35 protein-coding genes and 1 tRNA gene are annotated in these 44,562 nt (G+C 40.7%); 8 read left to right on the top strand and 28 right to left on the bottom strand.

Annotated features, from left to right (window positions below; genetic code table 11):
• Window positions 1-183: 183 nt before the first annotated feature.
• The 7 genes from AAGA18_12095 to AAGA18_12065 form a co-directional block, all read right to left on the bottom strand.
• Entirely contained in the window at window positions 184-1,614 is a 1,431-nt protein-coding gene (locus tag AAGA18_12095) for an NAD-dependent epimerase/dehydratase family protein (GenBank protein ID MEM9446078.1), read from the bottom strand.
• Window positions 1,615-1,647: 33 nt separating this feature from the next.
• Entirely contained in the window at window positions 1,648-2,679 is a 1,032-nt protein-coding gene (locus AAGA18_12090) for a cyclic nucleotide-binding domain-containing protein (GenBank protein ID MEM9446077.1), read from the bottom strand.
• 36 nt (window positions 2,680-2,715) lie between these two features.
• The gene (locus AAGA18_12085) at window positions 2,716-3,429 is read right to left on the bottom strand and encodes a hypothetical protein (GenBank protein ID MEM9446076.1); all 714 of its coding nucleotides are present in this window, start codon (window positions 3,427-3,429) and stop codon (window positions 2,716-2,718) included.
• Window positions 3,419-3,739, bottom strand: coding sequence for an iron-sulfur cluster assembly accessory protein (locus tag AAGA18_12080; protein ID MEM9446075.1), 321 nt, complete (start codon window positions 3,737-3,739; stop codon window positions 3,419-3,421). The genes AAGA18_12085 and AAGA18_12080 overlap by 11 nt, the downstream gene beginning before the upstream one ends.
• A 77-nt stretch (window positions 3,740-3,816) precedes the next feature.
• Complete coding sequence (locus AAGA18_12075) at window positions 3,817-5,631, bottom strand: LamG-like jellyroll fold domain-containing protein (GenBank protein ID MEM9446074.1); 1,815 nt, start codon at window positions 5,629-5,631, stop codon at window positions 3,817-3,819.
• A 410-nt stretch (window positions 5,632-6,041) separates the two neighbouring features.
• On the bottom strand, window positions 6,042-7,115 hold the full coding sequence (locus tag AAGA18_12070) for a polyprenyl synthetase family protein (protein MEM9446073.1): 1,074 nt from the start codon (window positions 7,113-7,115) through the stop codon (window positions 6,042-6,044).
• A 356-nt stretch (window positions 7,116-7,471) separates the two neighbouring features.
• Window positions 7,472-8,380, bottom strand: coding sequence for a serine O-acetyltransferase (locus AAGA18_12065; GenBank protein ID MEM9446072.1), 909 nt, complete (start codon window positions 8,378-8,380; stop codon window positions 7,472-7,474).
• Between the two features lie 208 nt (window positions 8,381-8,588).
• On the opposite strand from AAGA18_12065, the gene AAGA18_12060 reads away from it, so the two are divergent.
• Window positions 8,589-8,798: a hypothetical protein gene (locus tag AAGA18_12060; protein ID MEM9446071.1), complete on the top strand. Its 210-nt coding sequence runs from the start codon at window positions 8,589-8,591 to the stop codon at window positions 8,796-8,798.
• 69 nt (window positions 8,799-8,867) lie between these two features.
• Here the strand turns inward: AAGA18_12060 and AAGA18_12055 are convergent.
• Window positions 8,868-8,941 (bottom strand) — tRNA-Asp (locus AAGA18_12055).
• Window positions 8,942-8,996: 55 nt separating this feature from the next.
• Between AAGA18_12055 and AAGA18_12050 the strand changes: the two genes are divergently transcribed.
• Both AAGA18_12050 and nadB read left to right on the top strand, forming a co-directional pair.
• A complete protein-coding gene (locus tag AAGA18_12050; GenBank protein ID MEM9446070.1) occupies window positions 8,997-9,332 on the top strand; it encodes a YkgJ family cysteine cluster protein in 336 nt (111 codons plus the stop codon).
• A gap of 19 nt (window positions 9,333-9,351) precedes the next feature.
• On the top strand, window positions 9,352-10,959 hold the full coding sequence (nadB, locus tag AAGA18_12045) for an L-aspartate oxidase (protein ID MEM9446069.1): 1,608 nt from the start codon (window positions 9,352-9,354) through the stop codon (window positions 10,957-10,959).
• 30 nt (window positions 10,960-10,989) lie between these two features.
• Here the strand turns inward: nadB and ftsH are convergent, their stop codons facing one another.
• From ftsH to AAGA18_11985, 12 genes are all read right to left on the bottom strand, one after another.
• Complete coding sequence (gene ftsH / locus AAGA18_12040; protein MEM9446068.1) at window positions 10,990-13,098, bottom strand: ATP-dependent zinc metalloprotease FtsH; 2,109 nt, start codon at window positions 13,096-13,098, stop codon at window positions 10,990-10,992.
• A gap of 67 nt (window positions 13,099-13,165) precedes the next feature.
• The gene (locus tag AAGA18_12035) at window positions 13,166-13,558 is read right to left on the bottom strand and encodes a hypothetical protein (GenBank protein MEM9446067.1); all 393 of its coding nucleotides are present in this window, start codon (window positions 13,556-13,558) and stop codon (window positions 13,166-13,168) included.
• Window positions 13,559-13,566: 8 nt separating this feature from the next.
• Window positions 13,567-14,934, bottom strand: coding sequence for a glycosyltransferase (locus AAGA18_12030; GenBank protein MEM9446066.1), 1,368 nt, complete (start codon window positions 14,932-14,934; stop codon window positions 13,567-13,569).
• A 27-nt stretch (window positions 14,935-14,961) separates the two neighbouring features.
• The gene (fliS, locus tag AAGA18_12025; GenBank protein MEM9446065.1) at window positions 14,962-15,369 is read right to left on the bottom strand and encodes a flagellar export chaperone FliS; all 408 of its coding nucleotides are present in this window, start codon (window positions 15,367-15,369) and stop codon (window positions 14,962-14,964) included.
• On the bottom strand, window positions 15,366-15,980 hold the full coding sequence (locus AAGA18_12020; GenBank protein ID MEM9446064.1) for a hypothetical protein: 615 nt from the start codon (window positions 15,978-15,980) through the stop codon (window positions 15,366-15,368). Before AAGA18_12020 ends, fliS begins: the two co-directional genes overlap by 4 nt.
• An 11-nt stretch (window positions 15,981-15,991) precedes the next feature.
• Window positions 15,992-17,683, bottom strand: coding sequence for a flagellar filament capping protein FliD (gene fliD, locus AAGA18_12015; protein MEM9446063.1), 1,692 nt, complete (start codon window positions 17,681-17,683; stop codon window positions 15,992-15,994).
• 123 nt (window positions 17,684-17,806) lie between these two features.
• Window positions 17,807-18,979: a chemotaxis response regulator protein-glutamate methylesterase gene (locus tag AAGA18_12010; GenBank protein MEM9446062.1), complete on the bottom strand. Its 1,173-nt coding sequence runs from the start codon at window positions 18,977-18,979 to the stop codon at window positions 17,807-17,809.
• A complete protein-coding gene (locus AAGA18_12005) occupies window positions 18,976-19,818 on the bottom strand; it encodes a protein-glutamate O-methyltransferase CheR (protein MEM9446061.1) in 843 nt (280 codons plus the stop codon). The genes AAGA18_12010 and AAGA18_12005 overlap by 4 nt, the downstream gene beginning before the upstream one ends.
• A gap of 44 nt (window positions 19,819-19,862) precedes the next feature.
• A complete protein-coding gene (locus tag AAGA18_12000; GenBank protein ID MEM9446060.1) occupies window positions 19,863-20,303 on the bottom strand; it encodes a response regulator in 441 nt (146 codons plus the stop codon).
• 84 nt (window positions 20,304-20,387) lie between these two features.
• Window positions 20,388-20,918 carry a chemotaxis protein CheW gene (locus AAGA18_11995; GenBank protein MEM9446059.1) on the bottom strand — a complete coding sequence of 177 codons (531 nt, stop codon included), beginning with the start codon at window positions 20,916-20,918 and terminating at the stop codon, window positions 20,388-20,390.
• 122 nt (window positions 20,919-21,040) lie between these two features.
• Window positions 21,041-21,844: a response regulator gene (locus AAGA18_11990; protein MEM9446058.1), complete on the bottom strand. Its 804-nt coding sequence runs from the start codon at window positions 21,842-21,844 to the stop codon at window positions 21,041-21,043.
• Between the two features lie 373 nt (window positions 21,845-22,217).
• Window positions 22,218-22,748 carry a hypothetical protein gene (locus tag AAGA18_11985; protein ID MEM9446057.1) on the bottom strand — a complete coding sequence of 177 codons (531 nt, stop codon included), beginning with the start codon at window positions 22,746-22,748 and terminating at the stop codon, window positions 22,218-22,220.
• Window positions 22,749-23,275: 527 nt separating this feature from the next.
• Here AAGA18_11985 and AAGA18_11980 point away from each other — a divergent pair.
• On the top strand, window positions 23,276-24,388 hold the full coding sequence (locus AAGA18_11980) for a methyl-accepting chemotaxis protein (GenBank protein MEM9446056.1): 1,113 nt from the start codon (window positions 23,276-23,278) through the stop codon (window positions 24,386-24,388).
• 17 nt (window positions 24,389-24,405) lie between these two features.
• On the opposite strand, the gene tsaD is transcribed toward AAGA18_11980, so the two are convergent.
• Complete coding sequence (gene tsaD / locus AAGA18_11975; protein ID MEM9446055.1) at window positions 24,406-25,434, bottom strand: tRNA (adenosine(37)-N6)-threonylcarbamoyltransferase complex transferase subunit TsaD; 1,029 nt, start codon at window positions 25,432-25,434, stop codon at window positions 24,406-24,408.
• A 5-nt stretch (window positions 25,435-25,439) separates the two neighbouring features.
• Window positions 25,440-26,768, bottom strand: coding sequence for a S41 family peptidase (locus AAGA18_11970; GenBank protein ID MEM9446054.1), 1,329 nt, complete (start codon window positions 26,766-26,768; stop codon window positions 25,440-25,442).
• 1,031 nt (window positions 26,769-27,799) lie between these two features.
• Between AAGA18_11970 and AAGA18_11965 the strand changes: the two genes are divergently transcribed.
• Together AAGA18_11965 and AAGA18_11960 are read left to right on the top strand one after the other, a co-directional pair.
• Window positions 27,800-28,219 (top strand): hypothetical protein, encoded by a 420-nt coding sequence (locus tag AAGA18_11965; protein MEM9446053.1) that lies wholly within the window; start codon window positions 27,800-27,802, stop codon window positions 28,217-28,219.
• Between the two features lie 17 nt (window positions 28,220-28,236).
• On the top strand, window positions 28,237-31,068 hold the full coding sequence (locus AAGA18_11960; GenBank protein MEM9446052.1) for a glycosyl hydrolase: 2,832 nt from the start codon (window positions 28,237-28,239) through the stop codon (window positions 31,066-31,068).
• A 75-nt stretch (window positions 31,069-31,143) separates the two neighbouring features.
• On the opposite strand, the gene AAGA18_11955 is transcribed toward AAGA18_11960, so the two are convergent.
• From AAGA18_11955 to AAGA18_11930, 6 genes are all read right to left on the bottom strand, one after another.
• Entirely contained in the window at window positions 31,144-32,508 is a 1,365-nt protein-coding gene (locus tag AAGA18_11955; GenBank protein MEM9446051.1) for a sigma-54 dependent transcriptional regulator, read from the bottom strand.
• Window positions 32,505-34,550, bottom strand: coding sequence for a hypothetical protein (locus AAGA18_11950; protein ID MEM9446050.1), 2,046 nt, complete (start codon window positions 34,548-34,550; stop codon window positions 32,505-32,507). The genes AAGA18_11955 and AAGA18_11950 overlap by 4 nt, the downstream gene beginning before the upstream one ends.
• Window positions 34,543-37,017, bottom strand: a complete 2,475-nt coding sequence (locus AAGA18_11945) for an ATP-binding protein (protein MEM9446049.1) — start codon at window positions 37,015-37,017, stop codon at window positions 34,543-34,545. The genes AAGA18_11950 and AAGA18_11945 overlap by 8 nt, the downstream gene beginning before the upstream one ends.
• A complete protein-coding gene (locus tag AAGA18_11940) occupies window positions 37,014-38,258 on the bottom strand; it encodes a beta-ketoacyl-[acyl-carrier-protein] synthase family protein (GenBank protein ID MEM9446048.1) in 1,245 nt (414 codons plus the stop codon). Before AAGA18_11940 ends, AAGA18_11945 begins: the two co-directional genes overlap by 4 nt.
• Window positions 38,259-38,380: 122 nt before the next feature.
• A complete protein-coding gene (locus AAGA18_11935) occupies window positions 38,381-39,502 on the bottom strand; it encodes an SDR family oxidoreductase (protein ID MEM9446047.1) in 1,122 nt (373 codons plus the stop codon).
• 30 nt (window positions 39,503-39,532) lie between these two features.
• Window positions 39,533-41,263, bottom strand: a complete 1,731-nt coding sequence (locus tag AAGA18_11930; GenBank protein MEM9446046.1) for an AMP-binding protein — start codon at window positions 41,261-41,263, stop codon at window positions 39,533-39,535.
• Window positions 41,264-41,589: 326 nt separating this feature from the next.
• Between AAGA18_11930 and AAGA18_11925 the strand changes: the two genes are divergently transcribed.
• Window positions 41,590-43,680, top strand: a complete 2,091-nt coding sequence (locus tag AAGA18_11925) for a TonB-dependent receptor (protein ID MEM9446045.1) — start codon at window positions 41,590-41,592, stop codon at window positions 43,678-43,680.
• 580 nt (window positions 43,681-44,260) lie between these two features.
• The coding region (locus AAGA18_11920; protein MEM9446044.1) for an STAS domain-containing protein at window positions 44,261-44,562 on the top strand (302 nt) is incomplete at its 3' end.

Raw genomic sequence — 44,562 nt, 5'->3', positions numbered from 1 at the left:
CTGCACAATATAATCTCTTAAATTAACTAACATTATTTTATTACCTAAATATATAAACATTCTTTATTTTAATCGAAAGTTGATAGTATCAGCTCTAAAAGAACTCAAAACCTTGGGTTTTGTTGTTACAATCTATTTCAAAAGTCTAAAAATCTTAAAATTTTAGTGCTTTTTATAGGTGTGCTACTTTTTACTGAGGTGATTTGAAAAGCACTTCATGACGAATAGATGTGCGGGGGCTTGGGTTAGTCGATAAAAAAACCATGGTAGTGAAGGACGAAAATTAAAAATCGCGGCCATGGCACTTTTCCCGTCCGGGGTAGTTCTAAACTCTAATCGACCTGGCGGATAATTGTCATCCTCTTTGCTTTTGTGGGAGAGAAAACCTCCACTGATGTAGTAAAGGGCTCGATCAGTAGTAGATCTTTCTGCTGAGAAATTTAATTCTAGGAGAGCCCATGGAAGACCAGAGATATAGAATGCTAAGTTTTTTTCTGCGTCCACTTTGACTCGGATGAAAACTTTGAAAAATATAGGCAACCACCTTGCATATTCTTCTGCTACCCAGAAAGCATCGTGCCCTATGGGGAGAGGCATTCTCTGGATGGAGCAAACAGATTTTTTTTGTGCTAAAGACCAGTTTAGAGATAAAAGCTCTTGTTTTACGGATTCTTCATTTTTTTCTCTTTCTGCTCTCAGAGTATCCTCCACAGCTTTTTTGAATGGTGTTCTTTGGAATTGAGTTTTTTGGTGTAATAACCCATCTGTTACAATCATATCATGCCTTAGACTCTCAACGAGTGGAGTAATTAACTCTTTATGAGCTCCAGAGAATAGACGAACCCAAAGGATTGAAAGCTTTGTAGTCAGTAGTGGAATAGGAATAATAAGGCGCTTCTTTTTGAGCAAATCAGCGGTCTGTTGCATCATATCAGTATAGGTCATGACTTCCTTGCCTCCAATGTCGAAGCTTTGGTTATGATCGGGTGGCTGGTCAATACAGTACTTAATGAGTTTGATAACATCATCGAGACTAATTGGCTGTGTTTTCGATTGGGTCCATTTAGGGCATAGCATGATAGGTAGATGTGTCACAAGGCGCTGCATGATTTGAAAGGAGGAGCCTCCAGCCCCAATAATCATGGCTGCGCGTAGAGATGTTACTGGCACCCCGTAGTGTCCTAAGGCATGTTCTACCTCTAATCTACTTTCCAGATGTTCAGAAAGTCTTTCACCAGAGTCTGGAACAAGGCCTCCGAGATAAATGATATGCTTGAGACCCTTTTTATAGGCTGCTCGGCCAAAGTTATCGGCAAGGATTAGGTCCATGTCTTGAAAGCTGGCTTGTGTCAGTGGGGAAGGCAGCATGGAATGCACGAGGTAAATGCCAACATCAGCACCGTCGAGTGTTTTTTCAGTCTGTAATAAGGAGAAGAGATCGCACGACCTCCATAAAACATTAGGTAATGGCTTTTGTGGTCTTCGACTTAGTGCAATAACTTGATGGTGTTTTTTTAAGTGATCAATTAAGGCTTTTCCAACGAATCCGCCTGCACCAGCTATGACAACCGAAGGTGAATGTTGGCTACATTCTTCCATATTCAAATTTCCCACTTTTTACTCGTAAAGCAAATAGCTACTAAAAGACTAATGGAAAGAAAAGCCTTCTTTTTTCTGTTTGTGATAGGAGACTTGACTTGCTTTGATGAGTGCATCAACCAATTGGCAGAAAGTGTACTGAGATACCTCTAAGCGCAGCCAAAGGCTTTGTAAAGTCTGTGGGCTTTGCCCGGTAAGGCCCCAGATTTTTTCTGCAAGGATCGGATCTGGACATTCGGGATAGCTAAATTTTTCAGATAGTTGCTCAATAGTTAAGTCCATATTTCTACAATGATCCGGGAGGCGTTCATAGTGATCTCGGTGAGTCGCAGCTTGCATTAACATGTCCATGGTATCCATACCTATCTTGGTATCTTGCGCATATGTTTGGTTGATTTTTTCTTTTATTTCAAAAGCGAAGTGGCCTGAAAGATTTGCTTCTAGAATAATTTGCCAACAAGCCTCTAGACCTCTGAGATGGCGAAATTTAGCGTAAATTAATTGGCTATCTTGGAAAAAGAAGCTGCCAACGATTTCACTACTTTGATTACGGATCAGCAATTCACCTCTCTTCCCGCTGCTAGAGATTGTCTGAATGGTAGTGAGCATATCAAAATCATCAATGGTGCCACCCAGGTTAATACAATGGCTAAAGTAGCTGATTTGGTTCGCCATATCGCGAACACGGTGGGCGAGATGAATCGTCATGTAATAGCCTAAGGCAGGTATTGTCTTAAGTAAGGATTTAAACTTTTCACCATCTATCTTATAGAGGCGCACCTTCTCCATAGCATGTATTGTAGCAACTCTGGGTTGCTTGGTCAGGATACTGAGCTCACCAAAAAAATCTCCACGTGAGAGATAAGCAACAACTCTAGACTTATTTTGTTTCTGGGATTCGTATATGACTTCCACCACACCACTTTCAATTAGAAAAACGGCATCATTATGATCTGTTCCTTGTTCTATTACATTGCAATAACTGAAGAACCCAAGATCTTCAAAGCCCTCGGATATTTTTTGATGCTCCTCAGGATCTATGAGTTTTAGGTAACTAAAAAAGTCACAATAATTCCTCATAGGATGAGATTACATGATTACTTCAAAATGGAAGGCTTAATCTTTTAGCTTCTGAGAGGTAATAAATACAAAGAGAAGGCTCCAGGCTGCAACTGCAAGTACGCAAAAGGGCAGTTGAAGTGGGCTAGGAAGGCTGTAGATACAAAAGGTCATAGGTATCCAGTAGAGCCAACCAATTAGGAACACAGGCCCCATTCTCTTTAAAAAGTTATACCAGGTTATAGACACAAGAGTAGAGCGAAAGTTGAATTTTTTTTCCCATAGCGTGGTGGCTAGCATAGAAAAAGGGTGCATAATGAGGGGAGTAAAGACAAATTGATCCAGAGCGATTTTATAGATCACTATCTGTGGCTTTGTATCATGTCCAAAAAGGAAGGTTTGTAGTCTGTAAAAGAGATCAACCAAGAGCCCGCAGCATCCAAAGAAGCAAAAAAGAAAAAGTATCTGATTCATTTGTTTACGAGTAATTGAGGATATCATTCGTGTCATCAACTTAGCTAGCTCAGGTATAATGCTACCCGCTATAGCGAATGACAGGAAACCGAAGAAGTAACCACTGGTCTCTTTAAATTGAGCTATGATGTCGCAGATTTCTTGGAGTTCTGAAGATGAGTAGTAAGCGATTACAAGGAAAATACTACATAGCTGTATGCAGGCGAAAGGGCGGTAGTATTTTCTAACGGCGTCAATACCTGGCTGAACGATTAACTGATAAATAAGCTCAAGGGAGGAAGTAAGTCTATGCTTCAAAGGAGGTTCCACAACCACACGTTTGTTTGGCGTTGGGGTTATTAATACGAAAGCCAGTGTTGGTCAGTCCAGTGTTGTAGGAAATGGTGGAGCCTTTTAAGTATTTTGAGCTTTCTTCATCAAGAAAGACCTTGATTCCTCCGGATTCTATCATGGAGTCACCTGCTTGCTGGATATCAATTTTCATCTCATAAGAGAGTCCAGAGCAGCCTCCTTTTTCAATGTAAAGGCGAAGCCCTTTTTCCACTCTATCCTCTTCAGGAATGAGTCCCTTGATGTGTTCTACGGCGTCTTGCGTTATAGTTATCATATGTGAAAATAAACCTTAGTCTTTCTTTTATGTCAATAAAGAGACTACTGACTGTTTGGATTAGATCACAAGCAGGTTTACACCTGCGGTTGTTTCCGTTCTTTGACTGTCAGTTTCATTTTGATAAAGATTCCACCCACGATTAATACTAGTATGCCGAGTGAGCATATAATAGCTCCCATCAGGATACGTTTCTCTCTCACAGCTTCTTTCGTAGACTCAAGTAGAGCAATATCAGCAGGGTCGTCAAATACCTCAAGTCCTGGGACATTATTGGGTTTAGGTTGGAATGCTGCTTCAGATATTAGATCTTCTGCCTTATCCCATGAAAGATCGATCTCTCTAAGCATCTGATCTGACAGTGTAGGAGGAGCAGTAGGTGTGTAAGAAATCTCTGGCAGTGGCTGGTGGATAGTATTTTTCCCTATATAGATTCTGAAAATATTTTCCTCTGTTAGTGGAATGTCATAAGCTTTGACATTGTCAATAAATCCTTTGTAAGGAAATTTGATTTCTTCTTCAATTCTCACTCCACCTAAGAAAGACATATGATGATTTGCACTAATGGTGGTAATACCCTCTAGTTGCTCTGTATCAACTTTCTTACCATTAATGAATAGCGAGACTTCACCACTCGAAAACCGGTGGACTAAGTGAGTCCATTCGTTAAAGGAGACAGGAGATTTTAGGTTAACGGAGGTTTTCTCACCCTCCGCGGTAGTGGTAGTCGTGGTTCTGGCATTTAATTGATTGCCAAGGAGATAAACGATGAAGCCATTTTGCGGTCTACCATTTAGGATGATAGATTGCATATCATCACTTTTTTCTTCTGCCTTAAACCATAGTGAAAGGGTTCGGTAGCGGTAGCTGTATCTAAGTAAATCACTATCAGAAGTTTGGCGATCTGACGAAAAACAAACACTGCTTTCTAGGCTTCCATCAAAGTATAGAGTTGATTTCCTGATACCCTCTTCAAGAAATCGGTCAGGAGATATTTGAGGTAATGACCGGTTACTCATACTGTCTCTATTGTCTTCGAAATCAAAATATAGGATGGGTTCAATACTAGGGGGTATATTTGCTAGAGGACCAATAATTACTTGTTGTGAGGAAGTTGATTCTCTTGCCTTAGCTAAACTATGAGATGGAGGTAATCCTTGATAAAGGTTTTCAATAGCTTCATCATCTAAAGCTTGGTCGTAGATTTTCACTTCATCCATCAGGCCTTCAAATTCATTGATTACCATATTTTTCCCATTCTTTGGATTTGGCACCATGCTGCTACCCAAATGGATACTGTTTAATTTATGAGCTAATTCGATTATACCAGGCTCTCTAGCTTTTTTGGCGTTTAAAAATAGTGAAGTCTCCGCAGTCTTTTCACCATTCAAGAACAGAGAAATGAATCCTTGGTCAAAGCGGTAAACAATATGATTGAGTATGCTTTGATTAAATGGAGACTGAAGGGTGACTTCGCTTTTAGTGAGATCTTTTCTGTGATTATTTACTCTAAGATTCAGTGTGTTTAGAGCAGTGAAAAGATGTGAACCTCTATTGGGTTTATTAATTTGAATAAGCGTTTGCTTGCCTTCATCTCCTTGGAATGATTTAAACCATAATGAAATCGTAAATCTATGGGGTCTGGAAGGAAATACATCCCTTATCAATCTTTCACTGTTGATGTGAGTTCTTAGTTTATCATCCTTTCGAAAAAGCATCGCTCTAGAATTATTTATTCCACTATCCGAAAAATACTGATCATCAACAGGACTGAGGTTTAGTTTGCCAAATGAGTCCATAGTATGTCCGTCAAAGGACCAGTGGATAACTGGTGATGGAACATTGCTCGAGTTATTGGGGCGATTATCTCTTGCGTTTGAGACGGAGTTCATCTCTACACCAGATACAAAATGATTAATTGTTAGGAGACTGAACAATATGAAAATATATACACGCCTGCATCGAAAATGAGTAGAGGTACAGCAGTGAGCTATCATAGCAAGCATGACATTTTAAATATCGATTAAGAGACTTCATATTTGAGAGTAAAATGCGTAAATCAAGCAACAGGGTGAGCATTAGATCTCCTAATATCTAGGCAAATGACAAGGAGGTATCCTAAGGCTCTGTATGAAGCATTAAGACAAATAGAAATATCACGCAGATCTTCAACCAGTGTTCCCCGTTGCTTGCTGCGCTGGTAATAGCAGGACAGAGTTCATAAATGTACAATACTCACTATGATAACCGTATTCCGTATATAGAAATATGGTAAGGATGTGTTGCTTGATGAAGGATAACTTTATCTGCTCATTTGATCTTTGATGCGATGGGTAATTTTAGTTAGGCTGACGATTTCTTCGTGGGAAAAACTAGAGTTAAGTTTAGTTTCAGCCGACAGAAAGAGCTCATCACAGAGTTCTTTGAGATAATTTACTGCTTCAGACCGATTGATTAGATCTTTAATTTTAGCAATGGTAGCATCATTTCGAGTGGGTTGAGCTAGACACATTTGCAAGAAGGATCTGTCGATTTCGTTCAGGCGTTCATAAGCTTCGCAAAGAAGAAACGTTTTCTTACCCTCTAGGATATCGCTTGAAAGAAGTTGGTCATTTGCGTCGAAATGACGGAATTCTTGTAGATCATTGAGAATTTGGAACGCTAGGCCCGTGGGCTTAGCGAAATCGTTTAGCGCTTGCAGTTGTTCTTGAGTAGCTTCACACAATAGTGCCCCCATCATGCAAGGAGCTTCAAAAGTATAGCGAGTTGTTTTAAGATGATACATAAGCATGATATCTTCTCTTTTAACCTTTTGAATATCTTTTGTGGCAAGTAGAATATCATAAATTTCTCCTGCGCCAGTATCTGTTGTGTAACGTAAGAATAGAGAAATAAGATCCGTCTTCAGACGAGGAGGAAAATCAGTTGTATTGAGGGTTTCAATAGCTAGAGCAAAAATGATATCACCAACCACTATGGCAACATTTTCTCCTACACGAGGGCCATCCTGAATGCGATTAAGCTTTTCCTCAACGAGCTTATGGAAAGTTGGGAGACCTCTTCTACGGTCGGAGCGATCAATGACATCGTCATGAATAAGGATGAAGGTGTGTAAGAGCTCCAAGGAAATGGCGACAGCAGTCAAAGACGGGTCGTTGAGTTGGCGTGAGCCTCCAAGCGTTCGGTAGGTATGAAGTAGAAGTAGAGGCCTGACTCGCTTACCTTTGCGACCAACGTATTCGCACATATGAAAATAGATTGACTCAAAAAACTCACCGTACTCGTAATCATTTTTTTTCTTGGCCAGAAAGTCTTGGAAGAATTGTTCGAAATTGATCTGTGCTTGCTCTAGATCCTGGGTTGCTGGCGCAATCATAAAATGAAACTACCCTTTAACCCGAATTATGCAATAGAGACTTAAAGATCCGTGTAAGATCTTGGCTCCAAGAAATATAGAGTCATTTAGAGGGGCTACGTTTTTGAGTCCCATATTTTTAATCCATCTGGATTGGTGCTCCGCTCACTTAATAGCTTCTCTTTCGTTTGCTTCTAAAAGCAATGCTCAAACAGTGTTTGATAAATCTTTATTGACTCCCCTTTTTTCTAGCTCAAGGGCTTAAGCATCTCGCCCAGATTCTGTGATATCATGCGTATGTAATTTGTTTCTATGCCAGTAGGAAGAAAAATATTGAAGGGTCATCCAGCTGTAGATTTCCTGCTTACTATTCAGCTTTAAGCGTTCGCTGGCTTCATAGATGTTTTATCTTGAACAACGACAGAGCCTTTTTCGTAAGTCACAAGGCTATGAGCTGGTACAGAATTAAGAATAAATACATTACCTCCCACGGTGCTATGTGAACCGATGACTGTTTCGCCACCCAAGATAGTGGCTCCTGGGTAAATTGTGACATAATCTTCAATGGTGGGGTGACGCCTGAGGCCACGCAGCCGCTGACCTCCAGATGTAGAACGAGCTCCCAAAGTTACGCCATGATAAATTTTAACATGATGCCCTATGACACATGTCTCTCCTATGACGACACCAGTTCCATGATCTATAAAGAAATAGGAGCCAATTTTAGCGCCAGGGTGTATATCTATACCTGTGCGGCTATGTGCCCATTCTGTCATCATACGAGGGATCAGAGTAATTCCTAGCTGATCTAAGACATGAGCCATACGTTGTATAGAAATAGCTTCAATACAAGGGTATGCTAGTATGATTTCTTCGTAACAGGATGCTGCAGGATCTCCGTCAAATGCTGCTTCAACATCAGTAGAGGAAATTTGGCGAAGTTCGGGTAGCTTTTGTAGGAAGTTGCATGTCAAGTCTTTGGCCTTTTGATTGTAATCCCCAAGTAGCTCACCTTCGGGAGGTGAAAATTCCAGACTCTTAGTAATCTCTAGTGAGAGGACCTGGTGAAGATGAACTATTTTGTTCGTAGTGATAGCTTCCGCAGAGCTCGAACGGATAATCTCGTTGCAATAATAGCCTGGGAAAAGGAGCTCAAGGAGTTGGCAACAGATATCTTTGATAGCACTCTTGGAAGGAAGGTTAGCATTATCAATGTTATTAATACCACCTACTCTCTCATAGGAGTCTAGTAGCTGTTTTGCTAAGGCTTTGGGTGGACTGGCCATTGTATGATACTAGTTCCTTTATCTAGGAAAGCAAACCTATCATATGAACCTACATACAGCGAGAGTCTAGAAATGCAAAATTGTATGCTCGACCTTCTTGTTATAAAAGAAGTTCTAGAAGTCTTTTTCTTTTAATCCAGGGATATCCTATCTTATATTAAAGAAGTCGTATAGTTGGGCAATAGTCTGCTAGGAAGTGGAAATTGATATGTACGTTGAGATAGATAATTTAACGCCAGAGCAGATGCAACGATTGATTTATTGTGCTGTCGTATTCTTTGGTATTTTAACCTCTCTTGTCGCGATCAAACTTTACAGAGCTGTAAAAGGACTTGATGCTCCACGTTGGGGGGCCTTGATGTATGCTATTGCCTTTCTTGGGCCAGTTATTATATTTCTTTACCTAGCGTTTATGTAATTAGAATAATCTATTAAAGATGAGGATCTTTCTAAGTAAGGGCTTAAGGGCTATCTCTACCTAGAGGTCCGGAGCTGACGGGACTCGAACCCGCAACCCCTGCCGTGACAGGGCAGTGCTCTAACCAATTGAGCTACAGCTCCTTTTCTTTTTCCTTTGCAGAAATGGGAATGAGAAGATAGTGATAAATAGATACCCATGCAAGTTTTTTATCAATGTCAAAGATGTGGAAATTGTTGCCGTTGGCCAGGACAGGTCACACTTAAAGAAAGTGATCTCGATCGGTTAGCAGAATACCTTAATATGCCAGTCTTGGAGTTCACAAAACGTTACACGGATTTGCATCCTTCTAGGCAATGCCTAATCCTCAAAAATAAAGTAACACATGAGTGTGTCTTCTTGGACGGTAAGAATCATTGTGTTGTCAATCAAGTTAAACCACATCAGTGTTCAGGTTTTCCCAATACTTGGAATTTCCTAGGCTGGCGGGATATGTGCGAGTCCATACCTGTAGAAGCTATAAAGAAAGCATGATGTAGAGTAAAGTTGGTAGATGAGTAGATCTTTTGATTTTATTATTTTAGGCAGTGGAATTGCGGGGTTGAGTTTAGCACTGAAGCTCGCAAAACACGGCAAAGTTGCAGTCGTAACAAAGAAAAACCGCAGGGAATCCAACACGAACTATGCTCAAGGAGGAGTTGCCTGTGTAACTTCTGAGGAGGACTCGTTCGAACTCCACATTCAGGATACCTTAAGAGCTGGAGCTGGCTTATGTAATGAAACGGTAGTAAGAGATGTAGTGGCGGATGGTCCTCAGCGTATTCAGGAGTTGATTGATCTTGGGGTGCGTTTTTCGGAGCGGGATAATGTCACGGCAAAGGAGAAAGGCGCGTTAGATTTAGGTAAAGAGGGGGGGCACAGCAAGAGGCGAGTCCTACATGCTGCCGACATGACAGGCAAAGAGATAGAGCGTGCTCTCATCAAAGCAATCGAACTAGATGAACGAGTTGAGGTATTCGAAAATTATTTTGCTATCGATCTTCTTGTAAGTGATAAGCTGGGTCTTTCTGGAGAAAAGCGGTGTGTAGGTATCTATGTGTTCGATCCTAAAAGTAGAGTGGTAAAAACTTTTTTATCTTCTGTGACCATATTGGCTACCGGTGGTTGTGGAAAAACTTATTTATATACTTCTAATCCTGATATTGCGACAGGAGACGGAGTGGCAATGGCTTTTCGGGCAGGTATTCCCATTGTAAATATGGAGTTTATCCAGTTTCATCCTTCCTGTTTGCATCACCCATTAACGAAATCCTTTCTCATATCAGAAGCTTTGCGTGGGGAAGGGGCTAAATTGGTAAATAAACTGGGGCTTGAATTTGCTTTCGATTACGACGAAAGGGGATCCTTGGCCTCGCGCGATATAGTAGCAAGGGCAATTGACGCCGAGATGAAGAAATCTGGCGCAGACTGTGTGTATTTGGATATAAGGCATCGTGGCAAAGACTTCATTGAAACTCGTTTTCCGAACATCTATTCCTATTGTCTTAGAAATGGAATTGATGCATCTAGTGAGCCTATTCCTGTAGTACCTGCAGCTCACTATCAGTGTGGAGGCATCCAGGTAGATGTGAATGGAGCAACTACTCTACCTGGGGTATTTGCCATAGGAGAAGTGGCTCACTCCGGTCTACATGGTGCAAATCGGTTAGCAAGTAATTCATTATTGGAGGCCCTTGTAATGGCACACCGATGTCACGATCTTGCCGTAGAACAGGCCAAGAATAAGGATGATGAGCTCCAGGTGACAGATTGGGAGGAAGGTGATGCTGATGATCCTGATGAGAGGGTTGTCGTTTCCCATAACTGGCGCGAAATTAGACAGTTGATGTGGGATTATGTAGGTATTGTAAGAACAAATAAGAGACTAGAGCGTGCTAAAACTAGGTTGGGAATACTCAATCAGGAGATCCAAGCATATTATTGGGACTTCAAGGTGGCTGTTGATTTGCTTGAACTGAGGAATCTAGTGCATACCTGCTCGATTATTGTAGAATCAGCTCTCCAGCGTAAGGAAAGCCGAGGTCTTCATTACACGCTTGATTATCCCCAAACATCAGCTAAGGCCAAAGATACAATTATTCATGATATTGATTGGCTGTAAGCTGAATGTCTTGAGAAAAATTCGGGGGCATTAGGCTCCAGCAGGTGCACCCTCAAGACCTGGTAGGACGTCGTCATCTGGTCCTGATGCGGACGATTTCTCCTTAGATTCCAATGGTTCTTTGGGTAATGGCGTAGCCGGGGGATCCGGGTTCTTAGGTGGCGGGTTTTTAATTTCGCCAAATTCCACAATTTCCTCAATGTGTTTTCCATCTAGTGTTTCGTACTCGAGCAGAGCTTTCGCAATCTGATCAACTTTGTCTTTGTTTTCTCTGATCATGCTCGATGCCTTATCGTAAGCAGAATTGACAAGATCTAGAACTTCTTTGTCGATGGATTGGGCGGTAGATTCACTGTAACCACGTGATTTCCCAATTTCCCTACCTAAAAAGACATAATCTTCATGATCTCCATATTCCACCATGCCTAGTCTTTCGCTCATGCCCCACTCGCATATCATTTTTCGAGCTATGGTAGTAACTTGACGGATATCTCCGGCGGCACCGCTACATACATCCCCTAAGAATACTTCTTCAGCAACCCGTCCCCCCATAGTAACACACATGAGGTCTAAAAGCTTAAGCTTGTAGTAGCTGATCTGGTCCTTCTCAGGAAGATACATAGCTACTCCTAAGTAAGGGCCTCGGGGGATAATAGATACTTTATGAAGGGGGTCTGTATTGGGAAGGATAACATTAAGTAGAGCGTGACCGGCTTCATGATAAGCAGTATTTCTTTTCTCTTCCTCTGTCATGGCCATAGAACGTCTTTCACGGCCCCAGCGCACTTTATCTCTAGCTTCTTCTAGATCAAATTGCTCAATCGACTCGGCATCACGGCGTGCAGCGAGAAGAGCAGCTTCATTGATTAGATTAGCGATTTCAGCGCCTGAAAAGCCGGGTGTACCGCGAGCGATTTTGCTGAGCTCCACCTTCTCATTTAGTTTTACTTTTTGAGAATGGACTTTGAGTATTTGTTCACGACCTTTGACGTCAGGCAGATTAATCATGACTTCACGGTCAAATCGGCCGGGGCGAAGCAAGGCTGGGTCCAAGACGTCTTTGCGGTTTGTAGCAGCTATAATGATGACACCTTCTTGTGTGTCTATTCCGTCCATTTCTACAAGCATAGCATTGAGAGTTTGCTCACGCTCATCATGGCCGCCGCCCAGTCCGTGACCACGGCTGCGCCCTACGGCATCAATTTCGTCAATGAAAATAAGGCAAGGTGCTGATTTACGCCCCTGTTCGAACATATCACGAACTCTGGATGCTCCCACACCGACAAACATTTCCACGAAATCAGAACCGCTTATCCCATAGAAGGGGACATCAGCTTCTCCGGCAATAGCTTTAGCAAGAAGGGTTTTTCCTGTCCCTGGTGGGCCGACCATCATAACTCCTTTGGGGATTTTTCCACCCAAGCGTTGGAACTTTCTGGGGTCTTTAAGAAATTCCACAATTTCCTGAACTTCTTCTTTGGCTTCGTCGACGCCAGCAACGTCTTTGAAAGTAATCTTATTTTTCTCCTTATTCATCATCTTGGCCTTACTGCGCCCAAAGTTGAATGCAGATTTGCCTGCCATTTTGATTTGCTGGCGAAAAATAAAGTACATAAGCACGATGAATAGGATAAATGGCAACACGCTGAAGAAAGCCTGCCAGAATTGGTCATGGTTGTATTTATGGGGAAGATTTTTAATGTTGCTCTCAGCTATGGCCTTTTCTAGTTTTTCGCCTTCCAGGTCAAGAATTACATAGGTGCGAAATTTCTTGTAACGGTCTTTTTCGCTGGTCGAGCCGGTATCAAAATTAGATATTTCAGTGATATAACGTCCTTGTAAGTAGGTAATCTGGTTAGCAGGTTCTTTGACAAGAGTGACATCCTTGATGCGTTCTTGTTGAAGCATGTTGTAAAATTGCGGTAGCTCCATCGTGGTTTCGCCGGCAGATGAATGCTGTTTATTCCAGTATAAGCATAAAATTAGAATAAATAGCAGTGAAGAAAAGAGCAGTAGACTTTTCCAGTTGCTTTGGTTGGGTGGGCGGTTATTTTTATTATCGTTACCCTCACCATTGGGGCCACGTTGAGGTGGCTTAGGCAATTTAGGCGAACGAGGTGACTCTTTATCTCTAGGCATTATCTGTCAAACTAACACAGCATCGAAAGCATTGCAACATCCTGAGTATCAAATAAGTGTTTGGTGTTTATTGGGATTCTCGAGGCTGAATAACGATTCGTTGGGTGAGGTTGTGATCACTTTCAACTCTAATTGATGGGTCTTTTTTATTAAGGTTGGCAATAGAATCGTCAAAGAGAGTGACTGCCTGAGCTCGAGAAATAATGTCACTATTATCCATGAGTTCGAGTCGTTCCCTATACTTGCGGAATTCGATCATAAGCTTTCCTCGAGTCATGAGTTGGATAACGATGCCCATGACATGCGTATTTGAATAGCCTATTCGTAGGATGTACTCCTCTAGCTTTTGGGCAAGACTGACCTGGCGGACACTGTCCTTAGTCACAGAAGTAGCATCTAGCAAGAACCTTGATTCATGAAGAATAAGCTCTTCAGCTGTTTTTGGGTATGCAACTCGCATAATAGGTATTACTCTTCCCCATTAAAATCGGCTCTATTTGAAGAAGATTGAGATAATTGACGTATCGAATGGGTGGAATGCTCATTTTCTCCACCGATCAAGTGGATGAGATAAGTTCTCAGTAATTGCTGCCACCGTTTGACCCAAGTGTGATTGTCCAAGAAATTTTGATAGGTGAGTTGAGTGGATGGACAGTCTTTCCATTCGTTCGTGGAAAGCTTCTGGCATAAGTCATTCTCATCCTGGCATAAGTAGATAGAGCTACGCTCTGGGAACAGTAAAGCAAGCTCAGGGCGAGAATCTGTAATTAGAGGGGCTTGGCTCGCAGCGCATTCGAAGACACGAAAGGGGATACCTCCTTGTATGGATTGAGGGTCGGTGAATTGCAGTTGAATCAGTCCTGATCGGTAAAGGGCGCTCCAGTCATGAGAAGAAATATCTGTTGTATCGTAAAATTTAAATTCAGCATTTCGGGGCAATGCGCTGCGAATTTCTTGTTCACAGGCATAGCTTTGTAAGTGATGGCCGCTCAAAACCGCGACGGGTCCTATATCTGATGCCGCAGATAAGCCTCTAAGCCTCACGATTCTTTTGCTCCACTGCCATAACAATTGATTCAGGCTATATTGATGATGAGGTTCTAGTAGCCAAGCCTGGGTCACGGTTTGCGACTTCATGGAGGAATTAAGAATAACCTGGTTGAAGGTTTCGTAAGGGCGAATAGGCCATGGCTCACAGCTAAGGGTCTCTATCGTTTCTTGCAAGCATCTTCGAATGGTGACGGGTAGGGCTTCTGCTTCATCTCTTAAGTTGATTTGAGAAGGAATCGTCCCTGTCATAACAGCAAATTCCTTTAGTTCCGGGTACAAAGGGCTGGCTTGCGGGTTGAACTGAGTAGGAGAAGCTGCCAGGTGTGTTGCTAGGGCTTGATGACCAGTGAATTCTTGCCACTTTTGCCTCCAGTATCCATCCCATATAAAACAAGTGACATGATAGTTCTTTTGCCAATCATTCCAAGTATCGGGAGATTCAAGTGTGAGGGGACTACGCATGAAGTCGTCATACCAAAAGGACCACTTTGGTATGTTTCGGAGCTTATCCATTCGTTTCCATAGGTTTGGGAAACATAGAGGTGAATCCATGATAAAAACAATGAGATCAGGGTCATAATCCACTGTTTCTTTAAGAATCTGGTCTTCAGCCTTTAATTGCTTTTTACTGTCACGCAGGAAGATTACTTCGCATATAGCGCCTGATTGAGTAGCGCCTTGGCGCAGGCCCTTGGTAAAATAGGTTTCGGTTTGATCTACTGATTCGACAAAGAGAATTCTTTCTAGAGAGCCTCGAGAAGAGTTATCAACTTGGGATTTAGCCATGGCTTTCAGGCCTCAGAGGCTATGAAATTATGCGGCTCTTGTTTCCTTATTAGGCTGATCATCGGGTTTAACTTCCGCTTCCCCCCAGGCGTCTCGAAGAGTTGTAATCATGGGAATAACATCTTCGATGTATTGAGCATTTTTCTGTTGGACAGCCTCGTTAAATTGACTGATGAAAAAGGCGTAAAGCTCAGACATACGAGAGCAGAATTCTTGGTCTACTTGGTGATCGAGAGATACATTCAATTCGGTTAGGATTTTATTGCAGCGTGTTACAGCCTCAGCAGCCTCAGTATTCGAAGTATTGGTATTCTCTTTTAGATTTTTAACTGCTCCTTCAGCAAAGCGTAGCAACCCATCATATAACATGATGATAAGTCCTGTTGGGGTTGCGGAATTAACCTGGCTTTCTAAATAGAGCTGTCTTGGATTCATGGAGAAGTCTGTTCTTTAGCAATGGGTTCTAACATCTTATGCTGGGTAAGTAAAAATTCACTAAAATTGGAAATCCATACGGATAAGCGTAATTCCAGGATATCTGAGAAAGCGACAACATCTGCCTTGCTAAGAGCTTTTTGAATATCATTCATGATGGCGTTTAGCTCTGTGAGGTTTTTCTCAATCAGGCTATCAAGTTGTTCGTCTGTTAGCAGGGGTGCTAAATTAGGCAAAAAACCTATTTCTTGTTTGAGTTTGTGACAGAGGCTTTGCCATTGTCTTAGCAATACTTCAGGTTCTTCCAGTAGGCTATCAGTTACTAGCTCATCGCAATCTTCTTCAATTCTTTTTAAGGAATCACAGTGTTCACCTACAGATTGATACAATGCTACAGCAACCGGGATGGACTCAATTTCAAGTGAAGAGTTGACATTAAATAAGCAGCGAGCTTCTTCAATTGTTTCAATAAGCTTGCCATCTATTTTACACTTTGAAATAGAACGATCTCGCTGCACTAACCATTGCATGATGAGCGAGCAGGCATCTTCGAAGTTGTTACTTGTCTTTGTTTCTATTTCAACTGTTTCAGAATCAATAATGACTTGCATAATTAGTACCTCTAAGTTGGTGGTAAACTAGATGATAGGATGCTTCCAAATGCTCCCGTCTGAGCTTGTGTTTGTTCCAGTAGGGCGAATTGAGATTCTAAAAACACCCTTTCAGCTTCCACGCGAGCCTCTGTTAGCTCTATTTCATCATCAATTCGCTGGATTTCATCATCAATAGCTTCCCGTCTGTTTTCAATAACATTTTCTATACCTGTAGCGTAGGCCTCTATCGTGTTTTCTATAGCATTTGCAATACCTGACTCAAAATCTGTAAAGAGACTGATAACCTCATCTAAATTGTCCCGTAAGGCATTTTCTAATGCGGTGCTATCGGAAAGAGTTACGGTGTTATCATCAGAGTTACTTTCTATTCCAAGGTCAAGAGCTGTGACAATGCTGGCGCCTGAAGTAGGGTTAATAGTGCTTAGAAAGGCGTCGCGTAGTTCTTGGGGGAGAAAAGTGAGGCTTCCTTCCGCAGAAAGTGTTCCACTATTAGTAATATCATTCGTATCGATTCTGATGTAACTGTCGACAAGGTTTTGAGTCCCATTGTATTGCTCAATGAGTGACTCAATATTGTTTCTGATGCCTGTCACATCTACATCAGTTGTTAGAGTTGTCGTGCCTGTTTCAATAGCATTAAAAGTGACTCCATTTTTACCTAACTCTAATTCAGTGAGGGTTTGATCTTGGCTTTCTCTTTCAGCGCCCCCATCTACTTTAAATTTGGTAGTTTGGCCTACTGCTAGTGTTCCGCTATTTAAATTGAGAGCTTCTACTAGATTACCCGTTGTTCCGTTGGCAACAGTGATACTATTTGATCCCCGGTCTTTGGCCGTAAAGATGACTTGGTCATTGTAATTGTCGTAGCTAGCAGCTACACCAGCGTTACTTAAGGTGATTCGGTCAAGCACATTTTGTAAGGTGTCCGTATCAGTATAAGAGACTTCTACACCATTAATCACAATAGATCCGCTAGATGTTAAACTTGCAGCTAAACTTTGTCCTGACAACGCAGAGCTTGCATTAATACGTCCTATAGAATTTGATGAAGTAATTGAAGTAGAGGCATTATTAAAAAGTTGAGCTTGTTGCAAAAAGTCACTTGTGCCTGAGGAGACAATCAAGGGCTGACTGCTAGAAGTTATGGTGAAAAGGCCTGTCCCTGATGCGTAGGCAATACTAATGGATTCACCTGCGTCGGTTAGTGCTTGATTGATTTTACCAACTAGACCGGTGGAGGCTCCGTCATCAAGTTGCTCTGTTCCATCGAGTGTTATTTCTACATTATTAATAGTAAAGGTTCCTACTGCAGTGCTTCCGAAAACATTTGAGACTGTGTCTGTAGCAGCTGGAATAGCACTAGATTTTCCACTGGTAAAAGTAGATGCAGTGGCAACTTGTGTGATTTCTAAAGAAAATGAACCAACTTCTGCAGAAGAGGTAACTGAAGCCGTGCCCACTGTCGATACAGACGTAGAGACAGTTCTAAGATCAAAATCGCTTGCGTCGTCGACTGATGACAGTTTGTCTTTAAGGCTTTCTAGACTACTGTCAACAAAGCCGTACGCTTCATCAGCAGTGTTGAGTTCAGATTTTTCTATTTCTAATAAATTAATGGGTATGCGATTGAGAGCTGTTAACTGGCTCACAATAGATGAGGTGTCTAGTCCACTAAAAAATCCGCCTACTGATATTGACATAACTTCCGCTTTTAGGTATCGGAAGTTGTTAATAACTAATTAGTAAAAATTTTTATTGTGCAGGCTGAGAAGTTGATCAAGAGGAAGAATATTCCGCTTAGGTAGATATAATTACCGGCTTTATCAGGCGACGGCTTTTTTTCTGCTCACAGCATGCATCAGTCTACTAGCCATATTATCAAGATGGACCATTTCTTTGGCAGCTCCGATTTCCTTGGCAACTCTAGGCATGCCATAAACAATACATGAATCTTCATGCTCAGCGAAAGTCATACAACCTGCGTTTTTAAGTTTGAGCAACCCATCTGCACCATCTTTACCCATGCCCGTTAATACCGTGGCTACGGAATGTTCAGGGTTACAGTTTACAGCTGAGGCAAAGAGAATATCCACAGCTGGCCGTTGATGCCAAACAGGTGCGCCTTGCTTTAGCTGAACAGAGTAACTGTTGTTTTTCCATTGTAACAGCATATGGTAATCTCCTGGCGCTATAAGGACCAATCCAGCGTGGAGCTTATCATTATCTTTTGCCTCACGTACTTCAAATGGACATATGCCATTGAGACGATTTGCTAATGCATTAGAAAAATAAGGAGGAATATGTTGGACAATAGCTATTGGTGGGATCGATGCAGGCATACGAGTAAGTACTTCTCTCAAAGCTTCTGTGCCTCCGGTTGATGATCCGATAAGAATAATCTGTTTTGAATTAAATTGATTGGGTGTGGTAGCGGCTGCAGGACGAGACGCAGATGATAAATTGACGCTAGAGGTTTGGCGGGAAGGCTGTAGGGCTTGGGTTGAATTTTGTGCATTAGATAAGTTTACACGCGATGTTTGCGCTGAGGGTGTGCTGGGTTTTTTTCCCATTAAGCCTCTATGGGCAGACATGCGAGCAGTGGCCGCCGCTTTTACTTTATCAATGAGTGTTTCTTTAAGAGCTCCTACTGAAAAACTGCCATCCGGTTTTGGCATGATATCAATCGCACCGAGTTGTAGTGCCTTTAAAGCATGTTCTGAGCCCTGTTGTGTCAAAGAACTCATGATGATTACAGGCATGGGCCTTTTCTCCATGATAATCTTGAGAAATGTGAGACCGTCCATTCTGGGCATCTCTATATCAAGGGTCAATACGTCTGGGTTATTTTTAAGCATGATCTCTCTAGCAATATATGGATCTAGCGCCGTCCCTATCACTTCGATTTCAGGGTCAGATCCTAAAACTTCTGATGTCATGCGCCTGACTACTGCAGAGTCATCTACTATAAGGACTTTTATTTTTTTATGAGTATTCATTGGGATGTTTCATTCTTTCGGTAAATGGCTGGCTTAACGACTTGAAATGGATGCCTAATATTGGTCAAACTTTCAGAGTGACCTATCATTAGATAACCACCAGGGCGCAAACTGTTATGAAGTTGATTCACTAACTGTTCTTGCGTCTCTCTATCAAAATAGATCATCACATTGCGAACAAAAATGACGTCGAAGGGCTTTTGAAAGGGATACCTTGATTGTAATAGATTAAGGTGGTGAAAATTTACTTTACTCCGCAAGGGGTCTTTTACACGGTAATAACCTGTCCATTTTCCCGTTCCCTTTTGAAAGAAATTGGCTAATTGATCTTTTCTAACTTCTTTTAAACGTTCTTCGGCGTAAATGCCTTTTCTAGCTTTATCTAGGACATTTGTGGAGATATCTGTCGCGTCAATAGTCCAGCAAAAATTTTTGTCCTTCTGCGAATATTCCTCTAAATGTACTGCAAGTGAATAAGGTTCTTCTCCTGATGAACTCGCACAACTCCAGACTTTAAAAGGTCGTTTGCCCGCTTTTTTGACTTGAGTGCTATGCCAAGGTAAGACCGAGGAATCCAAGAATTCAAAATGCTTGTATTCCCTGAAAAAGTAGGTGTGGTTTGTTGATATCGCGTCGATTAGATGTGTCAGTTCTGTTCCAGAATCGTCTGCTTGCAGAAATTTGAGATATTCTTGGTAAGACCCCTTTTGTGTTGCTCGAAGGCGTTTGCCGAGTCTAGAGCTAACGAGTTCTCGTTTATTATCACCTAAGTCAATTCGGCTTTTATCATAGATTAGATTCTTGATATAGGTGTATTCTTTGTCGGTTAAAGGCGTCATAGATAATTGAAGTGATAATTGTATATCGGCTTCAATTACAGTCACTACACTAGAAAAGATAGAACCTTTTGCGTGAGCTCATTGACTTGCACGGGTTTGGCAATAGCGCCAACGAAACCATAATCGGCATAATGGGTAATCAAGGGGTCCAGGGAAGCTCCACTACAGGCAACGACTTTTGCCTGAGGGTCTATTTTTATGATTTCATCAAAAGTTTCTTTGCCTCCAAGACCGTCTCCAACATTTATATCTAGGATGATAAGATCAATATGCATGCCTTCGTCCGTGAGATTTTTAAAAGTTTCTACTGCAGATTGGCCATTGTGGGCGATGTGGACATTGCAATTAATCCTTCCTAATGCACGGGTGAAGAATTTAGCAAGCAAAGGTTCGTCGTCCATCACAAGGACTTGTTTCTGGCTTTCTGACATACTTTTTGGAGGGAGGTTTGAAGACTTATGACTAGCCATTGTAAAATCGTTCATAATAATCTGGAGTCAAATTGTAAATTAGAGCTGTATAAGTGTATATGCCCCTTGGTTTGGTTCGCTATACATTTGAAATGTTAATTAAAAATCCATGAAAGCACTACTTTGGCCAACTAAATCCTCTGGCTCTAATATAGTGTCGATATCTAAAAGGGTTTTGACCTTATCTTTAATCTTAGCGATGGCTAGAATGTAATTTTGGTCGAGCTGGTTCCCAAAACTAGGAGCCTCTTCTATGGCTTCCCCAGAGATGTTGGTCACCTCCTCAACTGCATTCACAATAATGCCCATTTGGCTTGCAGAGCCCTCTTTACTAAGGACTTGAACAACGATGATACAAGCTTTGTTAGTTAGCTCTTGCATCTCTAAATTGAATTTGATGCGAAGGTCTACAATAGGAATAATTTTTCCTCGAAGGTTGATGACCCCCTTGATATGGGCTGGCATTTGAGGAACTTCTGTAACTTCTTGCATTCGAATGATTTCACGGACTTTGATAACTGCAACACCAAAAGATTCTTCTCCTAGAACGAATGTTAAGTATTTACCACTATACTCTTGAATATTAATCCCGGGCTCATTTATTGGAACATCTTCTTCTACAGTGGACATAGCGTAGTATATCGAACACCTAGACTTAGGCTTTAGCAATCAGTTTTAAAAATCTACCCCCTGTCACTTGTAACCAACATAGGTGGGTTAATTATAAGGATGAGGCATGAGAAATTAAATCGTTATGCGTAAGCATCCAAAGCAGAAAGAACGATTGATTTATCTGGGTGAGTATCATTCATCAACTCCCACTTTTCGGCGAAGTCTGTTGATTCAATATAGACCTTTCCTTTTTCAAAAAGGGTGTTGATTACGGGAATTAAATTATCTCGAGTATACTGCATTTCAACCATGAGTTCTTCTATTTTGGTAATAAGCATATTGACGCTTTTTATCATGAGACCTGAAGAATTCATTCGTCGAGTAATACGTAGACGAATGCTATTGACCTCATCAGAGGCCACATAGGACAAACTAGTTTCACTTTTGTGTAATGATTGGTTTATCTCACTGATGAGAACTTCATTTTCAAATGGCTTAGCCAGGTAGCGAATATTATTTACGGAGCTTCGGTTCAAATAGGACTCTTCGTTTTTATCGATAATGCCGCTCATGAAAATGATCGGTATTTCCGCCGTGTCAGGATTTGAGTGTAAGATGTTCATCATCTCGCCTCCATCCATATCCGGCATGCCTATATCGAGAAGGATTAGGGAGGGTTTCTTTGAGGAGCATAAATTCAGAAAAGCTTTACTATTGGTTGCTGACATTGTCTTGTAATGGTTAGCTTGCAGAAATTGGTCCAGGTATTTTACAAGGCTTCGGTCGTCATCCAAGATGCCAACTATGTCTCTTCGGTCAGCCTCCGCAGCCCTTAGTATACGAGAATAAAGAGAGATAAGCTTTAGCCTCGATTCTTCATCTTTGCCGCAATGGCGAATAGTTTCCAAAATCTCTTTTTGTTCAGGTGAGGCATTACTATCCATAGATTTTAATCTTCTCAATTTAGCTCGGATGATGCACGAGCAACTTAAAAAACTGATCGAGATTGTATCCCCAAGAAATATAAAATTTTTTAGAAGCATCACCTTTTGATATATCTTCTACAGTTCTTTTTTCCTTGTCGCTCAGGCTTTGCGTCATCTCATTGAATTTCCATTGCATAAATCGGGTTTAATTGATGATATTATTTAGTTCCCTTTGAGGAGGGACGGGTCTCCCCGCCCCTCTTCGAACGAGTGCCGAGACTCACCCGGTTATATAATGCTCGGCACTAACAGGACCTTATTACACCAGACCGGGAGCAAATTTGCTTTATTTATTAACCATTTTCAGTAGTTGTCTTAAGGTTTATCATGGTTACTTTGATGCGACATATGTAGAACGATTTAATTTAGCTGATTTTCCTGCTAAACCTCTGACTGTTTGGTGTGAAAGGACTTGAACTGTCTTTCCCCATTCATAGGATTGCACCCAGCTGCTAGGATCTTTCCCGCCTATCCATTTTGGTTTACGTGAGCGGTTATCCATAGCGAAGTAATCTCCTCGACTATCTCTATATACCACCACTGCGTGGCGCCCTTTTCCTTCGTGACGGCTTTTCCACTCATAAATGATAAGGTGGCTCTCACCTCCTGCAGTGGTCATACGATTATAGAGGTCTTTGGCAAATGGAAGACATGTGTTAAATCCTCCTTTACCCTTAATGTCGAATTTCATCGCAATCTTCCATGCGTCATCAAGGGCTGAGGCGCTGTTAGCATTAAGGAAGAATGTGGAAGCAGTAATGATTGCGACCGCTAAATTTCTAATAGAGTTTTGCTTGGTGGTTTTAACCGATGGCGTAAAAGCATCGGTTCCGGCTGGGTCATGATGTGTTGTCTTGTCCATATATAGAATATCGGTGATGGACAGAGCTGCAATACCATAGAAACTAATGGCAGCGGTTTTTAAAAAATTTGATGGGTTTAAGTGATTCCATATGAATGAATTACGTTGATTATTGTTTGCTAATTGGCGGTGCGATAAAGCATGTAATTTAGGGGTAATAGATGCTGGATTTAACTATTAAAAAGCTAGAAATTCTGGCGTTGAGCGGAAAAAATATACGTAGGACTAAGGCTTTTAAATAGCCTAAGGAACCTTTTACCTCTTTTTTTCCATGAGGCCTATATGCCCTTTCAGGGAAGTAGATGGGTAAAAATCAGGACAAAAGAGAATTTTATTCCCCTTTTAATATCCTTTAACCTGAGTTCTTTTTAGGAGTTTTGCAATTCTATCTATAAAATAGCTAAAGAAACTCAGTTAAGCATTCGAACTTAGAATAGGTAACGAAGCGGGGATATAGACCAATTTAAAGAAACCGATCTATTTAGTCAGTAAAATCTCCGAAATGATAAGCGCAGCGGAATCTAGATATGTTAACTGAAGAGAAGGAAATTAGTGATAGTAGTGCAAAAGCCAGGGCTGGAAAAAGGCGAAATGTCGATGCAAGTCCCGGCCGTATTTCAGTTTTAGCAAGCCTGATGGAGAAACAGATCAATGGCTCGATTAAAGCCATTGGCAATATTAATTTACAAACAAAATTGTTGGCCACAAACGGGCAAGTGGAAGCATCTCGGTCAGGGGAAAATGGTAGGGCTTTTTCTGTTATAGCAGAAGAAATGATTAGCTTAGCTGGAAAAACCTCACAAGTGGCACATGGCCTTATTTCAGAGACCAAAGCGGCTCTTAGTGAATTACTAGAGATTAGTGATGAATTAGGGAAGAGTGTTTTAGGAACGCGTTTGTCTGACTTGGCCTTGAATAACATTGATTTGGTAGACCGTAATCTTTACGAGAGGACTTGTGATGTGCGATGGTGGGCTACTGATAGCAGTGTGGTAACTGCGGCTGCAAGCGGTCAACCAGATGATTGTAACTATGCAAGCCGCCGTATGGGAGTGATTCTAGATGCTTACACAGTCTACTATGATCTTGTATTATGTGACACAAAAGGAAACGTCATAGCTAATGGGAGACCTAATGAATATGATTCTGTAAGAAAGAACCAAGCTGATGCAGAATGGTTTCAAGCAGTGATTAATTCTATCAGTGGAAATGAATATGGATTCCAATCGGTCCATTCTTCTGAGCTAGTCAATGGTGAAAATGTATTAATTTATTCCTGTAGCGTTAGGGAAGGCGGAGAAGCTACTGGTAGAATCGTAGGTGTCTTGGGAATTTTATTTAGATATGATGACCTAGCTCAAGTCATCGTCAAAAATACCTCACTAACAGAAGAAGAGAAAAAAATAACAAGAGTATGTTTTACCAATGGTGATAGGTTGGTTATAGCAGACACGCAGGACCGTATCCTGGAAGATACTGTTGACTTTGAGGGAGTTGTCAAAATGCTAAATTCATCAAAAAGTTATCAGATTGCTAAAGTTAGAGGTAAGGATTGTATCGTTGCCCATGCAAAAGCACCTGGCTTCGAAACTTATACCACAGGCTGGCACTCCTTTATCATTCAACAGATTGAAGTATAACAGGCTACCTTCATACCTTAGCTAGCTAGTTTTAAATTCGGATCAATATCTGTATCCCATTTTTGTAAAACTCCCTGCTGATGCTGTAACGCAGCAACAAGAGCAATCATAGAGGCGTTATCGGTGCTAAGATATGGAGCTGCCAGGACACACTTTATTCCCTTCCTAGAGGCTTCTTCTGCAAATGTTTGGCGGATTGCTTGGTTACAACTAACGCCACCGCTTAGGCTTACTGTAGTAAGATTTAACTCTTGGGCGGCTTTGAATGTTTTATGAATGAGTACATCAATCACAGCCTGTTGAAAGGATGCGCAAATATTGGAAAGGTGCTGCTTATCATGTGTCCAATGTGGGTTTTCATCTAAGTAAAGTTTGACTGCAGTTTTTAGACCGCTGAAGCTGAAGCTATAGTTAGGCTTATTTATCATAGCACGAGGAAAAGAAATAGAAGAAGCATCACCATTGCGTGCAAGCTCTTCGACCACGGGACCACCTGGATAAGGTAGATCTAGCATCTTGGCTACTTTGTCAAATGCTTCTCCTGCAGCATCGTCTCTAGTGGAACCTATGAGCTCATAATCTGATAGTGCTTTGACATGAATAATTTGTGTGTGCCCGCCACTGATGATTAGTCCTAAATGGGGGTAAATAGGAACACTGTTGTGAGATAAGAAAGCGGAAACGAGATGGCCTTCTAGGTGATTAATTCCTAACCAGGGGATTTCTGAGGCAATCGCGCAGGCTTTCGCAAAGCTTAAGCCTATCATTAAAGATGAAGCTAGGCCCGGCCCTCTTGTCACACCAATGAGATCGATATGGTGCCATTTAGTTTGTGCTCTTTCCAATACCTTATGTATCATAGGCCGGAGGTGAATGAGGTGCTGACGGGTGGCTAACTCAGGAACGACACCACCATAGGGCTGATGTATTTTTATCTGAGAAGAAACTTCCTGGTGGAGAATTTTCGGCAATTGTTGATTTTCATCAAAATCTAGGAGTGCAACAGAGGTCTCGTCACATGAGGTCTCAATACCAATAACTTTCATTAAAACTAGCTGGAATTCGAGGGAGCATAGAGGCGGTAGTAATAAATGAGACCCTTGAGAATAGCGACTGCTCTATCTAATTGCGGGTCTGGTATAGAGAGTAGCTTATCTTTTTCATTGGGAGGTAAGCGATAAGCTGTTTGCTGAAGGAAGATCGTGTCAGAGTTATCACGAGTAATATTTACTTCGATGTCTGGTGTAATGCCAACTTTATGAATGACCTTTTTACTAGGAGTATAATATTTTGCTGTAGTTAACCTTATGCCAACAGGAGGGTCTATACTGATGTCGACTGGCTGTATGCTTTGCACGGAGCCCTTTCCAAAAGATCTCTCACCTATTAAAAGAGCTCTACCTAGGTCTTGCAGTGCTCCTGCTACTATTTCGGCACCACTGGCACTGTTACGATTGATAAGTAGAATGAGGGGTAGTTTATCATAATGAGTATTTCCTTGTGCTTTAAAAAGTTTACGTTCTTCAAAGCGTGTTTCAGTGAAAGCGATAATAGTTCCTTTAGGTGTGAACTTTCCAGCTACCTGCACAGCAGAATCTAATAATCCGCCAGGGTTATTTCGTAAATCGAGCACGAGTCCCTGTATCTTTTCTTCTTTTAGTGTCTCCAGAGCGGTCTCAAATTCATTTTCTGTTTTTTCGCCAAATTGTGAAATGAAGATATAGCCAAGCTTGAGGGGGTCGGTTTCTGATGGTGAGCTAAGTATACGAGTATTGAGAACCGTTGGCACATTGATGATCTCTCTTACAACACTGATTTCCACTTCCTCTTCTATTGATGAGCGTCCGATCTTTAACACAACAGGTTCACCAGACGGACCACGTAATTTGTGTATCACATCACCCAGAGTTAGGTTTTCGGTACTAACGTTGTTTATGGAAAGAATCATGTCGTTAGGTAACAGTCCCGATCGTTTCCCGGGTCCATTTTCAGTCGTAGCATTAATAACTACGGAACCATCTTTTTTCATTCCTACATAAATGCCTAGTCCGCCAAATTCTCCTTCTGTTTCAGTGCGGAGGTCTTGAAACTTTTCTCCATCTAAGAATTCACTGTAAGGATCTAAGGAGGATAACATGCCTTTTAGGGCAGATTGAGTTAAGAATTGATAATCAATATCTTCTGAGTCGACATATTCGTCACGAATCAGCTCTAGGATGTTAGCAAAAAGCAAAGTGCTTCTGTAGCGCTCTTTCTCAGGATCTAATGCCTGTTCTTTCTGTTCCTCCTGGCTAAAGGCCAGTCGAGTCAAAGAAAGCAAACAAAAAAGGAGAGCAAAAAATAGTTGGAGAGTAGAAACATAGTACGGAGCCGTTCTCATTTTGAGCAATCATGAACAAAGAGTGGTAAATAACAATCGTAAAGGATAGTGATTTTAAGAGATCTTGGTATCCATGACTTCGCTCGAGAACTAATTTTTTTGCCAGGTGTCATGATTATACCTGCCTACTCTGCGCCTCTAAAAGCACTACCTATGCTAAGGAAGCCACTAAAGGAGGATTAAATATCTAATCAACTGCCCAAGGCTATCCTGTCCTACTCGCTTAAAAATACCACTTCGAAATACAAGTGGACAAAACGTAGGCTTGTTTTTCAGGAGTTTCAGATGAAAGCTTCTGCTAGTGTCAGATTCTTCAAACTAGTGCTGCAGATCACAGAATTTCTCTTTTGCTATTTAAACCAGGACGATGCCATAGAATTGGAACCAGATACCTAAAGGTAGAGCGACAAGGAAAGGAGAGTTGAGGAAGATGTGTCAATTACATCGTCTGAGCATAGCTCTCGCTAGCGGGCGAAAGCGAAGCGATCAAGTGGGCGGAGCACCAACCCAGATAGAGTAGGAACATGGGTCTCAAAAAGGTAATATCTCAGGCGGACTTTTTGTTTCTTGTCCTATTATCTCCCACGGATCTTTAAGTATCTTTGGTCTCATTCGGACTAAAACTATTCAAAAAATTTAACTTTTGTGATTAGTATGCTTATCGAGAGTCGGTCTAGCTTGATGGTATCTCTGTCAATACGCTATCTCTTGAGTTCAAATAGATGCTTATACAGGTTAAAAGAAAAAAATTCTTCATTATTAAGTCAATTGTTTTGCGTATTTTATTCAATTCTTGCTCAAATAATCTGAGTTAAATTTATATACATTTTCGTCTTATTTATCTTAAGTCCTTCTAAATCCATAATTTCAGAGGGCAAAATTATAATAGTATATACATACTATTTAAAATATATTCTTAAATATTAAAAATTGTATTAAAACTTAAATTGGGAATCATAGAATTGTGCAATGCTTTAACTTTGTTAGTTTATCAAAATGATTAAGGAATGTTGACACTTATGATAAAAAATATGTCTCATTTTATATATCTACTAACTGTTGCATTTGCTTTCATTTCGATCAATGCAGATGCAGCTCCCATTCCTGCATCTGAAATTCAAGTCACAGATAAACTTTTAATTGATCTTCATGCCACGCCGGAGACCAAGGCCCTCTACGTCAATATGCAGCAGCTAGCAAAAACAAACCTGCTTTATGGAGTGCAACGTCCCTTTACCCGTGGGTATCACAAATTTGATAATAAGAACTACAGCAACTCAGACACCAAGGAGATTGTGGGCGATAATCCGGGTGTTGTGGGCTTGGATTTTTTATCTCATACGCACAGCAAAAAAAAATTACACCTAACTCAAGTTGGGCACCAAGCCCCGCTTACGAGAAGTCTACTTACGGCAAAATCATTAAAGCTGTGCATGCTCGGGGAGGAGTGATCACTATAAGCTGGCATATGTCCAACCCAGCTACTGAAGGAAAATACAATGACCGTGGGGACAGGAAAACAGTTCAGCATATTCTTGAAGGTAATATCGTAAATGGCATAGATGCACGTGCTAATTTTTACAGATATCTTGATGATGCAGCAGACTTTTTCAATGCCATGAAAGACGATAAGGGTAAATTGATACCCATCTTTTTTCGCCCTTTGTATGAGCAATACCATAATACCTTCTGGTGGTCAGGGAACGCGGCCAGTGCAGAGCAGTATAACCAGTTGTGGTATGAGATGGTGAGTTACCTTCTGGACACCAAAGGAGTGCGCAATCTCATCTATATCATCTCTCCGAATAAGGCCGATACCATGGTTGAATATATGGAACAATTTCCAGGACACGACTGGGTGGATGGTTATGGAATTGATTGGTATAACTCGACAGATTTTTCCAAGTCGATCGAGCCTGCCAGCGAGTTGATTGTCGGTATGGCAAGGGAGCACAATAAAATTGCCGTGCTCTCCGAAATCGGTGTCAAGGATGGTATGGCATCCGGGACTCAGGCTAACTGGTATTGCAGTCACGCTTTGCGGCTTGAGGCAAACCCGGTGGCCTCCGAGGTCGCTTGGTTCCTTCAATGGTCGTCGAAATTAGGTAATAAAAAATCATGGACACCCGTAAGAGAAAAGTATCGGCCAGATATCGCACATGTATTACCCGATTTTGAAAAGTTTTATAACAATGGCTGGACGATGTTTGAAAATGAAATTGCCCCCCTACGTATCTACGATTTTAAGTCGAAAAGTCCAGTTCCTATCATTACCACAACCGAGTTAAGAGGTGTTTCAAGCCAAGCTAGCTACTTACAAAGCATAGCGGTGACAGGTGGAGATGGTCCCTTAACTTGGTCGTTGGAGGCGGGTGAACTGCCAGCGGGGTTGGCATTAAATCAAAATACGGGTCAGATTAGTGGAAGAGTCACTGGTGGTGAGGGTGAGTATGGTATTGCCATTCGAGTCAGCGATGCCGATGGAGATTCTGATGTGCGGATTTTTGCGATAGATGTTGTGCCTTCTGATGACTTAGAAGGAGGGTTGATCATCCATTTGGATGCAACGATCCAGGGGTCTATAGTGGGTAATCCCGTGACTCGTTGGAAGGATCAGTCTCGGAATAAAAAGCACGCCAACGTGTATCACAATTCGATTACGTATCCTAGCGCCGATCTATTTGCTTCTGGTTCCAGTAGTCTGGATTTTGGTGTGGAAGCCAGTGCCCTGGAGTTATTTGGGGCAACTGATTCTGATGCTTGGTTGGATCAGTCTGTTCCAAAGGCCCAGGGGTTTGCTGTATTGTTGGCCTACAAACGGGTGGAGGACACTGGTAAAACCCGAGAAGACCTATTGGGTAATAACTCCAAGACAGGCTCGGGTTTTTTAATGCGTATGTTCAATGGAACCCTACAATCTTCTCTGAATGGAAAGACATTGAGTCAAGGCGGGTCTGTGGCAGTAGGAGATAGCATCGTGATAGGCGTAAATTATGATCAGGATAGTGGGCTCTTCGAGCTTTGGGACTCACTAAGTGGCTCAACGAGTAGCACGATGGTAGGTGCAAAGGATTTCTCGGAAAACGCTCCGGTGCTTTTGGGTATGTCTACCAACAACACAAGATATCTAAACGGTCTTGTTGGTGAGGTGAAAATTTTTAGTCGAAAGCTAAATGCGCTTGAGTTTGAGTTGGAGCAGGATCAATTTGTTTCCAAGTGGATAGCAAATGCCGGTGGTGGAAGTATCTCACCGGTGCTCTTACTCCATTTGGATGCCACCAAAGCCCTCAATGTGGAAGGTTCACCAGTGAATCGATGGTTAGATACCTCTGGGTTGAATAATCACGCAGTGCCTTATGCTGGGAGTGTGGTCTATCCGTCGGCGCAGTCATTTCCCTCTGGACTCAAGGGGTTGGATTTTGGCGATGAGCAAAACGCCTTTGATCTATTTGCAAATGGGGGTGACAGTTGGCTGGATCAGTCGGCAGGAGCAACGGGTTTTGCACTCTTCATAGCCTACAAGCGGACTGGTAACACCAGTCCTCAGGATCTGGTGGGAAATAGTTCGGTGTCGGGAGGTTTTTGTATTAAGCTCAGTTCCAATGGAACCCCGAAAGTTATCTTGGGTAGTCAGGAACTCACTCAATTAAAGAGTCTAACGGTAGGAGATTCAGCAATTATTGCGGTAAATTACAATGCAGGAAGTGGACGATTAGAGTTGTGGGATTCACTTAGCAATAGCACTGTCGAGGGGCTTGTAGCCGCAGCAGACTTTACTGTAAATCGGGCAGTTCGTTTGGGAACCACTAGTAAGAGTGGACGTCATGCTCACGGAATTATCGGTGAGGTTAAGCTCTTTGAGGGTGCGATGAATGCGGTGGAGTTTGCTGCTGAGCAAAAGGTTATGGCCTCTAAGTGGTTATGGGATGAAATGGACTATTGGGCATCTGGATTGGGTGTAGATATTGGGGATAAGAACGGGGATTTTGATGGGGATGGGCTATCTAATCTTGTTGAATATGCTTTGGGGGGTGCGCCCATGGACAGATCGGTAAAGGCAGTTCCTGTTGGAGTCGAAATTTCGGAAGACTATATCCTTTTTTCCCATAGAAAGCTTATAGATGATGCTGGGTTCATCTATCAAATCCAGACTTCCCCCAATCTTGAACCTGGTAGTTGGACAGATATTAATCCGAGTATTGGCAATGTGAAGGTCGTTGATGGTGTCTATGAGAATGTGGAGAACCTGATCGAAAATGGACCAGGCTCCTTATTCATTCGTACTAAGATCATGGATTAACTGTATTATTCTCTAAGCTACCGGTATCTCATTCCACCTCTATGACATCACCAGGGTTTAAAGGTGTAGGTATCATCACTTAATGATGGTCTGAATATTCAGTTGTTTCATTCGGGTTTTGAGTATACGTGGAGTGGTTCTTAGTATTTTTGCAGCACCGACTTGTTTTCCGTTAGCTTTATGGAGAGCCTTGATAATCAGATCTCGCTGCAATTCATTAACCGCATGCTTTAGGCTTCTTAGCTCATTGGGTGCTTTACTTGGCGTTATAGATAAAGGAATTCTGTTCTTGATCTCACAGGGGAGATGCTCAATTTTCAAGCAATCCTGATCTGGGTAGATCGAGGCGATATGCTCAATAGTATCTTTTAATTCTTTGACGTTTCCGGGCCAGTTATATTTTCTAATTAATTCTGTAGCACCGATTTCTATATCCGACATAGCAACGGAGTGTGTTTGCTTGAAGGAGTTCAAGAAAAAGTAAGATAGTAGAGCTAAGTCCTCTTTTCGATCTCTTAGAGACGGGATCAGGACAATACTATTGGGATACATTTCCGAGATTTGACGATTAAAAAATGTATCCAGATCCGTGGAGGCGCTTGTGAATGCAAGAGATGCGGTCGTTTGAATTTCTTGGATACCTCCAACTCTTCTGAATGAGCCGTTCAATGTAACATCTATTAGTTTTTGTTGAAGAGTTTCTGATAAGACATGAACGTCTTGAATCAGCAAGGTGCTTGATTTTGCAAGGTCAAGTCTACCAAGCGTTTCAAGTTCAAATGTATTTGCACTATGGCTATGTCTGCCAAATATTTCCTCTTCGATCATGCTTTCAGGAAGCGAAGAACAGGGTAGGATAATAAGTGGGTGAGAGCTTCTCTGGCTTGTAGAGTGAACATGCCGGACAAATAATTTTTTTCCGGTTCCACTTTCTCCGAGTATGAGAATAGGTGCTTGCTTTGAAGCTAGTTGAGCGGCTTTATCTCGCACTTGGCGAATGGCAATAGTTTCACCAATGAGTGAATTTTTAGAGTAATCTAAGGATTTTTCTCTACGAGTTACTTCGATTTGTCGCATCATGCCAGAGTATGCAATTGCTCGTTCTGCTATAGTTCTCACATCGTGAACTTCAAAGGGTTTACTGATAAAATCGACTGCTCCAAGCCTGATAGCTTCAGCCATGGTCTTGGTGGAGGTAACAGCACTGACCATGATCACAGGTACATCTGGATAGAGGCTCCTCACCTCCTTTAGAAATTGCATACCATCCTTCTCGGGCAGTAAGATGTCCAAAATGACTAGATCAAAAGTTCTATCTTTAAGATAATTAACAGCTTTTTCAGCAGATTCTGTAGTAATGACTTGGTAAGAATTCCAAAAAATTGCCTTGAGTGACTCTCTACTTCCTTCTTCGTCGTCTACAACTAAGATATGTTTCATGATAATTCGCTTCTTTCTCTTATTAATGTCTCTTCTTTTGCTATAGGTAAAGAAATAGTTATATATTTAAATTTACCCTGAGAACCAATCTTAAAGGTTCCAGCATGGTTTGCTAACACTTTTTTTATAAAACTTAGCTCTGTAATATGCCAAATATCATTAGGCTGCGGTATATCGCTGAACTCATGGAGATTTGTGTCATATTTGTGCCCGTTATTTCTCAAGGACCCTGCCGAATGATTGGATTCTTGTAGGTTTTCTAGCCGAACCAAACAGCAGGGATATGCAAGTGATTCTTTAGAAAGCAGTAAGCTAATTTTTAATGCCGATTCAGTGTTAGATTTCAACTTAATGAGGCCACTAATCATTTGGGAAAAGCATCTTACTAGAGAGTGATGGTCGCCAACAACAAAAACATCCTCAGGATCAAATGAACTCATAATGCTAATACTTTTATGGTTGTTTTCAGTGATCGCATGACTAATCGAATCCCTAAGAATGTCCTGCATTCTCAAATAGCCTGAGAGTATCTCCTGACCGTGTGCCATCTTTTGAATCTCACCGCTAAGATTTTGTAACCGCTTGACTTCTTCAGAGACTAATCTGATAAAGATGTCTTGAAATTCTTTGTCATGAGATCTTTCAGGGAGGAGCTGTATAAATGTTTTGATTGTAGCAAGTGGAGATCGAATGCTGATAGATAATTTTTGAGCTAGCTCAGAGGCCAGGATCGTTTGTTCATGTTTTTTATGATTTTGCTTGAAAAGGGTGTCGGATGCCATGTCGTGAATCAGTAAAAATCCGCTCTGCATTTTCCCTGCGCCAAAGCAGGGGACGGATTCAACAAGAAATTGATCATTAGATTGAGGTTTCTTCCACTTCAAAGTGGAAGTTTCGTATGGATAGCTGCAAGCCTGAGTAATGAGGCCTGAAAGTTCAGAATGGATGTGGTTTGCATGGCACCGTTTGACCACTTTAGGCAATGTATCAATGAGAGCAGCTGCACTATGATTCCACCAGATAATTTCTGCATCCCGATCAAAGAGGATAAGGGAGGCTGAAAGTGTGTTGAGGATATTTTCGAAGTAAAGTTTGTGCTGGGCGATTTGCTGTTGGAGGTAGCACTTCTCAATAACGATGCCTAGTTGATCCGCGATTAAAGATATTTCAATAATATCTTTGTTATTAAGCGGTTTGCCAGTGGCTTTTTTACCCAAAAAAATCCATCCCAACAAATGCTCCCCATCATGCAAGGGAAGGACCACCTCAGCGAAGAGTGCTTGAAGCGATTTTTTAAGATGTTTTTTCGTATTCTGGTCACCTATTTCTTCAACATTAGTGATGGTTAATGCCGTAGGATTATAATGCAACCATGTTGTTAACAAGTCGCTAGAATCAAAAGTGATATCGTTTACAATTTGAGGGGCTTTCAAAGCCCTTTTCAAGTAGTATTTCTGCTCTGAGTTTTTAAGAAAAATACCAACGGAGCCTAAATACTTTTCATGGCGAAGCCATTGCAGGGATTGATTCAGTAGATTATCAATATTATCAAATTGCGCAAAAGACTGGAGCACTTCGTGGATAGATGCCTGACGATCTAGTAATTCATTGGGAATGACTTTCTCTTGAGGTTCACGCCTTTTTTGGAGCTCTTCGCGCAAGGTTTCACATTCTTTGATGACATCAAGATGGCGCGAAGCCATTTGAAAAGTAGATTGAATCTGATTTTTTGAAAAATTTGGGTTTATAGTCGTAAAAATATCCTTTGTTTGTGCCATTAAAATAGGATCACTTCTTTCATCTCCAATAGCTATAATGAGAACCTGCGGTTGGGTGTTGTTGATATGTTCCAGGAGCTTCTCGCTCTGAGAGGCTGTCATATCAACAAATAAGATAGCTGGTGAATGTTGCTTCAGTAAAAGAAATAGCGAGTTGATATGGGGAACATCAATGACTTCGCTAGATGAATAGAGATAGCCTCTAATTTTTTGAATTAAAGAAGATTGAGGTGAGTAGATTATGCTGATGAATCGCCTATTCATTTCTATTAGCTTTGTTTTTCAGAGGAAATTCTAAATGAAAAGAGGTTCCCCGACTCATTGCACTTTCTACTCGTATCTTACCATTATGGGCCATGACGAGATTGTACGTTAGAGAAAGTCCCAATCCAGTTCCAGTTCGTTTAGTAGTAAAAAAAGGATCAAAAATGTTTTCAAGGTTTTCTTTAGGGATACCCTCTCCATTATCTTCTATGGTCATCTTGATAGCCTTGCGAGAAGCTCTGGTGGAGTTTTTTTGAGGGTGAGTAATGATCAAGATCTTACCTTCTTCTTTCATGGCGTCACATGAGTTAAGGAGAAGGTTTACAAATATTTGTTTGAGTTGGTCTTGGTCGGCTTTGATAAAGTCATCTTCCGCGTTCAATGCCAGTGATAATTGAATTCGGTGTTTACTTATCTGAGCATTGAGAAGGCTAGTAACCTCTTTGAGCACAAGATGAAGACTGATAGTTTGGAAATAAGGTTTCGATGGCTTTGTGTACTCCAGCAGACCTTTGATCGTTTTTTCAATTCTATCTACTTCCTTTCCCACAAGATGAGAAAATGACTTAATAAATTCCTCATCATTCCTTCGTTCTGGAATAAGTTGTGTAAATGTTTTGATAGCAACCAAAGGATTCTTTATTTCATGGACCATGCTTGCAGAAAGTTTGCCTATGGTAGCAAGTTTCTCAGAATGCTTTACATGCTGCTCGAGTTCTTTAATGGCTGATACATCATGTAAAATGAGGATAGTTCCGAGATTACCTCCTGTTTGATCTTTAAGTATGGAGCCTCCGATTTGTAAATAGCGAGTGATTCCATTTTCTGATACTAATTCAATCTCGTTTCTAGCCTTTTCCTGTTTATTCAGATAAATTTCTTTTATAAACCCTTGGATAGCATCAGGGAGATCCTGCGTCACCAGATTATTGGTAGAAGAAAGATTTTGGTCGAGTAGTCTCTGAGCTTCTGCATTAAGAATTTTTACTTCTTTGGAATTGTCTATAGCGATAATTCCACTAACGAGATTCTCCAGTAGAATATCGTTATAAATTTTGGCATTTTCAACTGCTGTATAAAGCTGTGCATTTTCTAAAGCGGTCGCGATGCGGTTCGTTAGAATTTGCAGTGCCTCTAGATCGCTACGTGTATACATTTTGCCAGATAGGCGTTCAGCCATGAGAATGAGACCCTTTATTTCGCCTTTAGTATGAATGCCTATGGCCAGTGAGGCATCTAGTTCACTGAGAAGTTGATCAATAATTGTAAGCTCTTTACTAGGCTTGAAGCGAGGGATGAGTTGCCTATGCAGAGGCGTTTGAGTTTTTCTTAGTATGCTAGGTAAAGGGGCTTCAACATCGAATGAGGTATTATGAGGTTTAATGAATGTTGAATAGACATTTTGTAAATGACCTTGGTTAAAAAGAAAGATGGATATTTTATCTGTTCCTGCAGAGCGGGTTAGTCCCTGTGAGACTTTTTCAAGCAAGTCCTTTGTTGTGGTGATTTGGGGCAGTATGCTATCCACTTTTTGAATTTCTTGTTTCAGATCAATTTCATGAATGTTGATAAATAGTTTATTAACGAATACTTGAAGAAAGCTTTTAGCCCTACTCATGGACAAGACAGAAATAACCGCAGCAATTAAATGGGGAGTAAAGGAACTCTTGCCATCAAAGAAATTCAATACCATGGAAGAAACCCACCACGTAGTGGTATAGACAATAAGCAAATAAGCTAATAGGATGGCATAAGCCAGTATTCGTCGGAAAATACCGCCAACATCCATGATTTCTTTTGTCGCAATACCATAGGCAATAAAGCTATTCATGAGAATAACCCAAAGAGGTGCAAGGATAGTGGATTGGTAGTGTTGCGTGATTCTTGGTAATAACACTGCAAGAAAAATCCCTACACATAAAAGTGAAACCAACCCAGTCAGAACATATTTAAGCTCCTCTTTTTGTATGCCTTGGGTTGACCTAATGTTGTAAATAATGTTTTTGATTAAAAAACTTAAGGAAATCAAAAAATACAGTAACAACCATAAGGAAGCTTGACCATGAACAATGTTAGGCACTCCTTCTTTCGGTATGATAGCGCCTTGAATATACAAAGGTGTATAGCAGTAGATAGCAGTTAAAAGGTAGAGGACGAGCCAGAAGAATGATTTTTGATAGAGTTTAAAGATGGATAGATTAGGAAATAAAATAGCCAAACGTAGAAGATTAAAGGCTACGACAACAAAACTGCCAATAGCTCCTGAGGTTTGAATCCAAAACGCCGCACCCCCTGGAGATGTTTGTGAGAATATAAATGCATAAGTTGTTAGCCAACCGGTAATGGCAAAACCGAGCGTCAAGAATTGTTGGTTTGTTCCTCTTTTAGGGTTGTTCAAATAAACGATCAGTGAGATGGAGAGATTTAATATAATCGCGCCTATTAATATCAGCGTGAGAGTACTCATGACTCAAAGCTTTCGACAATCAAAGAACTATTGCCACCGCCGATTCCATGAGCATTGACAAGCGCAGAACGGATATTGATCTTACGGCTTTTTACTGGAACGTAATCCAGATCACAGTACTCATCGGGAAATTCATAGTTTGCCGTGGGTGGTATTTCTTTATTTCTTATGGCCAGTGCGCAAGATATTAATTGAATTGCACCGGCGGCGGCAAGAGGATTACCAATCACCCCCTTAATGGAACTAACAGGAATACTATAGGCTTTCTTATGAAAAATTTTTTTAATCATTTCGGTTTCTACCCTATCAAGTATAGGATGACTTGGCCCCCAAGCGGAAATATAATCAATGTCTAAATAGGTTTTTGCTGCATTTGCAAGAGCCATCTCCATAGCACCAGCAAGTCCTGAAGCAGGTTGACTTGAATCTGTATCCATGTTGGAGGCATACCCTTTGATTTCTAAGTAAGGCCTGTTTCCTCTAGCTATTGCGGTTTCAAGATTTTCTAAAATCACAATGCCTGCTCCTTCAGAGATGATACCTGAATCCCTTTTGGCATCAAAGGGCCTGCTAGCCTTTTCAGGGGCATTATTTTGGGAAGAGGCCATACCTGCTGCAGCTAAATTTGCAAAAGGAACTGGCGAAATGGGAGCGTCGGCGCCTCCTGTAACAGCGATTTCCGCTTTTCCGCTTTTAATTTCCTGATAGGCCTGGCCGATGGCGTCTAAACCTGCCGCACATGCCGTAGAAACAGTGACACTTTGACAGCGCACGTTAATTAAGTCTGAAATAGAGCTGGCAATAGCCTGCGGGGGAGTTCCACTGACAACATAAGGGGTCGCATGGCTATAGCCATGCTTCTCCATGGTGCTAGCCGATCTATAAAGCAAATCAAGAGCACTTGTGCTAACCCCTGTTAGAACAAGTATTGGAGCAAATTCCGCTAATAATTCAGATGTCAGCGTTGCATCTTTAATGGCTAGTAAACTTGCAGCAATGGCAAGCTGAGTATGCCGAGCGAGTCGATGAGGCTTAGATTTCTTGGGAATATAATCTTCTGGCTTAAAATTTTTTATTTCACCTGCAATACGCGATTTCAGCTTACTAGCATCAAAGTGTGTTACTGTTCCGATCGAACTTTTCCCTTCAATTAAAGTTCTCCAAAATGGATTGATGCCAATACCATTAGGAGCTAAAACACCCAAACCAGTAACAACGACTCTATTTTTATTATAAACCATCCGCTTTGAAGCTCATGTTGCTTAAAATTTGTGACACTACTGTTATTTAAATATTTAATAAAGCACATATAAGCGAATAGGTAAGAGTTTTATAATGTAGAAAGCCAGTATTTAGGGTATTTTTATTTTTTATGATGCATGTAGTAGCTTAGGATAGGGGTTATATAATCTTTGGGATTCGGTATAAGTATATTTTTTTCTTTAAAGTATTTTTCCGTCATAATTGTATTAAAGATTTGGACGTTTTTCATGTAAGGGAGAAAATAAGAGCTAGCGGCTAGAGCTTTTTTTCTCTTAGTGTTGCGGATCCATAAGGGAGCTACTTTCGCATACAGTCTCATGAGATCTATAGGGATTTTGATTACAAAAGGCTGTTTTTTTGACTGACTTTGAAACGAGGGTTCAACTAGCTGATTTAAATCGTTTAGTATAATGGCATGTTGGTTCCCCGAGCATAAATGAAAAATTTGACCTACTGTGAGATCATCATCCATGGAAATTGTCACTGCTTTTGAGATATAGTCTGACGGAATAATATCAAGTTTGAATAATTTTGTATCGGGTAGTATGCCATTTGAATAAGCCCCAGAAAAATATTCGCAGAGATAATAGAAAATTTGAAAATTAATAATCTTCCCGGATTTAGAGTCTCCTACAACCATGCTGGGTCGATGAATGGTAATTGGAATCCCCTCTTCTATCTCCTGGAACAACCTTTCTTCGCACTCATATTTTGCTTGCTCATAATAGTTGTTAAAACCATGTTTATTATAGAGCCTTTTTTCGGGAATGGTACCTGGAGCTTTGCCTGCTACCCCAATCGTGCTGATATATTCAACTTTTTTGAACTCATGATGTTTACAATCATTTACAAAGGACAATACGTTCTCTAAGAGAGAGACACTGTTGGCCCTTGCCTCAGACAAGGTTTGACTAAGTTTTACATGGCCTGCAGAATGAATTATGTGGGTCACCCTGTAGCTAAGTTGCTTATATTGCTCATTAGAAAGGCCAAATTTCTTTTGACTAAGATCTCCTGCCAATAGGACAATTCTTTTGTTTTTTAGGAGTGCTGTTTTTGATAGGCCCCAAAATGCTGCCAGAGACGAAATTCTCTCCTCTAAGTGCTCTTTTGAATGGGCTCTGAGTAATAACACAATGGAATTATCAGTTTTCTTTAAGAGATACTCAGCTATAGAGCTTCCAATCACTCCAGCAGCTCCTGTGATGAAAATGGTTTTCATTGGCAATGGATCAAAAAAATTTTGATGTTTTTATGAGGGCCTGTGATGAAGGAAATGTGGGGAGACTTCCTCGGTTATTTTCATTTCTATCTGATATAATTCACTGACCAGCTGTTTGTAGTTATCAATAATACTATTTCTACGCAATTTTAATGTGGGGGTGATCTCTTTACGCTGAATAGAAAAGCTGCCATATATGATTCCCCAGATCCAAACCTGTTCTTGTTTGCTTAGTTTTTGATTAATTTCATGAATATGATTAGTCAACCTTTCTTCTGCATACTGAAATAAGTCTTTCTGAGGAGGATAAGACACTTTTCCATAAGCGATAAGGCCTATTAAAAATTTTTGATTATTCCCATGAACCAAGCAATGTGAGATATCGGGGTGATCCTGAACCAGAGCTTCTATCTTGGTAGGAGCAATTTTTCTACCCGTAGAAGTTTTGATGATATCACTTTTTCTACCAGTAAGACGAAGGAATTTTTGAGAATCTAAGTAACCCAGATCATTTGTCTTAAAATAGTTATCCGAGGTAAAAAACCGGTCAGAATTCAAGTCGTTATAGTAACCACGGAATATACCTCTTCCTTTAACAAGAATTTCTCCATCTTTGGAGATTTTAAAATGGTTATCAACTACAGGTCTGCCCACGGTTTCCATTTTATAGTTCTGGGGATTACTTATTGAGATAGGAATAGTGTTTTCACTCATAGCGTAGCCTTCATATAGGGGTATACCTAAGGCATGAAAAAAAGCCAATGTTGCAGAAGGTGTTGGTGCGGATCCAGTTAGTGGATATTCAAGCTTTGTCCCTAGAAGATTGCGATATTTTTTGAGTAGGGTCAGGGGAGTATTTTTAAGCAATTTTGCCACCCTGTGTGTGTTGAAGTGCTTGTAAGATGAAATGCTCAAATATTTTCTCATGATAGATTGGGAAGTCGCACGCTCCATCGACAACTCTTTTAAAAATTCATCATAGATCTGATTATAAAAGGAAGGTACCGCAGAAAATAAATAAGGATGCACACACTTGCATTCGTTTATAATGAACTTAGGGTCCCTAACAAAGAAGATCTTTGCACCTAACAAAAGCCCATAAAGATTCATAATTCGCTGGTACATGTGAGCTAAAGGCAGCCAGCAAATAAGGTTGGATCCTCTGGGTGCTGGGAATGCATTTAGGATAGCTCTAGCTCCTAACAAAAGCTGTTCATGGGTGTACAAGATACCCTTGGGCAATCCAGTTGTCCCAGAAGTGTAGATGATGGTTGCGGGGTCATCCGAGCTTAACAATGGTCTATTTACTCGATCCTGAAGTCCTTGACCTTGTCCAAGATCTGGAATGAGTGATCTTAGAGTTGCGGAGGGTAGCCGAAAGGACTTGGATAAATCGCTATCGGATCGGGTTTCATAAACAACGAGGGATGCTCCGCAGTCATTCACAATGCTTTGAACACTATCTTTACTCGAGCTATTAGCTATTCCGACGGTCACACAACCAATTAAGAGGATGGCATAATTAATGATTTCCCACTCAGGGGACGTGCTAGCGATCACGCAGATTCGGTCTCCCTTTTGTATATTAAACTGCAGTAATCTGGAAGAAGCTAGCTCAACCATTTTCCAGGTATCACTATAAGTGAGGGGGTGATATGTTTCGTTCTTTTTGTAAAATAGGTAGTCATCATTAGGCGTTTGGCTACTTTGTTTCTCCAAGAGTGAAACTAAATGAGGGTCTGAGATTCGCGAGGTATTCATGATAAGGAGCTCATGGCTTTATGAATCGATGGTATACTTAAGATATATCGAAGAGCCATATTTAGACTCCTAAGATTTCGTGTATTCTAAATGGGACAGGGCAAGCAACCTCAATTTTGATATCCGCACATTCAATTTACAATGCATTGTCATTTCATCTTTTTCTTTTATCTATATTTACGCGAAATTTTATTCTATAAAACCAACCTTTAATTGGAGGACTATATTCGGGCTTATGGAATATTACTGCTTTATTTCATTGAAGTAGAATAAGCAATAGAAAAAGACTAATGTTGGAAAATTTGATAATTAATCACTGCCATTATATGATTAAAGTGGTTTTTTTCATTTTTCTAGCAATAGAAATATCAAAAGGCAATCATGATGTTGAGTCTACAGATCGAGACCACAACCACATATATCCGACATATTTACCTGATGATGACTTAGTCACTGCACTTCCAGACATTACCGTAAATGCTGTGAGTGAATTAGACCAAGATTCCTTACCTAACAGCAGCAGCGTCATATCTTTTAGCCATCAAAGCTCTCAAGCAATTCATGACTTGGAAGAAATATTTTCATCATTTCCTAATCTATCAAATCAGCATGCTGGAAGTAGGGCTTTTAATTCTATTTTTGGTATGAGGGGGTTAGTAAATACAGTGTTTTTTTCAGACTCGCCAGTAGCTATTTACTTGGATGATATTCCAATTGGGCAAGTGGTAACCAATTCTAGTGAGGTTCCCAATCTTTCTCATGTCATTGTCAAAAGAGGCCATCAGGCCAGCCATTATGGGCTGAATAGTGAGGCAGGTGTCCTTCTCCAGTATACAAATGAACCCGAAAATTTTGCCCAAGCAACGGCATCGGCATTATATGGAAGCTATAATCAGCAAAAATATTCTCTTGGCATTTCTGGGCCAGCGGTAAATGAAAAACTATTTATGGGCTTTTCGGGGTTTTATGAAAGAAGAGATGGATATTTATACAATGAATTTTTAAATACAGATCCTGATTCGGAAGAGGGAATTGGGGGAAGGATTCATCTTCGCTGGCTTCTTAATGAGTATCTAGAATTCTCCCTCATTTCTCAAATTGAAAACTTCGAAGGTGGAGAGCAAAGATTATCGGGTATTGGTCTAGGTACACAACCATTTACAGTCTCTAAAGATCGGGAAGGGATAACAGTTATTAATACCAATATGACTGGATTCAAGATCAAATATACCGGAGATTATTACGAGCTTTTATCAGTTACCAGTTATCGCTCATGGGATTTGGATCCTTATCTTGTTAATTTAACTTTTTTGCCTGCTCCGGCTGTTTTGCAAGCCATTGATAATCATCAACAGGTTTGGTCACAAGAGCTTCGATTATCTTCAGTCGGAGATTTTAAGACAGACCTCATGTGGTCCTCCGGTCTTTTCTATTCCAATGAAGATGCTAAATGGAATCTAGCACGAAATCTTACTGGCCCAGGTTTAATGGATCGTGCGTTGAATGATTTAGAAAGCGATATCTATGCAATTTTTGGAAATATTTCGATCCCTATTAGAAATGATTTACGTATGTTGGGAGGCATACGGTTGGATTATCGGCAAAAAGAACTATCAAGTCATGTGACTACTTTTTCCGGTATTGGAGCGCCCTTTCATCGAAAGGGCGATTTCATCAATTATGCTCCCAATATAGGTATGGCCTATGATTATGATGATACTTTAATGTTTTATTCTAATTTATCTTATAATTTCAAGGCTGGGGGATTTGTGCCTTTCCAAGGAAGCACGATTTCTACGGATTATGCGTCTGAACGCGTTCTTATGACGGATATCGGATTCAAAAAATCTTTTTTAGAAAATGAGGTTTTGATGAATGGAGCATTATTTTATTCTCGAGTCTGGGATTATCAGTTTGAGAGATTTATCAGTTCTGTTGACTATACCATTATTAATGCAGACCAAGTTGAAATATGGGGTGGAGAGTTCGAGTTGACTGCAACTCCTATTAAAGATTTAGAAATAGGAGCAGGCCTAGGTTACTCGTGGGCTGTATTTGCAAGTCATTCGGATGCCATCACAGGCGCTAGCTTAGATAATAAGCGAGTCCCTTTCGTTCCAGAATACAATATTAATTTGTATGCGGAATATAAACATCCCACTGGGTTCATAGGACGAATTGATGGGAAATTTTTGGGCTCCACCTATTACGATGAAATGAACACAGAACTATTTAGGCAGGCTGACTATGGCCTCATGGATATACGAGTTGGCTATGAAAGTGATCATTGGGGTATTTACTTTTACGGCAAGAATATCACAGATACTTTGTATTACGGATACAAGCAGCCCGCTTCCAATGCCGGTACGCCTGGTGCTCCTCAGACTTTTGGAATAGAGGGTAAAATTTGGTACTAAAATCCTGTGCTGTTAACTAGGTTCTTAGCAACTAATCTAGTCATGCATGCTACCCGTCTCGTTCAACTTCTAACATGTAATCCAGAGCTAATTGCCAAACGGAGTTTTTTTTGATCTTATTCTTAAATTTTTTTAGACATTTTTGTCATTTAAAAAATTTAAATGTACTTTTTTGTTTCTATTTAGATTAATATAGTTATAAATGACGTTTTAAGAATTTATGTGCACAAAAGTTTTAGAATCTAAGAGTTAAGCAGAATATGGTCTCAGTGAAATGGATGATCTCTCACTGCATAACTTTAGCTTTTAAAAGTAGGCTTTGCATAGAACAGAAACACTTCGACGCTTTAGATAAAACCGCTATTTGCTCACGAATCGTAAAAATACACATGCTGAAAGCTACTTAATCTCGACCATGCTGTTGTTATCCAAACTGTATGAAGTATATGCATCATACTCAAAAACCAATCAACTAGCCGTTAATCATATCATGCCTTGGGCGTAACAGAAAATTTCAAGAACAAGTATCCATGATGGAGTGTTTTAGAAAAGAAAATAAACCTCACCTAGATTACTACAAATGTTAGATTACTCATACAAAGAAGATTCAAAAGAATTGCACATCATGATGCCTATTATACTAAATAGTCAAAATAGGGATGAAATCGATGAGTCTATTTCGGATACATTGAAAGAGGCGACGGATGACTGGAACACCCTGATTGTGGATTTTTCAAACACGACTCTTGTAGATTCTGTGGGGCTTAATCTCATCGTTTCTCTATACAAAAAAAGTAAATATCAAAATTATACGATCAAGGCGTTGATAAAAAATCGAGCAATACTAAGTGCTTTAAAGGTAACAAATCTGGATAAGTATAT

Source organism: Verrucomicrobiota bacterium, from assembly GCA_039192515.1.
In the GTDB taxonomy this organism is placed as follows: Bacteria; Verrucomicrobiota; Verrucomicrobiia; order Methylacidiphilales; family JBCCWR01; genus JBCCWR01.
The sequence above is the reverse complement of the archived record's forward strand: the minus strand, read 5'-3'. Positions and strand labels throughout refer to the sequence as shown.

Coding starts and splice junctions, on each gene's coding strand:
- tsaD (MEM9446055.1), bottom strand. CDS start 25,434: ATGAAAGTTATTGGTATTGAGACCTCATGTGACGAGACCTCTGTTGCA.
- AAGA18_11955 (MEM9446051.1), bottom strand. CDS start 32,508: ATGAAACATATCTTAGTTGTAGACGACGAAGAAGGAAGTAGAGAGTCA.
- AAGA18_12075 (MEM9446074.1), bottom strand. CDS start 5,631: ATGAACTCCGTCTCAAACGCAAGAGATAATCGCCCCAATAACTCGAGC.
- AAGA18_12030 (MEM9446066.1), bottom strand. CDS start 14,934: ATGGCTAAATCCCAAGTTGATAACTCTTCTCGAGGCTCTCTAGAAAGA.
- AAGA18_12065 (MEM9446072.1), bottom strand. CDS start 8,380: ATGGCCAGTCCACCCAAAGCCTTAGCAAAACAGCTACTAGACTCCTAT.
- AAGA18_12035 (MEM9446067.1), bottom strand. CDS start 13,558: ATGCGAGTTGCATACCCAAAAACAGCTGAAGAGCTTATTCTTCATGAA.
- AAGA18_11985 (MEM9446057.1), bottom strand. CDS start 22,748: ATGGACAAGACAACACATCATGACCCAGCCGGAACCGATGCTTTTACG.
- AAGA18_12080 (MEM9446075.1), bottom strand. CDS start 3,739: ATGATAACTATAACGCAAGACGCCGTAGAACACATCAAGGGACTCATT.
- AAGA18_11925 (MEM9446045.1), top strand. CDS start 41,590: ATGATTAAAGTGGTTTTTTTCATTTTTCTAGCAATAGAAATATCAAAA.
- AAGA18_12005 (MEM9446061.1), bottom strand. CDS start 19,818: ATGACGCCTTTAACCGACAAAGAATACACCTATATCAAGAATCTAATC.
- AAGA18_11970 (MEM9446054.1), bottom strand. CDS start 26,768: ATGAGAACGGCTCCGTACTATGTTTCTACTCTCCAACTATTTTTTGCT.
- AAGA18_12000 (MEM9446060.1), bottom strand. CDS start 20,303: ATGAACGATTTTACAATGGCTAGTCATAAGTCTTCAAACCTCCCTCCA.
- AAGA18_11945 (MEM9446049.1), bottom strand. CDS start 37,017: ATGAGTACTCTCACGCTGATATTAATAGGCGCGATTATATTAAATCTC.
- AAGA18_11980 (MEM9446056.1), top strand. CDS start 23,276: ATGTTAACTGAAGAGAAGGAAATTAGTGATAGTAGTGCAAAAGCCAGG.
- AAGA18_11940 (MEM9446048.1), bottom strand. CDS start 38,258: ATGGTTTATAATAAAAATAGAGTCGTTGTTACTGGTTTGGGTGTTTTA.
- AAGA18_12060 (MEM9446071.1), top strand. CDS start 8,589: ATGTACGTTGAGATAGATAATTTAACGCCAGAGCAGATGCAACGATTG.
- fliS (MEM9446065.1), bottom strand. CDS start 15,369: ATGAATCCAAGACAGCTCTATTTAGAAAGCCAGGTTAATTCCGCAACC.
- nadB (MEM9446069.1), top strand. CDS start 9,352: ATGAGTAGATCTTTTGATTTTATTATTTTAGGCAGTGGAATTGCGGGG.
- fliD (MEM9446063.1), bottom strand. CDS start 17,683: ATGTCAATATCAGTAGGCGGATTTTTTAGTGGACTAGACACCTCATCT.
- AAGA18_11950 (MEM9446050.1), bottom strand. CDS start 34,550: ATGAATAGGCGATTCATCAGCATAATCTACTCACCTCAATCTTCTTTA.
- AAGA18_12020 (MEM9446064.1), bottom strand. CDS start 15,980: ATGCAAGTCATTATTGATTCTGAAACAGTTGAAATAGAAACAAAGACA.
- AAGA18_11965 (MEM9446053.1), top strand. CDS start 27,800: ATGTCTCATTTTATATATCTACTAACTGTTGCATTTGCTTTCATTTCG.
- AAGA18_11935 (MEM9446047.1), bottom strand. CDS start 39,502: ATGAAAACCATTTTCATCACAGGAGCTGCTGGAGTGATTGGAAGCTCT.
- ftsH (MEM9446068.1), bottom strand. CDS start 13,098: ATGCCTAGAGATAAAGAGTCACCTCGTTCGCCTAAATTGCCTAAGCCA.
- AAGA18_12050 (MEM9446070.1), top strand. CDS start 8,997: ATGCAAGTTTTTTATCAATGTCAAAGATGTGGAAATTGTTGCCGTTGG.
- AAGA18_12070 (MEM9446073.1), bottom strand. CDS start 7,115: ATGATTGCGCCAGCAACCCAGGATCTAGAGCAAGCACAGATCAATTTC.
- AAGA18_11990 (MEM9446058.1), bottom strand. CDS start 21,844: ATGGATAGTAATGCCTCACCTGAACAAAAAGAGATTTTGGAAACTATT.
- AAGA18_11960 (MEM9446052.1), top strand. CDS start 28,237: ATGTCCAACCCAGCTACTGAAGGAAAATACAATGACCGTGGGGACAGG.
- AAGA18_11995 (MEM9446059.1), bottom strand. CDS start 20,918: ATGTCCACTGTAGAAGAAGATGTTCCAATAAATGAGCCCGGGATTAAT.
- AAGA18_12090 (MEM9446077.1), bottom strand. CDS start 2,679: ATGAGGAATTATTGTGACTTTTTTAGTTACCTAAAACTCATAGATCCT.
- AAGA18_11930 (MEM9446046.1), bottom strand. CDS start 41,263: ATGAATACCTCGCGAATCTCAGACCCTCATTTAGTTTCACTCTTGGAG.
- AAGA18_12010 (MEM9446062.1), bottom strand. CDS start 18,979: ATGAATACTCATAAAAAAATAAAAGTCCTTATAGTAGATGACTCTGCA.